Annotated in this window: 38 protein-coding genes (1 of these 38 running past the window's edge); 21 read left to right on the forward strand and 17 right to left on the reverse strand. The window is 72.1% G+C overall.

The genetic code is table 11. The annotated features are described in order from the left end of the window. A protein-coding gene (locus ACF1A1_RS14660) for an ABC transporter family substrate-binding protein (RefSeq protein ID WP_391999907.1) crosses the window boundary here: on the reverse strand, positions 1–965 show its 5' end (the start). Its footprint begins 1,222 nt before the window's first position; only the first 965 of its 2,187 coding nucleotides appear in the window; its start codon is at positions 963–965; its stop codon lies beyond the left edge, outside the window. 333 nt (positions 966–1,298) lie between these two features. Between ACF1A1_RS14660 and ACF1A1_RS14665 the strand changes: the two genes are divergently transcribed. From ACF1A1_RS14665 to ACF1A1_RS14680, 4 genes are read left to right on the forward strand one after another with little or no spacing between them, the layout of a single operon-like run. After that, positions 1,299–1,589 carry a hypothetical protein gene (locus ACF1A1_RS14665; protein WP_391999908.1) on the forward strand — a complete coding sequence of 97 codons (291 nt, stop codon included), beginning with the start codon at positions 1,299–1,301 and terminating at the stop codon, positions 1,587–1,589. A 35-nt stretch (positions 1,590–1,624) separates the two neighbouring features. Next, positions 1,625–2,458, forward strand: coding sequence for a hypothetical protein (locus ACF1A1_RS14670; protein ID WP_391999909.1), 834 nt, complete (start codon positions 1,625–1,627; stop codon positions 2,456–2,458). A 17-nt stretch (positions 2,459–2,475) separates the two neighbouring features. Next, a complete protein-coding gene (locus ACF1A1_RS14675) occupies positions 2,476–4,440 on the forward strand; it encodes a fumarate reductase/succinate dehydrogenase flavoprotein subunit (protein ID WP_391999910.1) in 1,965 nt (654 codons plus the stop codon). After that, entirely contained in the window at positions 4,437–5,204 is a 768-nt protein-coding gene (locus tag ACF1A1_RS14680) for a succinate dehydrogenase/fumarate reductase iron-sulfur subunit (RefSeq protein WP_391999911.1), read from the forward strand. The genes ACF1A1_RS14675 and ACF1A1_RS14680 overlap by 4 nt, the downstream gene beginning before the upstream one ends. 50 nt (positions 5,205–5,254) lie before the next feature. On the opposite strand, the gene ACF1A1_RS14685 is transcribed toward ACF1A1_RS14680, so the two are convergent. The 3 genes from ACF1A1_RS14685 to ACF1A1_RS14695 all read right to left on the reverse strand — a co-directional run bounded on the left by ACF1A1_RS14685 (position 5,255) and on the right by ACF1A1_RS14695 (position 8,794). Next, complete coding sequence (locus tag ACF1A1_RS14685; RefSeq protein ID WP_391999912.1) at positions 5,255–6,211, reverse strand: class I SAM-dependent methyltransferase; 957 nt, start codon at positions 6,209–6,211, stop codon at positions 5,255–5,257. A 119-nt stretch (positions 6,212–6,330) separates the two neighbouring features. Beyond that, a complete protein-coding gene (locus ACF1A1_RS14690) occupies positions 6,331–7,425 on the reverse strand; it encodes a phosphotransferase family protein (protein WP_391999913.1) in 1,095 nt (364 codons plus the stop codon). Between the two features lie 121 nt (positions 7,426–7,546). Then, complete coding sequence (locus tag ACF1A1_RS14695) at positions 7,547–8,794, reverse strand: hypothetical protein (protein WP_392000196.1); 1,248 nt, start codon at positions 8,792–8,794, stop codon at positions 7,547–7,549. A gap of 730 nt (positions 8,795–9,524) precedes the next feature. On the opposite strand from ACF1A1_RS14695, the gene ACF1A1_RS14700 reads away from it, so the two are divergent. Then, positions 9,525–10,997 carry a hypothetical protein gene (locus ACF1A1_RS14700; protein WP_391999915.1) on the forward strand — a complete coding sequence of 491 codons (1,473 nt, stop codon included), beginning with the start codon at positions 9,525–9,527 and terminating at the stop codon, positions 10,995–10,997. Here the strand turns inward: ACF1A1_RS14700 and ACF1A1_RS14705 are convergent. The 6 genes from ACF1A1_RS14705 to ACF1A1_RS14730 all read right to left on the reverse strand — a co-directional run bounded on the left by ACF1A1_RS14705 (position 10,960) and on the right by ACF1A1_RS14730 (position 17,966). Next, positions 10,960–13,635 carry a SpoIIE family protein phosphatase gene (locus tag ACF1A1_RS14705; protein WP_391999916.1) on the reverse strand — a complete coding sequence of 892 codons (2,676 nt, stop codon included), beginning with the start codon at positions 13,633–13,635 and terminating at the stop codon, positions 10,960–10,962. The two genes, ACF1A1_RS14700 and ACF1A1_RS14705, sit on opposite strands and share 38 nt — an antisense overlap. Before the next feature lie 236 nt (positions 13,636–13,871). Continuing rightward, positions 13,872–14,306 carry an ATP-binding protein gene (locus ACF1A1_RS14710; RefSeq protein WP_391999917.1) on the reverse strand — a complete coding sequence of 145 codons (435 nt, stop codon included), beginning with the start codon at positions 14,304–14,306 and terminating at the stop codon, positions 13,872–13,874. A 309-nt stretch (positions 14,307–14,615) separates the two neighbouring features. Continuing rightward, positions 14,616–15,026 (reverse strand): (deoxy)nucleoside triphosphate pyrophosphohydrolase, encoded by a 411-nt coding sequence (locus ACF1A1_RS14715; RefSeq protein ID WP_391999919.1) that lies wholly within the window; start codon positions 15,024–15,026, stop codon positions 14,616–14,618. A gap of 43 nt (positions 15,027–15,069) precedes the next feature. Further along, positions 15,070–15,261, reverse strand: a complete 192-nt coding sequence (locus ACF1A1_RS14720; RefSeq protein ID WP_391999921.1) for an SPOR domain-containing protein — start codon at positions 15,259–15,261, stop codon at positions 15,070–15,072. A gap of 572 nt (positions 15,262–15,833) precedes the next feature. Continuing rightward, complete coding sequence (locus ACF1A1_RS14725; protein WP_391999922.1) at positions 15,834–16,586, reverse strand: GntR family transcriptional regulator; 753 nt, start codon at positions 16,584–16,586, stop codon at positions 15,834–15,836. A 147-nt stretch (positions 16,587–16,733) separates the two neighbouring features. Then, a complete protein-coding gene (locus ACF1A1_RS14730) occupies positions 16,734–17,966 on the reverse strand; it encodes a DUF4190 domain-containing protein (RefSeq protein WP_391999924.1) in 1,233 nt (410 codons plus the stop codon). Between the two features lie 738 nt (positions 17,967–18,704). On the opposite strand from ACF1A1_RS14730, the gene ACF1A1_RS14735 reads away from it, so the two are divergent. Continuing rightward, on the forward strand, positions 18,705–19,703 hold the full coding sequence (locus ACF1A1_RS14735; RefSeq protein ID WP_391999925.1) for a hypothetical protein: 999 nt from the start codon (positions 18,705–18,707) through the stop codon (positions 19,701–19,703). Positions 19,704–19,814: 111 nt separating this feature from the next. Here the strand turns inward: ACF1A1_RS14735 and ACF1A1_RS14740 are convergent, their stop codons facing one another. Next, positions 19,815–20,783 carry a LysR family transcriptional regulator gene (locus ACF1A1_RS14740; protein WP_391999926.1) on the reverse strand — a complete coding sequence of 323 codons (969 nt, stop codon included), beginning with the start codon at positions 20,781–20,783 and terminating at the stop codon, positions 19,815–19,817. Between the two features lie 101 nt (positions 20,784–20,884). On the opposite strand from ACF1A1_RS14740, the gene ACF1A1_RS14745 reads away from it, so the two are divergent. From ACF1A1_RS14745 to ACF1A1_RS14770, 6 genes are all read left to right on the forward strand, one after another. Then, entirely contained in the window at positions 20,885–21,814 is a 930-nt protein-coding gene (locus ACF1A1_RS14745) for a serine hydrolase (protein WP_391999927.1), read from the forward strand. 152 nt (positions 21,815–21,966) lie between these two features. Beyond that, positions 21,967–22,920, forward strand: a complete 954-nt coding sequence (locus ACF1A1_RS14750) for an MBL fold metallo-hydrolase (protein ID WP_391999928.1) — start codon at positions 21,967–21,969, stop codon at positions 22,918–22,920. A 247-nt stretch (positions 22,921–23,167) separates the two neighbouring features. Continuing rightward, positions 23,168–23,467, forward strand: coding sequence for a hypothetical protein (locus ACF1A1_RS14755; protein ID WP_391999930.1), 300 nt, complete (start codon positions 23,168–23,170; stop codon positions 23,465–23,467). Continuing rightward, complete coding sequence (locus ACF1A1_RS14760) at positions 23,380–23,715, forward strand: MBL fold metallo-hydrolase (protein ID WP_392000197.1); 336 nt, start codon at positions 23,380–23,382, stop codon at positions 23,713–23,715. Before ACF1A1_RS14755 ends, ACF1A1_RS14760 begins: the two co-directional genes overlap by 88 nt. Positions 23,716–23,880: 165 nt before the next feature. Then, positions 23,881–24,150 carry a type II toxin-antitoxin system Phd/YefM family antitoxin gene (locus tag ACF1A1_RS14765; RefSeq protein WP_391999932.1) on the forward strand — a complete coding sequence of 90 codons (270 nt, stop codon included), beginning with the start codon at positions 23,881–23,883 and terminating at the stop codon, positions 24,148–24,150. Further along, positions 24,143–24,406, forward strand: coding sequence for a type II toxin-antitoxin system RelE/ParE family toxin (locus ACF1A1_RS14770; protein ID WP_391999933.1), 264 nt, complete (start codon positions 24,143–24,145; stop codon positions 24,404–24,406). Before ACF1A1_RS14765 ends, ACF1A1_RS14770 begins: the two co-directional genes overlap by 8 nt. 132 nt (positions 24,407–24,538) lie before the next feature. Here ACF1A1_RS14770 and ychF read toward each other — a convergent pair whose 3' ends face one another. Then, on the reverse strand, positions 24,539–25,627 hold the full coding sequence (gene ychF, locus ACF1A1_RS14775; RefSeq protein WP_391999934.1) for a redox-regulated ATPase YchF: 1,089 nt from the start codon (positions 25,625–25,627) through the stop codon (positions 24,539–24,541). Positions 25,628–26,138: 511 nt separating this feature from the next. Between ychF and ACF1A1_RS14780 the strand changes: the two genes are divergently transcribed. After that, on the forward strand, positions 26,139–26,534 hold the full coding sequence (locus ACF1A1_RS14780) for a DUF6542 domain-containing protein (RefSeq protein WP_391999935.1): 396 nt from the start codon (positions 26,139–26,141) through the stop codon (positions 26,532–26,534). 107 nt (positions 26,535–26,641) lie between these two features. On the opposite strand, the gene ppgK is transcribed toward ACF1A1_RS14780, so the two are convergent. Further along, positions 26,642–27,388 carry a polyphosphate--glucose phosphotransferase gene (gene ppgK, locus ACF1A1_RS14785; protein WP_391999937.1) on the reverse strand — a complete coding sequence of 249 codons (747 nt, stop codon included), beginning with the start codon at positions 27,386–27,388 and terminating at the stop codon, positions 26,642–26,644. A gap of 63 nt (positions 27,389–27,451) precedes the next feature. Then, on the reverse strand, positions 27,452–28,477 hold the full coding sequence (locus tag ACF1A1_RS14790; protein WP_391999938.1) for a 4-hydroxy-3-methylbut-2-enyl diphosphate reductase: 1,026 nt from the start codon (positions 28,475–28,477) through the stop codon (positions 27,452–27,454). A gap of 114 nt (positions 28,478–28,591) precedes the next feature. On the opposite strand from ACF1A1_RS14790, the gene xseA reads away from it, so the two are divergent. The 3 genes from xseA (at position 28,592) to ACF1A1_RS14805 (ending at position 30,773) form a co-directional block, all read left to right on the forward strand. After that, positions 28,592–29,800: an exodeoxyribonuclease VII large subunit gene (xseA, locus tag ACF1A1_RS14795; protein WP_391999940.1), complete on the forward strand. Its 1,209-nt coding sequence runs from the start codon at positions 28,592–28,594 to the stop codon at positions 29,798–29,800. Positions 29,801–29,809: 9 nt separating this feature from the next. Beyond that, entirely contained in the window at positions 29,810–30,031 is a 222-nt protein-coding gene (locus ACF1A1_RS14800) for an exodeoxyribonuclease VII small subunit (RefSeq protein ID WP_391999941.1), read from the forward strand. A 151-nt stretch (positions 30,032–30,182) separates the two neighbouring features. Next, positions 30,183–30,773 (forward strand): malonic semialdehyde reductase, encoded by a 591-nt coding sequence (locus ACF1A1_RS14805; RefSeq protein ID WP_391999942.1) that lies wholly within the window; start codon positions 30,183–30,185, stop codon positions 30,771–30,773. Between the two features lie 77 nt (positions 30,774–30,850). On the opposite strand, the gene ACF1A1_RS14810 is transcribed toward ACF1A1_RS14805, so the two are convergent. Beyond that, the gene (locus ACF1A1_RS14810) at positions 30,851–31,375 is read right to left on the reverse strand and encodes a DUF4245 domain-containing protein (RefSeq protein ID WP_391999943.1); all 525 of its coding nucleotides are present in this window, start codon (positions 31,373–31,375) and stop codon (positions 30,851–30,853) included. A 126-nt stretch (positions 31,376–31,501) separates the two neighbouring features. Here ACF1A1_RS14810 and glpX point away from each other — a divergent pair, with 126 nt between their 5' ends. Further along, positions 31,502–32,536, forward strand: coding sequence for a class II fructose-bisphosphatase (glpX, locus tag ACF1A1_RS14815; protein WP_391999944.1), 1,035 nt, complete (start codon positions 31,502–31,504; stop codon positions 32,534–32,536). 124 nt (positions 32,537–32,660) lie between these two features. Here the strand turns inward: glpX and ACF1A1_RS14820 are convergent, their stop codons facing one another. Beyond that, positions 32,661–33,038 (reverse strand): WhiB family transcriptional regulator, encoded by a 378-nt coding sequence (locus ACF1A1_RS14820; RefSeq protein ID WP_391999945.1) that lies wholly within the window; start codon positions 33,036–33,038, stop codon positions 32,661–32,663. A 181-nt stretch (positions 33,039–33,219) separates the two neighbouring features. Next, the gene (locus ACF1A1_RS14825) at positions 33,220–33,924 is read right to left on the reverse strand and encodes a DUF1707 domain-containing protein (RefSeq protein WP_391999947.1); all 705 of its coding nucleotides are present in this window, start codon (positions 33,922–33,924) and stop codon (positions 33,220–33,222) included. A gap of 166 nt (positions 33,925–34,090) precedes the next feature. On the opposite strand from ACF1A1_RS14825, the gene ACF1A1_RS14830 reads away from it, so the two are divergent. The 4 genes from ACF1A1_RS14830 to ACF1A1_RS14845 all read left to right on the forward strand — a co-directional run bounded on the left by ACF1A1_RS14830 (position 34,091) and on the right by ACF1A1_RS14845 (position 40,439). Beyond that, complete coding sequence (locus tag ACF1A1_RS14830; protein WP_391999948.1) at positions 34,091–35,782, forward strand: fumarate hydratase; 1,692 nt, start codon at positions 34,091–34,093, stop codon at positions 35,780–35,782. 78 nt (positions 35,783–35,860) lie between these two features. Further along, positions 35,861–37,267, forward strand: a complete 1,407-nt coding sequence (locus ACF1A1_RS14835) for a class II fumarate hydratase (RefSeq protein WP_391999950.1) — start codon at positions 35,861–35,863, stop codon at positions 37,265–37,267. 72 nt (positions 37,268–37,339) lie between these two features. Next, positions 37,340–38,032, forward strand: a complete 693-nt coding sequence (locus ACF1A1_RS14840; RefSeq protein ID WP_391999952.1) for a DUF402 domain-containing protein — start codon at positions 37,340–37,342, stop codon at positions 38,030–38,032. Positions 38,033–38,345: 313 nt separating this feature from the next. Next, positions 38,346–40,439, forward strand: a complete 2,094-nt coding sequence (locus ACF1A1_RS14845) for a SpoIIE family protein phosphatase (RefSeq protein ID WP_391999953.1) — start codon at positions 38,346–38,348, stop codon at positions 40,437–40,439. Positions 40,440–40,622 lie beyond the last annotated feature (183 nt).

Here is a 40,622-nt window from a genome sequence, read left to right on the forward strand (position 1 = left end):
TCGGATCCGTAGGCGAGGGCCCAGGAGCGCAGCGCCTTGGCGGCGGTGCGGCCGCCGCCGGGACCGGCCAGCGGTCCGGCACCGCCCTGGGCGGCGCCGTCGATGCGCTGGGCGGCGGCCGGGTCGATCTCGGCCAGGTCGATCTGCCCGGCGGCGAGCGCGGCGGCCCGCTGGTCGCGCTTCACGGCCGTCAGGACGATCTCGGAGAGCTTGGCGGGCCGCCCCCACCAGCGCGGGTTGGGGGTGAGCCGGATCCGGCCGTTCTCCCGGTCGACCGAGGTCAGGGCGAACGGCCCGGCGGTGACCTTCAGCTTGCGCCGCGCCCCGTCGTTGAAGGAGTCGGGCGTGCCCATGACGTCCTTCGGGTACAGCGGGGAGAACAGCGACTGCCAGTCGGCGTAGGAGCGGGCGAAGGTGACCCGGACCTCGAGGTCGTTCGCGCCGCGCTCGATCTTCGCGATGCGGTCGTAGCCGGCGTTGCGGGCGGTCCAGTAGGCGCTGTCCTTGCCGGACAGGGCGCGCCACTGGGCGGCGAAGTCGGCGGCGCCGATCTCGCGGCCGTCGCTCCACACGGCCTGCTGGTTGAGCTTGTACAGGACGACCTGCCGGGGCTCGGTCTCGACGACCTCGGCGGACTCCAGGTAGTCGGGATTGCGCGCGGGCCGCCCGTTCGCGTCGAGCCGGTACATCGACGGCAGGACGGCCTGGGCGACCCGGGTGGTGGCGGCGTCGGCGTCGGACTGGAAGGTGTTGAAGGTCTCCGGGACGGCGTCCACCGCCCAGCGCAGGGTGCCGCCCTCGGCGACCTGGGCGCGGGCGGCCGGGGCGATGTCCTGGGCGGCCAGCGGCTTGCCGGCCTGGTCCTCGGCTCCGCAGGCGGCCAGGGAGGGGACCGCGAGAGCTCCCGCGGTGAGGTAGGCGACCGAGCGCATGACCGCGCGCAGTCCGACGCCGTCGTGGGACATCTCAGGTACCTCCGGGGAGCCGCTTCCGTCACTGACGCGGGTGCCTTATGTTCACATTTGGCGGTATTTTGGAGCTGATCTGATCTACGGCCCACTGAAGAGGAAAGGGTTCGCCTGCCGGGGGCGACACGGCGGCGGGAGCGCGTAAGCCCACCCGTGCGGAGTAACGCACGCCCCCGGCGCACACAGAGCGCGTTCGGGCGTGCACCGGAGGCGTGCGATCGGCCAATCGCTGCACACGCCTTCACATCCACGGGTGTGACGCGCAACACTCGCAGGCGCATGGAGCGTCGCCGTCCAGGGCCGTGGGGCCCGCGGAAGTGAGGTCACGTCATGTCCGTGCAAGACGATCTGGCAACGGTCCAGCGCTGTCTCGACGACCTGGCGCGGTCCGTGTGCCGCCTGGAGCAGCAGCTCGGCAGCGCCGGACTCGAGATGCGCCGGGTGCGCACCGACACCGCCCATCTGCGCGAGAGCGTCGCGCTGCTGCGCGAGGCGGCCGCCACGTCCGCCTCGCCCAAGCGCCCCGAACTCGTCACCATCCCCGACACCCCCTACGACGACTCCCTGTGGATCGACACGGACGACGAGGGACTCGGCGCCCGTGACCGCCGTGCCCCCTGAACCGCCCGGAGTCCCGAGCCGACCGGAGTCGTGAATTGGCCACTGGTACGGAACCGCCCGCCACCGAACCCCATCCGCCCCGCGGCGTGCGCACCGCCACTCGCGCCGCGATCACCGCGCCCCATCTGCGCACCGACCGCTGGTGGCTGGCCCCCGCGGCGACCGCCGCCGGGCTGCTCGCCTTCGTCGTGTACTCGACCTGGCGGGCCTTCGCCGACGCGGACTACTACGCGGCGCCCTATGTCTCGCCGTTCTACTCGCCCTGCCTGGCCGAGCGCTGCGAGCCCATGCGCGCCGGCCCGAACTGGGAGATCTTCGGCGGCTGGTGGGGCATCTCCCCCGCGATCATCATCCTGATCTTCCCGCTCGGCTTCCGCCTGACCTGCTACTACTACCGCAAGGCCTACTACCGGGGCTTCTGGGCGTCCCCGCCGGCCTGCGCGGTGGCCGAGCCGCACAAGAAGTACACCGGCGAGACCCGCTTCCCGCTGATCCTCCAGAACGTCCACCGGTACTTCTTCTACGCGGCGATCCCGGTCGCCGGGATCCTGACCTACGACACCGTGCTCGCCTTCCGCGACGAGCACTACGAGTGGGGCCACATGGGCCTCGGCACCCTCGTCTTCCTGGTCAACATCGTGTTGATCTGGGCGTACACGCTCTCCTGCCACTCCTGCCGGCACATCGTCGGCGGAAAGCTCAGGCACTTCTCCCGGCATCCCGTGCGCTACCGGATGTGGCAGTGGGCCGGAAAGCTGAACGCCCGGCACATGCAGCTCGCCTGGGCGTCGCTGGTGAGCGTGGCGCTCGCCGACTTCTACGTCTACCTGGTCGCGTCCGGCGCCTTCGACGATCCGCGCTTCTTCTAGATGAGTGGGGCCTTGTGATGTCCGTGGTCGACCGGCAGGAGTGGGACGTCGTCGTGGTCGGGGCCGGTGGGGCCGGCCTGCGGGCGGCCATCGAGGCGCGCGAGCGGGGCGCCCGTACGGCCGTGATCTGCAAGTCGCTGTTCGGCAAGGCGCACACGGTGATGGCCGAGGGCGGCATCGCGGCGGCGATGGCCAACGCCAACGAGCACGACAACTGGCAGGTGCACTTCCGCGACACCATGCGCGGCGGCAAGTTCCTCAACCAGTGGCGGATGGCCGAGCTGCACGCGCAGGAGGCCCCGGACCGGGTGTGGGAGCTGGAGACCTGGGGCGCCCTGTTCGACCGCACCAAGGACGGCCGGATCTCCCAGCGCAACTTCGGCGGCCACGAGTACCCGCGCCTCGCGCACGTCGGCGACCGCACGGGCCTGGAGCTGATCCGCACCCTCCAGCAGAAGATCGTCGCGCTCCAGCAGGAGGACCACCGCGAGACCGGGGACTACGAGTCCCGGCTGAAGGTGTTCCAGGAGTGCACGGTCACCCGGATCCTGAGGACCGCGCCCGACAGCGGCTCCCCCACGGGGGCGGCCCGCGTCTCGGGGGTCTTCGCCTACGACCGCGAGACCGGCCGTTTCTTCGTCCTGGAGGCCCCCGCCGTCGTGATCGCGACCGGCGGCATCGGCAAGTCCTTCAAGGTGACGTCGAACTCGTGGGAGTACACGGGCGACGGCCACGCGCTCGCCCTGCTCGCCGGGGCGCCCCTGCTGAACATGGAGTTCGTGCAGTTCCACCCGACGGGCATGGTCTGGCCGCCGTCGGTCAAGGGCATCCTCGTCACCGAGTCCGTGCGCGGCGACGGCGGGGTGCTCAGGAACTCCGAGGGCAAGCGGTTCATGTTCGACTACATCCCCGACGTCTTCAAGGAGAAGTACGCCGAGTCCGAGGACGAGGCCGACCGCTGGTACGACGCCCCGGACGACAACCGGCGTCCACCGGAGCTGCTGCCGCGCGATGAGGTCGCCCGCGCCATCAACGCCGAGGTGAAGGCGGGCCGCGGCTCCCCGCACGGCGGCGTCTTCCTCGACGTGTCGACGCGGATGCCCGCCGAGGTCATCAAGCGCCGGCTGCCCTCGATGTACCACCAGTTCAAGGAGCTGGCGGACGTCGACATCACGGCGGAGGCGATGGAGGTCGGGCCGACCTGCCACTACGTGATGGGCGGCATCGCCGTCGACTCCGACACGGCCGCCGCGCGCGGGGTGCCGGGGCTGTACGCGGCCGGCGAGGTGGCCGGCGGCATGCACGGCTCCAACCGGCTCGGCGGCAACTCCCTCTCCGACCTGCTGGTGTTCGGCCGCCGGGCGGGCTGGCACGCCGCCGAGTACGCGGCGGCGCTCGGCGCCCGGCCGGCCGTCGACGACACCGAGGTCGACACGGCCGCCGCCGAGGCGCTGCGCCCCTTCTCGGCGGAGAGCGAGAGCGGGGAACCGGCCGGGGCGCCGGCGGAGAACCCGTACACCCTGCACCAGGAACTCCAGCAGACCATGAACGACCTGGTCGGCATCATCCGCCGCGAGGGCGAGATGATCCAGGCCCTGAAGAAGCTCGCGGAGCTGCGCGTACGGGCCCGGCGGGCCGGGGTGGAGGGCCACCGCCAGTTCAACCCCGGCTGGCACCTCGCCCTGGACCTGCGGAACATGCTGCTGGTCAGCGAGTGCGTGGCGCGGGCCGCGCTGGAGCGCTGCGAGTCGCGCGGCGGCCACACCCGCGAGGACCACCCGGCGATGGACCGCGGCTGGCGCAACGTCAACCTGCTGTGCCGGCTGGCCGACCCCACGGGCGGGCTGGCGGCGACCGACCCGCTCCACGGCCAGATCACCCTCAGCCGCGAGACCACCGAGCCCATCCGCCCCGACCTGCTCGCCCTCTTCGAGAAGGAGGAGCTGGTCAAGTACCTCGCCGAAGAGGAGCTGTACGAGTGAGCAGCTACGAGGCCCGCTTCAAGGTGTGGCGGGGTGACGTGCAGGGCGGCGGCCTGGAGGACTACCGGGTCGAGGTCAACGACGGCGAGGTCGTCCTGGACATCATCCACCGCCTCCAGGCCACCCAGGCCCCCGACCTCGCCGTCCGCTGGAACTGCAAGGCGGGCAAGTGCGGTTCGTGCTCGGCGGAGATCAACGGGCGGCCCCGGCTGATGTGCATGACCCGTATGTCGGTGTTCGGCCGGGACGAGACGATCACCGTCACGCCCCTGCGCGCCTTCCCGGTCATCCGCGACCTGGTCACGGACGTCGGCTTCAACTACGAGAAGGCCCGGGAGATCCCGTCGTTCGTACCGCCCGCGGGGGTGGGGCCGGGCGAGTACCGCATGTTCCAGGAGGACGTGGACCGGCCGCAGGAGTTCCGCAAGTGCATCGAGTGCTTCCTGTGCCAGGACACCTGCCATGTGGTCCGCGACCACGAGGAGAACAAGCGGTCCTTCGCCGGCCCCCGCTTCCTGATGCGGGTCGCGGAGCTGGACATGCACCCGCTGGACGCGGCGGAGGAGACCGGCCTGGACCGCAAGGCCACGGCCCAGGACGAGCACGGCCTCGGCTACTGCAACATCACCAAGTGCTGCACGGAGGTCTGCCCCGAGGGCATCAAGATCACGGACAATGCGCTGATCCCCTTGAAGGAGCGGGCCGTGGACCGCAAGTACGACCCGCTCGTCTGGCTCGGGAACAAGATCCGGCGACGCGCCTGAGACACCCCGGGCGGCCACCGCCGACACCTCGAGCGGTCTCCGCCCGTGCCTCAGGCGGTCTCCGCCCGCAGGTACCCGGAATGCGCCACCCGGCCGAGGAAGGTCAGCCGCGTGTCCGTGGCCATGTGCTTGTCGAACGCCTCCTCGATGCCGGGCCACTTGGGGTGCCCGAAGTCGTCCAGGACGACGATCCCGCCGGGCGCGACGATCCTCTCGGCCCACTCCAGGTCGGCCGCGACACCGGCGGCGGAGTGGTCGCCGTCGACGATGATCACGCCGTAGGAGCGGTCGGAGACCAGGGCACGGACCTCGGGGTCCTCGGAGAAGCCCTGCTGGATCCGGGCCGCGGCACCGGCCGGCCCCGCCAGGGACAGGTTGGTGCGCACCGCGGCGCCCCGCACGGGGGTGCCGGACGCGTCGTCGCCCATGGTGGTGCCGGGCTGCAACTGCGTGCCCGCGAGCGGATCGACGATCGTCAGGCGCGGGTCGCGTCCCGCGCGCTCCATCATCCGGATCAGGGCCGCGCCGAACATCCCGTACAGGGTGCCGATCTCCAGGATCTCGTCGTTCGGCGGGTCGAGCAGCGGTACGGCCGACAGCTTGCCGACGATGTTCATGGTGCCGCCGGCGATCCGGCCGACCCCGAGCGCCTCCATCGCGATGAGCAGCCGGAACGCCTGGGCGACGGTGCGCTCGGCGCCGTCTCTGTCACCGGTCACCGCGGCCAGCTCGGCGATCGCGCGGTCGAGGTGGGAGGCGGACGGCAGCCGGGACACGCCGCGCCCGGTCCCGTCGAAGAACAGCTCCAGCGGGCGCTGGCGGTCGCGCAGCCTCTTCAGCTCCCGCTGCGCCGCGTCGGACGAGAGGCTTCCGGCGGCGATCCCTCCGGCGTTCGCGGCGGAGGTGGCGAGGATGCGGCGGACCTGGCGTTCGATGCGCTGGTCGATGAGTTCGGCCACCGGGCGCAGGGCGCGACGGACGGCTTTACTGGTGAGTGGCGATCGCATCAGTGGGTGACCCTCACAGGGATAGGAGATGTGGACGCTAGGACGCCCACAGCCCCCTGCACAACCAACGCGGGTGTCCGCGGAGGGGAAGCGCACATGACGTCCGGGCGACGGGACGCTTACCTCCCAGGTGCCGGAGCGGGTGCGTGTCCCGGCGCCTGCGGCGGGCGTCCGATCAGCTCCAGGGCCCTGCGCAGGTTGTGCTCGGCGATCGCCCGCATCGGCCCCGGCTCCGGGAAGTCGCCGTCGAGCAGCCGCAGCGGACCCGCGACGAGGCTCAGACGCATGGCGAGTCGGTAGAGGCGCAGCCGGTCCTCGTCGAGACCCGGGACGCGCAGGGCGTCGTACGCCTCGTGGAAGCGCAGTTCGAGGAAGACGTGCTCCCACTCGACGTCGAAGTACATCAGGCCCTCGATGTCGATGAGCGCGGGGCGGCCGTCGGCGTCCAGCAGGACGTGGTCGGGCCCCAGTTCGCCGTGGATGAGGGCGTGCCGGGAGCGGGGCCGGACCGCCGCGCCCATCTCCTGTACGGCGGCCTCCAACTCCTCCCGCGCGTCGGCGATCCGCGCGTCCCGTACGACGGTGGCGGCGATGTCGCGCAGGGCGCCGTCGATGACGCGCTGCTCGCAGGAACGGTCGGACGGCACACCGCCGTTGTCGACCAGCGCGACCTTGCCGAAGGCCGGGCCCCGGTGCGCGTGCAGGGCGGTGAGCTGTTCGGCGAGTTGTTCCAGGGAGGCTCGTCCCGCGTCCGGGTCCCGCTTCAGGGCCGCTTCCAGGCTGCCGCCCGTGAGGTCCTCGACGACCGCCGTCTCCGCCGGGAGGTGGGTGTGTGTGTCGTCGGCGTACAGCAGGCGGGGCGTACGGACGCCGACGGCGGTCAGGCGGTCGTGCGCGGCCGTGAACAGGCCGAGGCCGGTGCCGTGGGAGAAGGGGTCACGGAGGTCGGAGGGGCCGGCGTCCCAGTAGTCCTCGTCCGCCGACCAGACGTAGGCGACGGCGGTCGTGTCGTCGTCGAAGTGGAGCCGGTAGACGCCCTTCTTGCTGCCGCCGCGCAGCCGGACGACGGCCGCGAGGGCGCGGTGGGGGCCGGCCGCGGCGCGGACGAGGGGGGCGAGGGCGTCACGGGTGAGGGCGGTGCGGGGGGCAGGGATCCGGTGGGGAGGGGTGCGGTGGGCAGGGGTGCGGTGGGGAGGTACGGGCGTGGCGGTCATGCGCCGGATGGTCGCACCGCCTCCCGTCGGGCGCAGGCGGTTTTCCGGCGCGGGCGCGCGGCCCTGGGGGCTGTGGTCAAACTCCCGTCGTCGCCCGGAGGCGGGAGTTTGACGACGGCCCCTAGCGGACCCAGTCCTTCCGGTACGCCGTCCAGTCCTCCTCCTTCGCCGCGAAGTCGACGTACAGCGCCACGCCGAAGTTGGCGCGGTCGGCGTCCGTGCGGGACAGGCCGAGGCGGACGCCGCGGACGGCGGCGGGGACGGTCTCGGCGTGCTCCCAGTGACCGAACCCCTTCTCGTGGTAGAAGGGCAGGCCCATCAGCAGGTCGGTGGTCCTCGGGGTGATCTCCAGGGCGAGCGAGGTCTGCTGGGCGACATAGCCGCCGTAGGTGCTCTCCAGCGGCTGCATGGTGTCGTACGACATGAGGGCGATCTGGTCGACGCGGCGGGCGACCTGGCCGAAGAACTCCTGCGACCACCACTTCGGGTGCCCTGTGACGGCGCCCCGGAAGGAGTGGAGGCCCGGGATCGGGTCGATCTGGTGGGCGGCGACGGAGAGCGGGGCGTCCTGGGCGGCGGTGACGCGGTGCAGGGCGTCGAGGAGGGTGAGGTAGTTCCGGTCGTCGGAGTGCAGGGGCTCCAGGTCGAAGTGGGCGCCCTCGAAGCCGGCGGCGAGGATCTCGCGGGTCGACCGCACCACGGCGGCCCGCGTCTCCTCGCGCTCCAGCCGCATGCCGCGGGAGCCCTCGCTGGCGAGCACGTCACCGAGCCAGGCCTGGATTCTGATCCCGGGCATCTCGCGGTGCACGGCGTCGATGAACCAAGGGGCGTTGGCGTAGGCGGACTCGGGGAGCGTGCCGTCGTGCTCCAGGGGACCGGCGTGGACGTACAGATCACGGATGCCAGTGCCCTCCAGCCGGGCGGCCAGGGCACTGACGTCCGCGTCCTTCTTACGCCCGTCGACCCAGGCGTGCCCGAGCCAGATGGCGTCCTTGCCGCGGGTGCGGGCACTGTCGGCCGGGTCACCCATGTAGTTCACGCGCAGGGCGGTGAGGGCGGCGAGCAGAGGGAGGAGAACGACCAGAACAAGGCCGAGGAGAACCCGCCGAACCCAACGCCGCCGACCCCGCCGGGGGCGGGGACTCCCCGGTTCCTCGGCCCCACCGCCGCCCCCGTCACCCTTCCCACCGCCACCACCGGCACGGGTTCCGTGCCCGGACGCGGCCGCCCCGGCCGGGGGATCCCCAGCGTCGGCGACCGCGGGCACGGGGTCCTTCTCCGTTCCCGGCGCGGGCGCGGGATGCGGGTCCGGCTCGGGTATGGGGTCCGGGGCGGGCCCGGGTCTGGAATCCGGGGCGGGCCCGGGTATGTGGTCCGGGGCCGGGGCGGGCGCGGGCGCCGGGTCCGGCTCGGGCGCGGGCCCGGGCTCTGCGTTCGACTCGGACACGGACGCGGACTCGGGCTCGGACACGGACACGGACGCGGACGTGTGCGCTGGTTCCGGGTCGAGCCCAGACCCCGGCTCCGGCTCCGGCTCCGGCTCCGGCTCCGGCTCCGGCTCCGGCTCCGGCTCCGGAACAGGATCGGGCTCCGGCGCGAGCTCGGGATCCGGAACAGGCTCGGGCGCGAGCCCCAGCGTGGGCTCAGGCGCCGTCGGCTCGGCCAGCGGCTCGGGCGAAGACCCCGGCGCGTGGTCGGGCGACGCCTCCGCCGCCTTGCCCGGGGCCACGTCCGCTCCCCCGGCCGGCCCCGCATCCGCATCCGTATCCGTACCCCTGTCCATATCCGTCCCGGGCCCCGGCACCGCACCCGGCGCCACCCCCGCCCCCGACCCCGTGCCTCCCCCCACAGCCGGTCCCGTCTCCCTGGTGTCCGAGCGTTCCATCGCCGTTCCCCCTCCTCCGGTGTCGCCCCGTCGCACGGCCCCCGCCTCGGGTGTATCCCGGTCGCGGGGCCGCATGGGCGGTCATACGCTCCGAAATGTGACGTCGTCCTTCTTCCGAGGCCGGACGCGGCGTGCCTGGACGCACAGGTCCGTGCGGGTGGCTCGTGCCGCGTTGGTCGGTGCTGCGGGGGTCGTGTGGCTGGTGTTGCCGGGGATGACGACGCAGACGGACGCTCCGGTTGCGATCACCCGCGCCGCGTCCGCCGCGCCGGCGGAGAACGGGACGTCCGCGACCGACCTGGTGCTGCCGCTCGCGGTGCTCGGCGCCGCGGGGGCGGCCGCGGGCTACGGCTACCTGCGCCGCGTCCGCCGCAGCCGTGAACGGACGACACCCGGCGGGGCCGGCATCCCGCCGCCCGCCGGCTCCTCGCCGCCCCTCGCCGGGCTGGACGAGCGGGCCCGCGAGTTCCTCGTCGAGGCCGACGACCGGGTGCGGTCCGCCCGCGTGGAACTCGGCTTCGCCGAAGCATTGTCCGGGGCGGAGGCGGTGGCTCCGTTCAGCCGTGCGCTGCGGGACGCGGAGCATGAGCTGGCGGCCGCCTTCCGGATGCGGCAGCGCTACGACGAGGGCATACCGGAGGAGGAGGCGGCCCGGCGGCACGCGCTCGCCGGGATCATCGGGCGGTGCGAGGAGGCGGGGCGGCGGCTGGACGCGGTGGCCGGCGACTTCGTACGGCTGCGGGGGCTGGAGCAGGGGGTGGGCGAGGCGTTGGGGGTGGCGGAGGCGCGGTTTCGCGAGCTGACGGGACGTACGGGCGCGGCCGGGGCGCTCCTCGGCGAGCTGAGTGCTCACTACGCGGCCACCGCGACCGCCTCTCTCACGGGGTACGTCGAACAGGCCAAGGACCGGTTGCTGTTCGCCACCGTCCGCCTCAACCTGGCCCGGCAGGCGGCCGACCTGGACCGGCTTGAGGACGCCGCCCGGCAACTGCGCGCCGCCGAGGGGGCCGTCGCCCAGGCGGCCGTCTTCGTCGAGGGCGTGGAACGGCGGGCCGCCGAGCTGCGGGAGGCCGAGTCGATGGTCCCGGCCGCGCTGACCGGCGCCGAGGCGGAACTCTCGGCGGCGCGCGGCCCGAACGGCCTCGTGGGCGAGCCGCTCGCCCAGGTGCTGCACGCCGACGCCGTCCTCGCCGCCGTACGCCGTGAACTGACCGCCGGGCAGCCGTACGACCCCATCGGTGTCCTGCGCCGGATCGTGCTCGCCACCGCGCCGCTCGTCCCGGGCCGGTCCGGGGTGCTCCCGGCGGCCGCCCTGCTCACCGCCCGCAGCGCCACCGCCGCGACGGACGACTTCGTCACGACCCACCGGGGCGCGGTGGGCGCCACCGCCCGGACCCGCCTGGCGGAGGCCCGACGGCTCCTGTCGGCCGGCGCCCCCGCCGACCGCCCGCACGCCGACGCGCTGGCCCTGGAGGCCCGGGAACTGGCGGAACAGGACGTGCGGCTGCGGGGGAACCCGTATGCGGGGGTGGCGGCCGCCTCCTCCGCCGCGAGCGCCACGGCCGGGACGTCCGGCGCGGTCCTCGGCGGTGTCGTCCCCGCCGAGGATCCCGAGGGCGGCCGTCCGGCGGGCTTCGCGCCGCCGCCCGTCAGAACAGGCTCAGCAACGCCTCCGCCGGATCCGTGAGCCCCGTCTCCCCGTCCGGCAGCGGCAGTTCGAACCACACCGTCTTCCCCCGCGGGGTCCGCCGGGAGCCCCAGGCGGCGGAGAGCAGGCCGACCAGTTGCAGACCGCGACCGCCCTCGTCGGTGTCCCGGGCGCGTCGGCGACGGGGCTGGACGAGGCCCGCGTCCCAGACCTCGCACACGAGCGTGCGGTCGAGCAGCAGGCGCAGCCTGATCTCGCCCTCGCCGTACCGCAGCGCGTTGGTCACCAGTTCGCTGACGAGCAGTTCGGTGGTGTCGACGAGCGGCTCCATGTCCCAGCTGAGGAGCTGGCCGCGGGCGTACTCTCGGGCGCGGCCGACGCTGCGCGGTTCGCGGGGCAGGGTCCAGTCGCCGACGGAATCGGCGGGCAGGCCCTGTACACGTGCCATCAACAACGCGATGTCGTCCTCGCCGTGATGGCTGTCGAGGGTGTTGAGGACGTGGTCGCAGACGTCCTCCAGGGGGCTGGAGGGGTCGGTCAGCGCTCCCACGAAGGCCTGGAGGCCCTCGTCCAGGGGGTGGTCGCGGGATTCGACCAGTCCATCCGTGTAGAGCGCCAGCAGCGCGCCTTCGGGGAGTTCGACCTCCACCTCCTCGAAGGGCTCCCCTCCCACGCCGAGCGGCATGCCCGGCGGCACGTCGAGCATCAGGGCCGGCTCACCGGGTTCGACCAGTACGGGCGGCAGATGGCCGGCGTTGGCGAACGTGCAGCGCCGTGTGACGGAGTCGTAGACGGCGTAGACGCAGGTCGCGAGGTACACCTCGGACAGGTCGGCCTCGCGGGGGCGGCGGGCGGCCCGGGTGGCCTGCTGGACGCCACCGGGGGTGCCGAGCCCGCGCGCGATCTCGTCCAACGCCGAGAGCACCTCGGCCGGTTCGAGGTCGAGCAGGGCCAGCGTCCGCACCGCCGTGCGGAGTTCGCCCATGGCGACCGCCGCGCGCAGTCCCCGCCCCATCACGTCCCCCACCACCAGAGCCGTCCGGTGTCCGGGGAGTTCGATGACGTCGAACCAGTCGCCGCCGACCTCGCTGGGACGGCCGGTGGAGGCATTGCCGGGCAGGTAGCGGCAGGCGATGTCGAGGCCCGAGGCCACCGGGTCGCCCGGCGGCAGCAGCGACCGTTGCAGTATCAACGCCCGCTCGTGCTCCCGCCGGTACAGGCGCGCGTTGTCGATGCAGACGGCGGCCCGGGCCGCCAACTCCACCGCCAGATCCCGGTCCCGTTCCCCGAACGGCTCACTGCCCTTCGTCCGCGAGAACTGCGCGAGGCCTACGACGGTGTCGTGGGCGACCATCGGAATGACGAGCGTGGACTGCACGAGGCCGCCCTCCTCGCCGGGGACGGTCTGGGGGCGGGCGGTGCGCAGGACGTCCGCGCAGGGGGAGTGGAAGGGGTAGTGGTGGACGGCGCCGACCGCGACGGGCGTGCCGGTGCCGGCGAAGGGCGCGTCGGAGACGGCGGACGAGAAGGCGACGCGGCGCAGTTCGGCGCTGCCGTCGGCGAGCCCGGGCGGGGTCTCGTCGCCGGCCAGCAGGCCCTGGTACAGGTCCACGGTGGCCAGGTCGCAGAAGCCGGGCACGACGACGTCGAGGAGTTCGCGCGCGGTCGTCTCCAGGTCGAGGGAGTTCCCTATGCGGGCGCCCGCCTCGTTCAGAAGGGCGAGATTGCGCCGCGCGGCGGCGGCCTCGCGGGCGGCGTCGCGGCGGGCGGTGATGTCGGTGCCGAGCCAGGCGATGCCGATCGGGCGGCCGGAGCCGCTGTTCACGCGGTAGAGGTTGATCGACCAGTGGCGGCGCTCGTCGGAGTCCGGCAGAAACCCGGTGACGTGCATGTCCGTGATGGAGTCGCCGGTCCGCAGGACGCGGCGCAGGATCGCGGCGACCCGCTCGGCCTCGGGCCGGGGCAGGTAGTCGTGGACACCCTTGCCGCGGTGGTCGTCGGGGGTGCCGCCGAAGAGGGAGGCGAACCGCTGGTTGGCGCGGCGGACCCGCAGCTCGGGGTCGATCAGCAGGAACCCGAAAGGAGATTGACCGAATATCGCCTGCGAGGCGGCGAGGTCGGTCTCGATGCTGCGCAGGGTGCGGACGTCGACGACGATGCACACGGCGGCCTTCTCGCCCTCCTGGGTGCGCGTCGGCATGACGTACACCTCGGCGAGGCCGTCCTGGCCGCGCCTGCCGTCCGCGCTGTCGGGCATCCGGAAGGGGACCACGCCGGTCCACTCCCGCCCGTCGAGGATCTCGGCCATCTTGCGCTGGCCGCGGTCGCGCAGGTGCGGATCGATGAACGCGTCGATGGGGTCCATGCCGACGGCCCGCTCGGCCGGGATGCCGAAGATCTGCTCGGCACGCAGGCTCCACTGGTCGACCAGCCCGTCGGGGCCGATGGAGAACGAGGCGACCTTGATGTAGTCGTAGATCGAGCCGGGCGGACTGCTCTGCCACAGGTCGTCCCCGGCCGGCATCTCTTCCTCGCCGCCGACGGCACCGCCGGCCAAGGTGTTTCCGGCATCGGCTGTGAGCGCGCCCGCGGCCTCGGCCCTCGGGCCGTCGGCCTCTTCCCTCGCGCCGTCCGACGGGTCCTCGGACTCCGTGGCCTTCGCTGGTATCTCGCTCACGCGAACCGTCCCCTCCAGCTCACCGCGCCCGGCACCGGTCACCGGGGGCGGCTGCCCGCAGTATCCAGCACTACGGCGCCGCGCGGCACGATGTTCACGATCACAGCACGGTCCAGGCGTTTTCCGGACCGTTCCGTGACAACACTTCCAGTCTTCTAACCAGCGGACACGTCGTCGAACCACACCTTCCGGCACGGGTCGCCGGGGAGGCCCCCGGCGGGCGCGCCGCCGGGCCCTCAGGCTTCCAGGCCGGGGCCGCGGTCCCGGTCGGGCACCGCCAGTTCGAACCACACCGTCTTTCCGGTGTTCCCGGGCCGGGTTCCCCAGCGACGCGAGGAGGAGGCCACCAGTTGCAGTCCGCGGCCGCTCTCGTCGTCGGGCCGGGCGACGCGCTCGCGCGGCGGGTCCGGCAGCGGGTCGGAGACCTCCACCAGCAGCACGCCCTCCAGACGGGCGGGGCGGACCAGACGGACACCGATGGGGCCGGTGGCGTGTCGCAGGGCGTTCGTCACCAGTTCGCTGACCAGCAGGGCCGTGAGATCACCGAGGCTGTCCAGGTCCCAGCCGCGCAACTGCCCCCGCACCGCGCTGCGGGCGGTGCGCACCACGCCGGGCTCCGCGGGGAACGTCCACTCGGCGTAGTGGCCTTCGGTGTCGATCACGCCGATCACTTCCCGAGCCAGCGAGGTACACCCATGTCCGGTTTCGTGGGGTTAATGGCCCCATACCCGATATCCGAGGGCGAGTACCGCTCGGGAGGGCGCCCTGTGGCACCAACGGCGTATCAGAAACAGGGGGTCGCACACGGGCCGACCGGAAACGGGAGACCGGGCACGGGAGATCGGGCACACGCGCCGCGCCCGCGAAGAAGCGGGTCCCTCTCTCGTCGCGGCCATTGTCACCCGGCTCAGGAACTCGGACACGGTGATCAGGCGCGGGGATGGGGCACGGAGATCAGGCACGGGGATGGGGCGCCGGGGTCAACGCGCGCTCGTCCCCAGCCGCGTGATCGTCTCCCGCACGGCCGGCACGTCCTGGTCGAGCCAGTCCACGTCCCAGATCTCGTCGGAGGTGAGCCAGCGCAGGGCGTCGTGGTCCTCCAGGGGCGCGGGGGCCGGGGAGCCGGGGCGCAGGCGGGCGGTCCAGACGTGCAGAACGTACGGCGGTCTCAGGGGCCACTCCCCCGGTACGCGCTCCATGGCCTCGGCGGTCACGCCGAGTTCCTCGCGCAGTTCGCGCACGAGGGCCTCCTCGGGCCGCTCGCCCGGCTCGACCTTGCCGCCGGGCAGTTCCCAGCGCCCGGCGAGGTCCGGGGGTGCGCTCCGGCGCGCGGCGAGCAGACGGTCGCCGTCGAGCAGGGCGGCCCCGACCACCACGATCCGTTCCGTCATGCGGCGGAGCCTACGGGAACGGCCGGGAGGTCGGTCCCGGAGGTCAGTTCCGGGAGGCGTCCCCGTGCTGGCCGATGCGTTCGACCCAGTAGAGCTGCTTGTGTCCGCGGTGGTCGAGACTGTCGGCGATCTTCTGGGCCTCGGCCCGTGTCGCGTACCGGCCGACGCGGTACCGGTTGCCGTTGTCGTCCTGTCGTATGACGAGCCAGGGCAGAGAGATGGTGCTGTCGTTCATCGCGCCCCTCCTCTTCCCGTTCGCGGCCCGGTCCGCGCCCCGCCCTCTGAGGAAACCCCAATCCGCATATGCCCGAGCGTACGCCTAACCTTTACGCAGCGAACACGGCTTTTCACGAACAGGTACGCAACCGGCCAGGACGGAGGGGGCGCACGAAACCGAACGCGCCGTGCGCGCGGCGCGACGCCTCCGGTCGGCGGCATGCCGGCCATCTCTCGGGCGACCTGCGGGAACGCCGGGAATCGACCGGATTCCGACGGCGCCCGAACGGCCTTCCGGCGCGCGGTTTCCGGGGGCAACTGCCGGAAGGGTGTGCGCTGTCTCACGCGGTGCGCCACCTCCCCCACCCCGGCCCGCACCACGCCGACAGCGGGAATCCCAACCATTGCCCACCGGGGAACCCTCACGGACGGGGGGGTGGGCCCTCACGGACGGGGGCCTGCGCGGATCTCACCTCACCCCGGCGGAACCCCCAACCGCGCCCATGACCACTTCACCGGCTACTTCACCGTCTAATTCACCGACTACTTCGTCAGTTACTTCACCGTCTAAGTCACCAACAATTTCGTCAGCTACTTCACCGGCAAGTGGTACGCCACCCGGTACCGGTCCGCCGGGATCACCACGTCCGCCGTCTCGACCGGGCGGCCCGACGCGTAGTACGTGCGGTGGACGACCAGGACGACATGGCCCGGGACGCCGCCGAGGGCGAGGAGTTCCTCGGCGAGGCCGGGGCGGGCGCCGACCTCCTCGGTGACGTTGTCGACGACGACGTCGATGGCGCGCATGCGCTCGACGACGCCCATGCCGCCGAGCGGGCCCTCCTCGGGCAGCATGACCGGCGTGCGGCCGGTGACGGCGAGGGGCTCCCAGGAGGTGGAGAGCATCATCGCCTCGCCCGCCTCCCGATAGACGTACTTCGTGCACATCACACGGTCGCCGGGCTGGATGGCGAGCCGCTCGGCGACGGCCCGGCTCGCGTCGGCCTGCTCGCTGCTGGACTCCCACGTCCCGCGCGCGCGGGCGTCGGCCTGCTCCTGCCGGAACGGCGTCGCACCGCCGACCGGCCGGTAGCCGGAGCGGGCGATCCGGCGCGGCACCGGCCGCTCACGCACGTACGTCCCGGACCCGGAGCGGCCCTCGACCAGCCCCTCGGCCATCAGCACCTTGCGCGCCTCCAGGGCGACGGTGTCCGAGACGCCGTACTCCTCGCGGATTCTGGCCTGGGACGGGAGGCGGGCATGCGGTGGCAGGGAGCCGTCGACGATCTTCTTACGGAGATCACCCGCGACGCGCAGGTACGCCGGCTGCTCACCGAATGTCACTGGCCGCTCCCATCAGGCTGTACAGACAGCAACAGCCTGGCAACCGTGGGTTGGGCCACGCAAGTAAAGGCCAGAGAACCACTCGATGTGATGACTTATCCCTGGGAGGGGCTTTACCCAGGCACTTTCTCCCCGCTATGGACGTGATCACACATCGAGGCCGCCCTCGTCCCCGCTGCCGGCCCCGCTCTCGGGGTCCTCGTCGTAGGTCGGCGGCGTGGTGGCCAGCCCCAGAGCCTCGCGCGCGGTGACGGTGCTGTCGCCGTCGACGTAGCCGTAGGCGTTGTCGTAGTGCTCGTAGAAGGTGTCCACGTCGGAGGCGTCGGCCGCCTTCGCCCACTCCTCGCCGGCGTCCTCCATGTCCTTCACCAGGTCGGCGACGGGCTTCCGCACGTCGGCGGACCAGGTGTGCCCGCGCAGGACCTCGGCCTGCTCGCCGGTCACGTCCCCGGCCTCGCCCGCCCAGGTCTGGTTGATCTCCAGGTCCTCCTCGGCGTACTCCTCCGGCTCCTCGTAGAGCACCTCGTCGACGGCGGCCATCGCCTTCAGGAAGGCCAGCTGGTCGGCGTCGAGGGTCGTCTCGTCGGCGCGCAGCGAGCCGGTGAGGGTGCCGCGCTCGTCGGTGCTGGCGAAGACGCAGGTGATCTCGCGGTCGCCCCAGCTCCAGCTGTCACGGGTGGGCGTGAGGTAGTAGACGTCGACCTTGTCGGTCAGCGCCCAGGGATCCATCGCGTAACCGTCCTGGAGCGTGTAGCACTTGCCCTCGGCCGTGTCCGTGACGTAGTCGTCGCCCGGGTAGCTGCTGCCGGAGAGCGGGACCGTGCCGAAGACCTCGCCGTCGTGCTCACCGGAGCAGGGCACCTTGTCGACGTCGTAGACGTCCTCGTGGAAGGTGTCGCCGGGCACGTCGAAGCACTCGCCCTTGGCGAGCGAGAGGCTGGTGTTGCCGGCGCCGGCGCCCTCCTTGAACCCCTCCCAGACGGCGGAGGCGCCCCCGGTGGCCAGCATCACCACCCACAGCGCGAGCCCGAGGGACGACAGCACCGCGCCGCCGATCGCCATCCCCATGCCGCGCTCCCCGCGTCTGCGGATCTGCACGAGCGCGACGATCCCGAGGATCAGCCCCACGGCCGGCAGGAAGCACAGCACCCCGAGGACGAGCGCGGCGATGGCGACACCGTTGACCGGCGCGGGCCGGTTGAGCGGCAGGTAACCCTGCCCCCAGGCCGGGTACGGCGGCCCTCCGTAAGGCCCCTGGGGCGGTCCCTGAAACGGCCCCTGGGGCGGCCCCTGCGGGTGGGGAGCGTACGGGCCCTGCGGCTGCGGAGGCTGGTACGGGTCCTGGGGCTGCTGGGGCCCGGAGGGCGGAGGTATGGACACGAGTACCGTGCTCCTGACTGACGCAGAACTGACGTACGACTGGGCGCATGGTAAGCGCGGCGCGAGCGGGGACGGTACGGGGGTCGCGAATGCGGCGATCCGGGCAGGGAGCGGGCTGACCGCACGGTGGGCCGGGGCCGTCGAGCGCGCTCGGTCATCCGGGCCGCCCGGGTGTGACCGCCGCCGGCCCGCCGGCGGACGGCGCGGTGGGCCCCCTGTGCGGGAGGAACCGGCGGAGGCGCCCGGGTGCCGGCCGGTCAGGCGGACGGGGCCGCGCGGGAGTTGCCGGCTCCGCCGGAGTCCGTGCGGCGCCCGGAGGCAGCGCTCGGCCGTGGGCGCGGCGGGCGGGCCGTGCCGCTGTGGGACAGGCGGGTGGCAGGGCTGCCCGAGGGGCCCCGCGGGGTGCTCCGGGGGATCCGGTGGCCGGTCAGGACAGGGGCCGACTGCATCGTCGTCCGTCTGTTGCCGGGTCCTGCGGGATGACGACCGGTCAGGCATCCGCCTGCCGGCCACGGGCGACGTCCCGCTGCTCACCCTGGGCGGCGTCACCACCCCCGGTCCACGGCGTCGCCCCCAGCCGCTCCGTCCTCGCCCGGCCCCGCGAGGACGGCCACCGGCCGCTGGTCCGGGCGTACGCGCGGGCCTGCCGCCTGGCCGTGGCGGGCGGAGGGGCACCTGTCATGACGTAGCATCAACAGCCCGTTGTTGATGGTCACTTACTCCAGCGAGGCCGCTCCCATGGCAGACAGCGGTACGCCGCCGCCCGCTTCCCCGCCCCCCGCGCCACAGGCCCCGAACACGCCGTCGCTGCGGGACGACATGATCAACACCGTCATGCCCCAGGCCGCGGACGCGGACCCGGCCAGACAGAGACGGAAGATCCGCATCACCGTGGCCTGGGTCGTCGTGAGTTCGCTCGTGCTGTTCCTGCTGACGAAGGGCACCGACTGGCTGACGTCGGAGCACGACGCGCGGGTGTCGAGCAAGGCGGACGACAAGGTCGACCGGGAAGGCCCCGCGTTCTCGGCGAACGTCCGTCAGGACACCCGGGAACCCGAGGCGACCCTCTTCGACGCTCCCTTCTCCGCGCGGGACAAGGCGCGGATCGTGGGGACGAGCGGCGTGGCGCAGGACCTGACCGCGTTCACGAAGGCCCACCACGGGCGGGGCGTCTTCTACTCCGACGTCTGGAAAAGCGCGATGGGCGTCGACTGGTGGGGCTACTCCGAGGCATGGTTCGTGGACCTCATCAGCGACCGCAAAGCCTCCCTCGTCGTCAACGGCCTGCGGATGAAGGGCCTCCGGTGCACCCCCGCCAAGGCCACCACCGCGATCATCCGGGTGGGCGAGGGCGGGGCCGACTACGACGGACTGCTCTTCGACGTGACGCGCTCCACCGACACCCCTCTGATCACCGGTGGCCCGGAGGAGGAGCACTACGGAGAGCCGTTCTTCACGCACAGGAAGATCGACCTGGGCAACGGCGCCACCCCGGGCGGACTGCGCATCCAGGTCACGTCCGGGACGCAGGACTGCACCTGGAAGGCGTTCGAGGTCAGCTACGTCGACGCGAAGGGCACCCACACCCAGGACATCACCGCCAACGGCAAGGGCTTCTCCGTGCACGGCATCGCGGAACGCCCCCGGCAGGTGTACGAGCACACCGTCATGGGCGTGGAGGAGTGCGCCCCGCGGGACAGGGGCCGCTACACGTGCCCGTCCTTCCCGGAGGCTTGACCGGCATCGCGTTCCCCACGGTCCCGCCGTGCCGTCGCTCGCACCAAGCCCCGCTCACCGGCGTCAGCCGGGCGCCGCGGCCCCGAGCCGGGCCGATCGGAAAGACACGACCTAGCCGTAGACCACCGACCACGGGCGCGGCGGCTCGTCCCCCTGGCGCGAGATGCCCGCACGCCGCGTGTGCGCGGTGTGGTCGCGGGCCAGGACGCCGTGCGCGAGTTCCGCGAAACGGCCGGCGGCCGGGTGGGCTGCACGGCCGGCGGGCCAGGCGCCGCTGACGCGCAGGGTGAGGGGGCGGTCGGCCAGTGGCCGCCAGGCGACGCGGGGCTCCTTGCGGGCCACCGGCCCCTGGTCGAAGGCGACTCCGTGCCCCGCCGTCACGAGGGCGAGCAGGAACTCGGGGTTGGACGCGTGCCGGAGGCGGCCGGGGACGAAACCCTCGGCGCGGCACACGTCGAGGATCCGGTCGTACCAGCCCGGTGCGTGGGCCCGGGGGAAGAGCACCAGGTCGTGGCCGGAGAGCTCGCCGAGCCTCACCTCCGGCAGCCGGGCCAGCGGTGAGGTGCGAGGCAGGACTATCCCCAGGTCCAGGGAGATTTCGGGGCCGAGTCGCAGTTCGGTGGCGTCGACGGGGTGGTGCACGAGTCCGACGTCCAGCCCGCCGCAGGACAGCAGCCGCAACTGTTCCTCGGTGGTGACCTCCTGGAGGTCGACGGCGAGGCCTGGGGCGTCCTGCGCGCAGGCGGAGAGCAACGCGGACAGTACGGCGGCCGTGGTGTCGGGCGGGACGCCCGCGCGGAGCGTGCCGAGGCCGCCGTCGGCGGCGCGGCGGGCCAGCGTGCGCAGCCTCTCCTCCCGGGCGAGGAGTTCGTGGGCCTCCTCCAGCAGTGCCGCCCCGGCGGCGCTCAGGCGGACGCCGCGCTGCGAGCGGTCGAACAGCTCCGCACCGAGCTCCTTCTCCAGCCTGCGGATCGCCTGGCTGAGCGGCGGCTGCGCCATGCCCAGCCGCTCGGCTGCCCGGCTGAAGTGCAGCTCGTCGGCTACGGTGACGAACAGACGCAGGTGGCGCAAGAGATCCACGGTCAAGGATCGTACGTGAGGGCCGCCGCGAGGGGGATGGATCAGCTGGAGGTCCGACCGCGATCCGAGGATCAGGACGAACCGATGGCAAGAGGGGCGCAGTGACAGAGGAACGGATCCGACAGGTTTTCGCGCAGGCCGGGGCCGAAGGACAACTGCACGCGATCCCCGTTCGCGTGCGCACGCCGGTCGCCGGGGAGGCCGGAGTGGAGCCGGGTGCCTCCGGAGTGGCCGTGGGCGCCGACGATCCCGTCGTGATCGCCTCGATCTTCAAGGTGCTGATGGTGCTGGAGTTCGCCCGGCAGGTCGTCGCCGGACAGCTCGACCCGCGGGAGCGGGTGCGGGTGACGGCGGCCGACCGGCTCGGCGGCTGGGGAACCGCCGGGTGTCTGGACGACGTCGAGCTGTCGCTGCGTGACCTGGCCCACTTCGCGATGTCGGTCAGTGACAACTCGGCGGCCGACCTGTTGCTGGCCCGCGTCGGCCTGGACACCGTACGGCTGCTCGCGGAGGAACTCGGGCTGGAGCGGACCCGGATCGTGGGCGGGCCGCGGGACCTGCTGGAGTCGATGCTCGCGGAGGTCGGGGCGCGCGACGAGAGGGAGTTCGCCGTGCGCTACCCGGCCCTGCCGGACGACCGCAAGAGACGGCTCGCCGTGCTGGATCCCCGCCACACCACGGCGAGCACACCCCGCGAGATCACCCGGTTGCTCCAACTCGTCTGGAGTGACGCCGCCGGGCCGCCCGAAGCCTGCGCGTTCGTACGTGACCTGATGAGCCGCCAGGTCTTCCGCCACCGACTGGTGTCGGGCTTCCCGGACGACGTCACGGTCGCGGCCAAGACGGGAACCCTGCCGGGGCTGCACATGGAGGCGGGCGTCGCCCGCTACCCCGACGGCGAGTGCTACGCGATCGCCGTCTTCGCCCGCACCCACGACCTGGCCGCCTCCCGCGCCACGGTGGACGCCGCCATAGGCAAAGCCGCCGGCATCGCGGTCGACTTCCTCCGCCGCAACGGCGACCGCCGGTGACCAGCTCCCATATGCGTTCACGTATCACCAGGGCCCGACTCCGGTCTTGGACACGGCAGTTCACGCCCTGATCTCCTGACGCCATGACCCACGACACACCTGTCACGGACAGATCAGACGCGCCCTCAGGCCGCAGGCTCAACCGTCGTACGGTGTTGCGCGGCGCCGCGCTCGGCGCCGCAGCACCGCTCCTCCCGGCCACGGCCGCCACCGCCTCGGCCGGGGACAGCGGGCGGGACAGTGGACCGGCCGCCGGTCCGGCATCGTTCCGCTGGCTCGGCACCGCCGGCTGGCGCATCGACGTCGGCGACCGGACCGTACTCTTCGACCCGTACCTCACCCGCTTCACCACCGGTCTGTACGAGGGTTCCTTCGACCCCCGGACCCCGCTGCGGACCCGGCCGGAGGTGGTGGACGCGCACATCGGCCGCCCCGAACTCGTCCTGGTCAGCCACTCCCACTGGGACCACCTCGCCGACGTACCCCACATCGCCAGGACCACCGGCGCGCGCGTCGTCGGCACCGAGACCACGTACCACCTACTGGTCGCCCTGGGCGTCGACGCGGCGCAGATCTCCGTGGTGAAGGGCGGCGAGGTGCTGGACTTCGACGGGATCATCGTCGAGGTCGTGCCGAGCCTGCACAGCCGCAACAAGAAGTGCGCCTACTTCGCCCCGGGCACGCTGCACGCCCCGCCCCCGACCGTCCCGAGCACCATCTCCGACCTGCCGGAGGGCGACACCCTCGCCTTCCAGGTGACGGCCGGGGACAGCGGCCCGTCGGCGTTCCTCATGGGGGCCAGTGACTTCTCCGAGCGGGCGGTGCGCGGCCTGCGCCCCGACCTCGCGATGATCGCCGTGCCCTCCAGCACCGCCACACACCGCTACGTGCCCCGGCTGCTGCGCGCGCTGGACCACCCTCGGGTGGCCGTGCCCGTCCACTGGGACAACTTCGAACTCCCCCTGAGCGGTGCTCCCGAGCGAGACCCGGTGATGGATCTGGACGCGTTCGTCGCGCAGGTCGCAAAGGCGTCCCCGGCGACGCGGGTCGTCGTGCCGGACTACCGCACGGTGTACGACGCCACCATGCGACCCACGCGCGGCTAGGCAGGACCGCGGGTTCGTCTTCCGGAACACTCATTCAGGCGGATCCCGATGACTTCGTCATCCCGCCACGACGGCACGAGCGGTTCTCTCACCAGGCGTCGCCTGGGCCGACTCGCGGCTCCCGGACTTGTGGCCGGTGCCGGACCGGTGGGTCCCACCTCCTCGGCCGTGGGCCGGCCGGCCTGCGGGTAAGGGCGCAGGGGACCCGCCCGTCGTCCGCTCCGGCGACCCGGTCCTTCGCGCCCTGGTGACGGCGCTGATCCCCGGCCTCGATGTCCCCCGGCCGCCCGCGCCGATCAAGCTCTTCGACGACCTCGCCATGCCGAGCACGGGCTGGGTCTCCGCGATGGCGGTGCTGCCCGACGACGGGATCGTGCTCATCGACGCGCTCACCTCCTCCGCGGAGGCGGAGAACGTGCTCGTCCCCGGGCTGCGGGAGCTGGGGCCGATCCGGAGACGATCGGGTACGTCGTCGTCACCCACGGCCACGACGACCATGTCGGGGGAGCGCGGTATCTCGCCGACCGCTACGGAGCACGGGTGCTGATGTCTCCGGCCGACCGGGACCTCGCCTCCGGCGCCCCGCCGGCCGACGCTCCCGCCCGGGACCTCGAGATCGCGGACCGGCAACGGCTCACGCTCGGCGGGCGGGCCCCATCCCTTCGTGCTCGGCCGGACGCGGACGCAGCGGTACCTGACGGTGATGGACTCCATGGTGCGCGGGCGCCTCGCCGACGCCGAAGCGGGTCGGCTCCCGCTCCCGGACGGCCCGCGGCTCGACAGGGGACGACGTAGTAGGTGAACGCCGTCTCGGCGCTGACGACCAGCGCCCTCCCGCCCCTGTGCCTGGCCGTGTTCCTGCTGAGCGTCCGGAAGACCGCGGGCGGCCTGCCCACCGGCCACTGGAAACGCCCCGCCTGGCCGTTGTGTACACATGGGACACTCGGTACCCTTGGGCGCATGACACAGCCACTGCCCGTAGAGTCCATCCGCGATGTCCGGGCGCACCTGGCCGAGGTCGTGGAGCGGGCCGACCGGGACGACGTACCTACCGTCATCACCCGACGCGGCAAGCAGGTCGCCGCCGTGGTGTCCATCGAGGTGCTGCGCAAGTACCAGGAGTGGGAAGAGCGCGAGATCAACCGGATCATCGACGAGCGCATGGCCAATCCGGCCCCCGGCATCCCGATCGAGGACGTCATGAGGGAGACGCTGGCGCGCAGTGAGTGAGTACCGCACCGTCTTTCGACCCGAGGCTCAGGCCGAGCTCCGCAAGGGCCCGCGAGACATGGCCCTCCGCATTCTGGCCAAGCTGACCGAGCTGGAGAGCGACCCACTGGGGTTCAACACCACGGCCCTCGTCTCCCAGCCCGACCGGCGCCGCCTACGGGTAGGCGACTACCGCGTGATCTACACCATCGACAACGGCGAGCTGGTGGTGTGGGTCGTGCTCGTCGCGCATCGCTCCACCGTCTACGACACCTGAGCCCTCCTGACATCGGGTCAGGAAATCCAGCGCCGATCCAGCACGGGATCGATGAAGGGGCCGGGCTCGTGAGAGCCCGGCCCCTTCTGCCGTGCATGTTTGCTACGTCAGCGTTGGTGTTATTTCATCCGCTCACACGTTGAAGCGGAACTCCACCACATCCCCGTCCTGCATCACGTAGTCCTTGCCCTCCATACGCGCCTTGCCCTTGGCGCGGGCCTCGGCGACCGAGCCGGTCTCCACCAGGTCGGCGAAGGAGATGACCTCCGCCTTGATGAAGCCCTTCTGGAAGTCGGTGTGGATGACCCCGGCGGCCTCGGGGGCCGTGGCGCCTTTCTTGATGGTCCAGGCGCGGGACTCCTTGGGGCCGGCCGTGAGGTACGTCTGCAGGCCGAGGGTGTTGAAGCCGACGCGGGCGAGGGTGGCGAGGCCGGGCTCCTCGGCGCCCACCGACTCCAGCAGCTCCAGGGCGTCCTCCTCGTCCAGCTCGGCGAGGTCCGCCTCCAGCTTGGCGTTGAGGAAGATCGCCTCGGCGGGGGCGACCAGGGCGCGCTGCTCGTCCTTGAAGGACTCGTCGACCAGCTCGTCCTCGTCGACGTTGAAGACGTAGAGGAAGGGCTTGGTGGTGAGCAGGTGCAGGTCGTGGAGGAGTTCGTTGCGCTCGGTGCCCTGGACGATGCCGTGCGCGAAGAGCGTGTCGCCCTTCTCCAGGATCTCCTTCGCCTCCTCGACGGCCTTGACCTTGGGAGCCACGTCCTTCTTGATGCGCGACTCCTTCTGGAGACGCGGCAGGACCTTCTCGATGGTCTGGAGGTCGGCGAGGATCAGCTCGGTGTTGATCGTCTCGATGTCGTCCTTCGGCGAGACCTTGCCGTCGACGTGCACGACGTTCTCGTCCTTGAAGGCACGGATGACCTGGCAGATCGCGTCGGACTCACGGATGTTCGCCAGGAACTTGTTGCCCAGTCCCTCGCCCTCGCTCGCACCGCGCACGATGCCCGCGATGTCGACGAAGTCGACGGTCGCCGGGAGGATCCGCTGGGAGCCGAAGATCTCCGCCAGCTTCGCCAGACGGGCGTCGGGGACGCCGACCACGCCGACGTTGGGCTCGATCGTGGCGAACGGGTAGTTGGCCGCCAGCACGTCGTTCTTGGTCAGGGCGTTGAACAGGGTCGACTTGCCGACATTCGGCAGACCGACGATTCCGATCGTGAGCGACACGTTGCGACTTCCCGTAGTGAGAGGGCCAGGGGGCCAGAGGGCTGGCCGATCCACCAGTTTACGGCGTGCCCGCACCCGTCCCGGCGGACCTGTCGAACGCATGGCCAAGGTCTCTCCTCCGGCGTGTCCCGCGCCGGATTCGGCACATAAACCGACCTAAGTTGGACCGATGGAGCAACACAGGACGCGCTCCCCGCAGAACGGAGCACGACGCGGCATCCCGCCCCTTCCACCGCAGGCGGTCCGCGGTGGCGGCGGGAGCGCCGGCCGTGGGGGTGGCGGTGGCGACCGTGGTCGCGGCGGCGGTGGCGGCGGTGGCAGGAACGGTTCGGTGCGGGCCGGGCGGAAGGAGGCTCCGCGGGTCGCCCGTCCCCCGGTGCCGCCGAAGCGGGGCCCCGGTCCGGGCTCCGCCTCCGGTACGCCTTCGAGGGCCGGCCGCCACCCGGGTCTCCCCCGGCCCGCACGCGCCTCCAGGGTGCCCACTCCGCGCCCGGCGGCAGCCGTACGGCGGATGTCCAACCCCCGGCTCACCGGGCTCGGCGGCGGTCTGTTCAGCGGGGCGCTGATGCTGCTGTTCGGCTGGCTGGACCAGCGGCTGTTCGGCGCCTCGCTGACGGTGTACGGCGTGCTGTTCCTGCCGGTGTGCCTGCTGACCGCGCTGTGGGTGCGCAGGGCGGAACCGCTGTCCGCGCCCATCGCCGTCCCGATCGCCTTCGCCCTGGGACTCCTGCCCGTCGCCCACGGCGGCGACGGGGTCGGCTCCCGGCTGATGGGGCTGGCCACCGCCCTGGCCACCGAGGTCGGCTGGCTGTACGGCGGGACGCTCCTGGCCGCACTGGTGATGCTGGTGCGCAGGATCGCCGCGGCGAGCCGAGCGCGCCGCCGCCCGGCGGAAAACCGGCGGTGATCCCGGCCGGACCTCGCCCCTACCGCGCCGCCCCTCCGGCCGGCCGCCCCTCCGGCCGGCCGGCCGTCCAGTCCGCCGTCCGTCCAGTCGGCCGTCCGGACGGCCCCTCAGCTGTCCTTCGCCGCCCGCATCGCCGCTCCCACGATCCCCGCGTTGTTCTGCAGCTGCGCCGGGACGATCTCCGCCTTGATGCCCTCGACGAAGGGCAGGAACTTCTGCGCCTTGCGGCTGACGCCGCCGCCGATGATGAACAGCTCCGGCGAGAAGAGCATCTCCACGTGGGCGAGGTACTTCTGGACGCGGCGGGCCCAGTGTTCCCACGTCAGGTCGCCGTCCTCCTTGGCCTTGCTGGAGGCGCGCGTCTCGGCGTCGTGGCCGTTCAGCTCGAGGTGGCCGAGCTCGGTGTTGGGGACGAGGACGCCGTCGACGAAGAGGGCGCTGCCGATGCCCGTGCCGAACGTCAGCAGGATCACCGTGCCGCTGCGGTCGCGGCCGGCGCCGAAGGCGATCTCGGCGACGCCCGCCGCGTCCGCGTCGTTGACCACCGTGACCGGCAGGCCGCCGAGCCGCTCGCCGAACAGGGCACGCGCGTCCGTGTCGATCCAGCTCTTGTCGACATTGGCCGCCGTACGGATGGTGGATCCGCCGGTGACCACGCCCGGGAAGGTGAGCCCCACCGGTCCCGTCCACCCGAAGTGGTCGACGACCTGCTTCACGCCGTCGGCCACGCTCTCGGGCGTCGCCGGGTGCGGGGTGAGCACCTTGCAGCGCTCCTGGGCCAGATCGCCCCTGTCCAGGTCCACAGGGGCGCCCTTGATCCCGGATCCACCGATGTCCACGCCGAAGATCTGCATGGCTCCACGTTACGACGGTCGACTGACCGTCACTGCGCCGGTCACCCCGCCCTCACGCGGCCCTCACCGCTCGGAGGCGTCCCCGGCACCGCTCCCGCCGCGCTCGGCGATCAGCGCCGCGGCCTCTTCGCGCAGGTCACGGCGGAGTTCCTTGGGCAGCGAGAAGGTGATGTGCTCGTCGGCGGCCTTGACCAGCTCGACGTCGGCGTAACCCCGCTCGGCGAGCCACTGGAGGACTTCCTCGACGAGGACCTCCGGGACGGAGGCGCCGGAGGTGACGCCGACCGTGGTCACGCCCTCCAGCCAGGCCTCGTCGATCTCGCTCGCGAAGTCCACGAGGTACGCCTGGCGCGAGCCGGCGAGCTTGGCGACCTCGACGAGCCGCTTGGAGTTGGAGGAGTTGCGGGAGCCGACCACGATGACGAGTTCTGCCTCGGCGCCCATCTGCTTCACCGCGAGCTGACGGTTCTGCGTGGCGTAGCAGATGTCGTCGCTGGGCGGGGAGACGAGCTGCGGGAACTTCTCCTTCAGGGCGTCGACGGTCTCCATGGTCTCGTCGACGGAGAGGGTGGTCTGCGAGAGCCAGACGACCCTGGAGGGGTCGCGGACCTCCACCTTGGCGACGTCGGCGGGACCGTCGACGAGCTGGATGTGGTCGGGGGCCTCGCCGGAGGTGCCGATGACCTCCTCGTGGCCCTCGTGGCCGATCAGGAGGATGTCGTAGTCGTCGTCGGCGAAGCGGACGGCTTCCTTGTGGACCTTGGTGACCAGCGGGCAGGTCGCGTCGATGGTGGCGAGGCGGCCGCGCCTGGCCTCCTCGTGGACGACGGGGGCGACGCCGTGCGCCGAGAACATCACGATGTTGCCCGGCGGGACCTCCTCCGTGCGCTCGACGAAGACGGCGCCCTTCTTCTCCAGGGTCTGCACGACGTACTTGTTGTGGACGATCTCGTGGCGGACGTAGACGGGAGCGCCGTACTGCTCCAGGGCCTTCTCGACGGCGATCACGGCGCGGTCCACTCCCGCGCAGTAGCCCCGGGGGGCGGCGAGCAGGACACGGCGGCCAGGCGAAGCGGTCATGCGTCCCATCGTAAGGCCGCCCCCGGCGGGTCGAAGATCGCCCGTCCCGCGCGCGGGGCGGGCGACGGCCGGGCCCGCTCGGCGCGTGCCTGATTGTCACCGGCGGCCACTACGCTCGCGCACATGGCTGTCAACACGTCCGCCGAGACCCCCCTGCCCGTCGGTGAGGTGTCCCGGCTCATCGGGGGGTGGATCGACCGGCTCGGCGCGGTGTGGGTCGAGGGGCAGATCACCCAGTTGTCGCGGCGCCCGGGCGCGGGCGTCGTCTTCCTGACGCTGCGGGATCCGTCGTACGACATCTCCGTGAGCGTGACCTGCTATCGGCAGGTGTTCGACGCGGTCGCGGACGTCGTCGGCGAGGGCGCGCGGGTCGTCGTCCACGCCAAGCCGGAGTGGTACGCGCCGCGGGGGCAGTTGTCGCTGCGGGCGGTCGAGATACGGCCGGTGGGGGTCGGGGAGCTGCTGGCCCGGCTGGAGCAGCTGAAGAAGTCCCTGGCGGCGGAGGGGTTGTTCGCCCCCGGTCGGAAGAAGCCGCTGCCCTTCCTTCCCCAGCTGATCGGGCTGGTGTGCGGGCGGGCGTCCGCCGCGGAGCGGGACGTCCTGGAGAACGCCCGCCACCGCTGGCCCGCCGTCCGCTTCGAGGTGCGCAATGTCGCCGTGCAGGGTGTGCACGCCGTGCCGCAGGTCGTCCAGGCCGTGAAGGAGCTGGACGACCTGGAGGACGTGGACGTGATCATCGTCGCGCGCGGTGGTGGCAGTGTGGAGGACCTGCTGCCGTTCTCCGACGAGCAGCTGGTGCGGGCGGTCGCGGCCTGCCGTACGCCGGTGGTGTCGGCGATCGGGCACGAGCCCGACAACCCTCTGCTGGACCATGTGGCCGACCTGCGGGCCTCGACGCCCACCGACGCGGCGAAGAAGGTCGTCCCGGACGTCGGCGAGGAGTTGGAGCGGGTGCGGATGCTGCGTGACCGGGCGCGGCGGTGCGTGCAGGCGTTCGTGGAGCGGGAGGAGCGCGGGCTCGCCCATGCGCTGGCGCGGCCCGTGATACAGGATCCGCACCGGATGCTCGACGAGCGGGCGGAGCACGTCGCCTCGCTGGTCGACCGTTCCCGGCGCACCCTCGGGCACCTCCTGGACCGTGCCGACTCCGAGCTGACGCACACGCACGCGCGCGTGGTGGCGCTCTCGCCGGCCGCGACGCTGAAGCGCGGGTACGCCGTGCTCCAGCGGGCCGACGGGCATGTGGTGCGGGATCCGGGCGAGGTGGCGGCGGACGAGGCGTTGCGCGCGCGGGTCGCCGAGGGTGAGTTCAACGTACGAGTCGATCTTTAGGGTGAGTGGATGACCGACAAGGTGGAAGAGACGCTCGGGTACGAGCAGGCGCGCGACGAGCTGATCGAGGTCGTCCGCCGGCTGGAGGCGGGGGGTACGACGCTGGAGGAGTCCCTCGCCCTGTGGGAGCGCGGGGAGGAGCTGGCCCAGGTGTGCCGGCGCTGGCTGGAGGGCGCGCGGGCGCGGCTGGACGCGGCGCTGGCCGAGGAGGAGGAAGCGGAGGAGGGGTAGTGCTCGCGGCGGCCCCGTGAGGAGGGTCACCCCACCTCAGACCTTTGTTGAACATTGAACTTCTATGGCGTACGGTCGATCACGCCGTCCGGTCCGGCATGCCGGATCCGGACCCGTACCCCCCGTACTCCGCACTCCAGGAAGTTCACGCATGTCTCTCGCTCTTGACCCCGCCGCCCAGGACCTGCTGTTCCGCGAGGCCCGCACCGCGAACACCTTCACCGACGAGCCGGTGACCGAGGAGCAGGTCCAGGCGATCTACGACCTGGTCAAGTACGGCCCGACCGCCTTCAACCAGACTCCGCTGCGCATCACCCTGGTCCGCTCCGCCGAGGCCCGTGAGCGTCTGGTGCAGCACATGGCCGAGGGCAACCAGGCCAAGACGGCCACCGCCCCGCTGGTCGCGATCCTCTCCGCGGACAACGAGTTCCACGAGGAGCTGCCGACCCTGTTCCCGGCGTTCCCGCAGGCCAAGGACCTCTTCTTCGCCGAGCGCCCGGCCCGTGAGGGCGCCGCCGCGCTGAACGCCGCCCTCCAGGCCGCGTACTTCATCGTCGGCGTCCGTGCCGCCGGCCTCGCCGCCGGCCCGATGACCGGCTTCGACTTCGAGGGCGTCCGCAAGGAGTTCCTGGACGACGACCACACCCCGCTGATGGTCGTCAACATCGGCAAGCCCGGGGAGGACGCCTCCTACCCGCGCTCGCCGCGACTGGCCTACGAGCAGGTCGTGACCACGGTCTGAGCGTCCGAGCGACCGGCACGACCGAGGCCCCCGGCGATCCTGCCGGGGGCCTCGGTCGTGCCAGGGGGACGGACCGCTCACGCCATCTTCAGCGACTCCGCCATCTGCGCCAGCCTGGCGAACGACGCCGTGCCGGCCACCACCGTCGTCGAACCGTCCGCGTTCTCCAGCACGAGGGCGTCGTAGCGGCCCTCGGTGTAGCGGGTCCAGGTCCGGCCGGCGAGCTGCTCCGTCCTGTCCGTCCGCCGGGCGCCCTGCGTCGCCTCGTCGATGAACGTGGAGCGCTTCTGAGTGGACTGCTCCACCTGGACGTACTCCCCGTCGGGAGTGTGGAAGCCGAGGTGCCAGGCGTCGAAGTCGTCCCCCCGGAAGCGCACGGAGGTCGCCTTCCAGCTCAACGGCAGGTCCTCGGGCGCCGCGACCGGATAGGAGGCCGCACGACGTGCCGTGAGCAGCTCGACGCGGTAGTCGACCCGTTTGACGTCGGGGGTGCTGTCGTCGTGCGGGATGAAGAGGTACATCACCGCCCCCGCGATCATGATCAGGCCCAGCGAGAGCACCATGTCCCGGACCGTCTTCGTCTTGCCATTCGAACCTGCCACGCTCCTATCGTCGCAGGTACCTGGCGCGCTCATCCGTGGGGTCCCCTGCTCATTTTGTCGGACTGACGATAGAGTCGGGGCCGCAACCCTCATCCGGCCGTCGTCGTATCAGAAAGGTGCGCTCCGATGACCGAGCACCATCAATTGCCGTCAGAACTCGACGTCCCCTCCGAGGCCCCCGACCGCAACCTCGCCCTGGAACTGGTCCGGGTGACCGAAGCGGCGGCGATGGCCGCGGGCCGCTGGGTCGGGCGCGGTGACAAGAACGGGGCCGACGGTGCCGCGGTGCGGGCGATGCGGACCCTCGTCTCCACCGTGTCGATGAACGGCGTGGTCGTCATCGGCGAGGGCGAGAAGGACGAGGCCCCGATGCTCTTCAACGGAGAGCGGGTCGGCGACGGGACCGGCGCCGAGTGCGACATCGCCGTCGACCCGATCGACGGCACCACGCTGACGGCCAAGGGCATGCCCAACGCCATCGCCGTCCTCGCGGCCGCCGAACGCGGCTCCATGTTCGACCCGTCCGCCGTGTTCTACATGGACAAGCTGGTCACCGGCCCCGAGGCCGCCGAGTTCGTCGACATCGAGGCGCCGGTGTCGGTGAACATCCGCCGGGTCGCCAAGGCCAAGCGGGCCACCCCCGAGGACGTCACCGTCGTCATCCTGGACCGGCCTCGGCACGAGGGCATCATCAAGGAGATCCGCGAGACCGGCGCGCGCATCAAGCTGATCTCCGACGGCGACGTCGCCGGCTCGATCCTGGCGCTGCGCGAGGGCACCGGCGTCGACCTGCTGCTCGGCATCGGCGGCACGCCCGAGGGCATCATCTCGGCCTGCGCCGTGAAGTGCCTCGGCGGCACGATCCAGGGCAAGCTGTGGCCCAAGGACGACGAGGAGCGGCAGCGGGCGCTGGACGCCGGGCACGATCTCGATCGCGTACTGACCACCGAGGACCTGGTGACCGGGGAGAACGTGTTCTTCGTGGCCACCGGGATCACCGACGGCGAGTTGCTGCGCGGGGTGCGGTACCGGTCGGAGACGGCCACGACCGACTCGATCGTGATGCGGTCGAAGTCGGGGACGGTGCGGCGGATCGACTCCGAGCACCGGCTGAGCAAGCTGCGGGCCTACAGCGCGATCGACTTCGACCGCGCGAAGTAGGGGGTAGGGCGCCCGGCGTCGAAGGACCACTCATCCCCGAAGAGGGGCGCCCCCGGTGCGGAGGGGGCGCCCCTCTTCTTCGTGTGTTCGTGTGTTCCTCGTGTCTCTTCGTGCGGGGGGTCGGCTAACCGGCTGCCGGTATGCGGTCCGCCGCCCTCGCCGCCTTCTTCAGCTCCAGGTCGCGACGGCGGCGCCGGGCGAGGACGACGCGGCGTTCGGCGGCGGTGAGGCCGCCCCAGACGCCGTAGGGCTCGGGTTGCAGCAGAGCGTGCTCGCGGCACTCCACCATGACCGGACAGCGGGCGCAGACCCGCTTGGCGGCCTCCTCCCGGGAGAGGCGGGCGGCGGTGGGCTCCTTGGAGGGGGCGAAGAACAGGCCTGCCTCGTCGCGCCGGCACACCGCCTCGGTGTGCCAGGGAGCGTCTTGGTCCCTGTCGCGCGCTGGTACCCGCTGGGCCGGAACGGCGGCTACCTGCAGGGACGAATGCGGCGGTTGCAGCACGGTCTACTCCTGACGACGGCTTCGCGAGCGAGAGACGATGCAGCAAGCCCTACCCGCTGTGCGCGCGCCTATGCACTGAGTTTCGAACCGCTGGATTACGGGCGCTCCCGCGCACTTCCGTCCGCGGCCGGCCCGCTTCCGGGGCCGCCGGACACGCCCCGGCGTTCACAACCGTCAACGGTCACGGATGCCTGCGCAAACTCCTGTCGACCGTGCGCTGGACCCGGTCGAGGATGTCCGCGACGAGCCGGCCGCGCTTCGGCCGGCCCTCGATGTTGCCGAGGACGGACCATCCGTCGATGTAGACGACCGGGGCGTCGGGGTCGGCGGAATCGAGCGTGTCGACCTCGAAGTTGCCCAGGACTCCGCCGCCGGTGCCGCGCAGCGACACGTTCTCCGGGACGCGGACCTCCACGTTGCCGAAGACCGAGATGGCCTTGATGACGACCTGCTGGTACTCGAACAGCGCCTCACTGAGGTCGATCTCGACGCTGCCGAAGATCGCGTACGCGTGGATGCGGCGGCCGGCGCGCCAGCGGCCCCTGCGGACACTGTTGCTGAAGATCGCGACCAGGTTGTCGTCCGGGTCGGCGGGGATCGCGCCGGCCGGCGGGCGGTTCGGGGCCGGGGCGTGCGGCGGGGCGTGCCGGTGGTGGGCCGCGGGCAGGTCCCGGATGAACTCGTCCAGTGCGCCGACCGTCCTGGCGGCCAGCGCGCCCTCGACGCGCTCGGCGTGCTCCTCGGCGGTCAGGCGCCCCTCGGCGAGGGCCTCGCGCAGGATGTCGGCGATGCGGTCGCGGTCGGCGTCGGACGCGCGCAGTTCGGCGACGGAGGCACGCGGCGCGGCGTCGGAGGCACGCGGTGCGGTCTGCTTCTGAAGGTCCACGGCAGCAGCGTACCGAAACACGATAGATCGCGATAGACCTGCCCGGGTGGAACTGAGCCTTACCTCACAGGCTCGCCGTCAGCGGCAGGTTCTACGCTGGTGGGCGCTGCCAATGGAGGCCGGCCGCGGGCCGACCGCGCTGTCTGTCGAAGAGGAATGGGCACCGATGCCTGAGTTCGAGTACACCGATCTGCTCCCCATGGGAGAGGACACCACCCCCTACCGGCTGGTGACCTCCGAGGGTGTCTCCACCTTCGAGGCCGACGGGCGCACGTTCCTCAAGGTCGAGCCGCAGGCGCTGCGCCGGCTGGCCGAGGAGGCCATCCACGACATCCAGCACTACCTGCGCCCCGCCCACCTGGCGCAGTTGCGCCGGATCATCGACGACCCAGAGGCGTCCGGCAACGACAAGTTCGTCGCCCTCGACCTGCTGAAGAACGCGAACATCGCGGCGGCGGGCGTGCTGCCGATGTGTCAGGACACCGGCACGGCGATCGTCATGGGCAAGCGCGGGCAGAACGTGCTGACGGAGGGCCGGGACGAGGAGGCGCTGTCCCACGGCATCTACGACGCGTACACCAAGCTGAACCTCCGGTACTCGCAGATGGCTCCGCTCACCATGTGGGAGGAGAAGAACACCGGGTCGAACCTGCCGGCGCAGATCGAGCTGTACGCGACGGACGGCGGCGCCTACAAGTTCCTGTTCATGGCGAAGGGCGGCGGCTCCGCCAACAAGTCCTTCCTCTACCAGGAGACGAAGGCCGTCCTGAACGAGGCCTCCATGATGAAGTTCCTGGAGGAGAAGATCCGTTCGCTGGGTACGGCCGCCTGCCCGCCGTACCACCTCGCGATCGTGGTCGGCGGCACGAGCGCGGAGTACGCGCTGAAGACGGCGAAGTACGCCTCCGCGCACTACCTGGACGAGATCCCGGCCGAGGGCTCGCCGCTCGGTCACGGCTTCCGGGACAAGGAGCTGGAGGAGAAGGTCTTCGAGCTGACGCAGAGGATCGGGATCGGGGCGCAGTTCGGCGGCAAGTACTTCTGCCACGACGTGCGCGTGGTGCGGCTGCCGCGGCACGGCGCCTCCTGCCCGGTCGCCATCGCCGTCTCCTGCTCGGCCGACCGCCAGGCGGTCGCGAAGATCACCGCCGAGGGCGTCTTCCTGGAGCAGCTGGAGACGGACCCGGCGCGCTTCCTGCCGGACACGACGGACGAGCACCTGACCGAGTCCGGCAGCGGCTCCGCCGCGGGCTCCGGCGACGTCGTCAGGATCGATCTGAACCAGCCGATGGACGACATCCTCGCCGAGCTGACCAAGTACCCGGTCAAGACCCGGCTGTCGCTGTCCGGTCCGCTGGTCGTGGCGCGTGACATCGCGCACGCCAAGATCAAGGAGCGGCTGGACGCGGGCGAGGAGATGCCGCAGTACCTGAAGGACCACCCGGTGTACTACGCGGGCCCGGCGAAGACGCCGGAGGGTTACGCGTCCGGTTCCTTCGGGCCGACGACGGCCGGACGCATGGACTCCTACGTCGAGCAGTTCCAGGCGGCGGGCGGCTCCAAGGTGATGCTGGCCAAGGGCAACCGCAGCCAGCAGGTCACGGACGCGTGCAACGCCCACGGCGGCTTCTACCTCGGCTCCATCGGCGGCCCCGCCGCCCGCCTCGCCCAGGACTGCATCAAGAAGGTCGAGGTCGTCGAGTACGAGGAGCTCGGCATGGAGGCCGTCTGGAAGATCGAGGTCGAGGACTTCCCGGCGTTCATCGTCGTCGACGACAAGGGCAACGACTTCTTCCGGGACCCGGCACCGGCGCCGACGTTCACGTCCATTCCGGTACGCGGTCCCGGACTCGCGTAGGCCCGAACGGTGACGGTTCACCTCCGCGGGGAACAGTGGTCGCGTCGCGAATGCTGTGAGACGTGGAGGTGATCGTCGATGACCGACGAGCAGGACAAGGCGGCCGAGTACCGCATCGAGCACGACTCCATGGGCGAGGTCCGCGTCCCCGCCCACGCCAAGTGGCGGGCCCAGACCCAGCGGGCGGTGGAGAACTTCCCCGTCTCCGGGCAGCGCATCGAGCGGGCGCACATCGAGGCGCTCGCACGGATCAAGGGCGCGGCGGCGAAGGTCAACGCCGACCTCGGGGTGCTCGACAAGGACATCGCCGAGGCGATCCAGGAGGCGGCCGCCGAGGTGGCCGAGGGACGGTGGGACGAGCACTTCCCCGTGGACGTGTTCCAGACCGGGTCCGGCACCTCGTCCAACATGAACACCAACGAGGTCCTCGCCACCCTCGCGAGTGAGCGCCTCGGGCGGGACGTCCACCCCAACGACCACGTCAACGCCTCCCAGTCGTCCAACGACGTCTTCCCGTCGTCGATCCACATCGCCGCCACCGCCGCCGTCACCCGCGATCTGATCCCGGCCCTGGAGCACCTGGCCGCCGCCCTGGAGCGCAAGGCGGAGGAGTTCACCGACGTGGTGAAGTCCGGGCGGACCCACCTGATGGACGCCACGCCGGTGACGCTGGGTCAGGAGTTCGGCGGGTACGCCGCCCAGATGCGGTACGGCGTCGAGCGGCTGAAGGCGTCCCTGCCGCGGCTCGCCGAACTGCCGCTGGGCGGCACCGCCGTCGGCACCGGCATCAACACGCCCCCCGGCTTCTCCGCCGCCGTCATCCAGGAGGTCGCCCGCGTCACCGGGCTGCCCCTGACCGAGGCGCGCGACCACTTCGAGGCGCAGGGCGCGCGGGACGGCATCGTCGAGACCAGCGGGCAGTTGCGGACCATCGCCGTGGGCCTGACGAAGATCGCCAACGATCTGCGGTGGATGGCGTCGGGGCCCAGGACCGGGCTCGCCGAGATCAGCCTGCCCGACCTCCAGCCCGGCTCCTCGATCATGCCGGGCAAGGTCAACCCGGTGATCCCGGAGGCCGTCCTCATGGTCGCCGCGCAGGTCACCGGGAACGACGCCACCGTCGCCACGGCGGGAGCGGCCGGCAACTTCGAGCTCAACGTCATGCTGCCGGTCATCGCCAAGAACGTGCTCGAGTCCGTCCGGCTGCTCGCCAACGTCTCCCAGCTGCTCGCCGACCGGACCGTCGACGGCATCGTCGCGCACCGCGAACGTGCCCGCGAGTACGCCGAGTCGTCGCCGTCCGTGGTGACCCCGCTCAACAAGTACATCGGCTACGAGGAGGCCGCGAAGGTCGCCAAGAGGGCGCTGGCGGAGCGCAAGACCATCCGGGAGGCGGTGCTCGACGGCGGGTACGTGGAGCGCGGTGACCTGACGGTGGAGCAGCTCGACGAGGCGCTGGATGTCCTGCGGATGACACACCCGTAACCTTTCGCGCCCGGCGCGAGAACCATGACACGCGCCGCAGCGTCGTATGCCCATGGCACCTAATATCTGTGCATGGCAGACGGTGGAGCGGTGAGACGCGTGGGAACGGGTGGTGCGGCGGCCTTCTGGGAGCCCGGTGACCAGATCCTGTGGCGGTACCGGGAGAACGGCGGCGAGCGCTTCCACATCGCCCGGCCCGTCACCGTCGTCCGTGACGACGCGGACGTGCTCGCCGTGTGGCTGGCCCCCGGCACCGAGTGCGTCAAGCCCGTGCTCGCGGACGGCACCCCTCCGCACCACGAACCGCTGCGCACTCGCTACACCAAGCCGCGGAGCGTGGTGCTCGACCGCTGGTTCGGCACCGGTGTGCTGAAGCTGGCGCGGCCGGGTGAGCCCTGGTCGGTGTGGCTGTTCTGGGAGCCGGGCTGGCAGTTCAAGAACTGGTACGTCAACCTGGAGGAGCCGTTGGTCCGTTGGGACGGCGGTGTGGACTCCGAGGACCACTTCCTGGACATCTGCGTGTACCCGGACCGCAGCTGGGGCTGGCGCGACGAGGACGAGTTCGCGCAGGCCCAGCAGGACGGCCTGATGGACGCCGCGGTGGCCGAGCGGGTGCGGGAGGCGGGCCGGTCGGCGGTGGAGGTGATTCGCGCCTGGGGGGCGCCGTTCGACGACGGCTGGCAGCACTGGCGCCCGGATCCGTCCTGGGCCGTACCGTTGCTGCCGGAGGACTGGGACCGCACGCCCGCGCGCCTGTCCACATGAGACCCTTGATGCGCCCCCGGGCAACAAACGTAGGATCGTCCTCCGCACGACCAGGACACATCAACTCCCGGAGAAGGCGCCGGGTCTGACCGAACGTCACCGAGGGGCGGCAGGACGTGAGCGAGGGGTACGAGGGCAACACCGGTGGGGCCGGCACCGGCCCCGGGGGCCGTGCCCGGTCCACCGGTGACACAGGAACAGCCTCTGACCACGCGGGAATTCCGTTCCGGGGACATGCATTCCGGGTATCGGGTTCTCTGCGGGACCAACTGCACGCGCGGCGCGCAGCCCCGGACGGACGGATTCGACACGCGTGACGGAGCAGCCGACCTCCTACGAGCGCCCCCAGGGCGTCGACCCCACGGACCCCCGCGGGGGGTTCCCGCGTTCCCAGACGCCCACGGCGGGCTCCTCCGCCTTACCGTCCGCCGCCGCCCAGGCCCGCACCGAGGGCAAGGGCGAGGAACCGGCCGGTTCCGACTCCGAGCACTCCCAGCCGGTGGTCGCCGAGACGATGGGGGTCCCTCCCGTGGGAGCGAAGCCGACCGTGGGTGAGCACCGGCCTCGGCCCTCGCCCGAGTCCATCCCCCTCCAGCCGGGCGCCGAGGCGCGGCCCGAGCACAGCCCCGACGGGCAGGAGCGGCGTACCGGCCAGGCGTCGGCGCCGGGCCGGCCCACGCCGATGCGGCGGGACGGGGACCGGCTGCGCTTCGTGGGCGCGGCCACCCGGCGGATCGCCCGGGGCCTGGACCTGGACGAGATCGTGATGGGGCTGTGCCGGGCGACCGTGCCGACGTTCTCCGACGCGATCCTCGTCTATCTGCGTGACCCGCTGCCGGTGGGCGACGAACGGCCGGTCGCGGATCGTGTCGTGCTGCGGCTGCGGCGCACCGACCGGATCCCGGAGGATCGGGACACGGAGACCGGGTTCGCGCTGCTGGCCGTGCCGCCGCAGGAGGCGCCGGAGGTGTCCGAGCTGTCGGCGGCGGTCGCGGAGCTGTGCGAGGTGCGGCCCGGCGGGGCGCTGGCGGAGGTGCTGCGCGGGGTACGTCCGGTGTTCGCGGACACTCCGGCGGCACGGGTCGCGCTGCCCGAACTCATCGGCGAGGACAGTCAGTTGGTCGTCCCCGACGACCAGCGGGCGATCCTGGCCCCGCTGCGCGGCCGGCGCCGGGTGATCGGCGCCGCGGTCTTCATCCGCCGCCCGGACCGCATCCCCTTCGAGAACGACGACCTGCTGGTCGCCGCCCAGCTCGCCACGCACAGCGCCCTGGGCATCGACAAGGCGGTGCTGTACGACCGTGAGGCGTACATCGCCGACGAACTCCAGCGCACGATGCTCCCGGAGACCCTGCCCCGCCCCACGGGCGTGCGGCTGGCCTCCCGCTATCTGCCGGCCGCGGAGACCGCGCGGGTCGGCGGCGACTGGTACGACGCCATCCCGCTGCCGGGCAGTCGGGTGGCGCTGGTGGTGGGCGACGTCATGGGGCACTCCATGACCAGCGCGGCCATCATGGGGCAGCTGCGGACGACCGCCCAGACGCTCGCCGGGCTCGACCTGCCGCCGCAGGAGGTGCTGCACCATCTCGACGAGCAGGCCCAGCGCCTGGGCACCGACCGCATGGCGACCTGCCTGTACGCCGTCTACGACCCGGTGTCGCACCGCATCACCATCGCCAACGCCGGCCATCCGCCGCCCGTCCTGCTGCACCTGGGCGGCCGGGCAGAGGTGCTGCGGGTGCCGCCGGGCGCGCCGATCGGTGTGGGCGGCGTCGACTTCGAGGCCGTGGAGCTGGACGCGCCCGCCGGGGCGACCCTCCTGCTCTACACCGACGGGCTGGTCGAGTCCCGGCTGCGGGACGTGTGGACCGGCATAGAGCAGCTGCGGGAGAAGCTCGCCGCGACCGCGCAGCTGACCGGGCCGGACCATCCGCCGCCCCTGGAGGCCCTGTGCGACGAGGTGCTCGACATGCTCGGGCCGGGTGACCGGGACGACGACATCGCGCTGCTCGCCGCGCGCTTCGACGGGATCGCGCCGAGTGATGTCGCGTACTGGTTCCTGGAGCCGGAGGACGCCGCGCCGGGCCTGGCGCGGCGGCTGGTGCGGCGGGCGCTGGCCCGCTGGGGGATGGAGGACCTGACCGACTCCGTCGAGCTGCTGGTGAGCGAGGTGGTCACCAACGCGGTGCGGTACGCCTCCCGGCCGGTGACGCTGCGGCTGCTGCGGACCGATGTCCTGCGGTGCGAGGTCGGGGACGACGTGCCGCAACTGCCGCGTCTGCGCCAGGCGCGGGCGACGGACGAGGGCGGGCGGGGGCTGTTCCTCGTGAACCGGCTGGCCCGGCGGTGGGGGGCCACCCGGTTGAGCACCGGGAAGGTCGTCTGGTTCGAGCTGAACCGGGGCTGACGGTCCGCAAGAGGACGGAGGAGGGGGGGGGGGGGGGGGGGGGGGGGGGCCCCCCCCGCGGGGGGGGGGGGGGCGGGGGGGGGGGGGGCGGGGGGGGGGGGGGGGCGGGGGGGGGGGGGTGGCGGGGGGGCGTGGAGGCGGGGCGTGGAGGCGGGGGGCGTTCAGCCGTTCCCGCGGCCGAAG

The organism is Streptomyces sp. NPDC014995 (genome assembly GCF_043080745.1).
In the GTDB taxonomy this organism is placed as follows: Bacteria; Actinomycetota; Actinomycetes; order Streptomycetales; family Streptomycetaceae; genus Streptomyces.

What these genes read in the sequence shown, in the direction of transcription:
- ACF1A1_RS14665 (WP_391999908.1), top strand. Translation starts at nt 1,299, where the DNA reads ATGTCCGTGCAAGACGATCTGGCAACGGTCCAGCGCTGTCTCGACGAC.
- ACF1A1_RS14675 (WP_391999910.1), top strand. Translation starts at nt 2,476, where the DNA reads ATGTCCGTGGTCGACCGGCAGGAGTGGGACGTCGTCGTGGTCGGGGCC.
- ACF1A1_RS14685 (WP_391999912.1), bottom strand. Translation starts at nt 6,211, where the DNA reads ATGCGATCGCCACTCACCAGTAAAGCCGTCCGTCGCGCCCTGCGCCCG.
- ACF1A1_RS14690 (WP_391999913.1), bottom strand. Translation starts at nt 7,425, where the DNA reads ATGACCGCCACGCCCGTACCTCCCCACCGCACCCCTGCCCACCGCACC.
- ACF1A1_RS14700 (WP_391999915.1), top strand. Translation starts at nt 9,525, where the DNA reads ATGACGACGCAGACGGACGCTCCGGTTGCGATCACCCGCGCCGCGTCC.
- ACF1A1_RS14715 (WP_391999919.1), bottom strand. Translation starts at nt 15,026, where the DNA reads ATGACGGAACGGATCGTGGTGGTCGGGGCCGCCCTGCTCGACGGCGAC.
- ACF1A1_RS14720 (WP_391999921.1), bottom strand. Translation starts at nt 15,261, where the DNA reads ATGAACGACAGCACCATCTCTCTGCCCTGGCTCGTCATACGACAGGAC.
- ACF1A1_RS14735 (WP_391999925.1), top strand. Translation starts at nt 18,705, where the DNA reads ATGGCAGACAGCGGTACGCCGCCGCCCGCTTCCCCGCCCCCCGCGCCA.
- ACF1A1_RS14765 (WP_391999932.1), top strand. Translation starts at nt 23,881, where the DNA reads ATGACACAGCCACTGCCCGTAGAGTCCATCCGCGATGTCCGGGCGCAC.
- ACF1A1_RS14780 (WP_391999935.1), top strand. Translation starts at nt 26,139, where the DNA reads ATGTCCAACCCCCGGCTCACCGGGCTCGGCGGCGGTCTGTTCAGCGGG.
- ppgK (WP_391999937.1), bottom strand. Translation starts at nt 27,388, where the DNA reads ATGCAGATCTTCGGCGTGGACATCGGTGGATCCGGGATCAAGGGCGCC.
- ACF1A1_RS14790 (WP_391999938.1), bottom strand. Translation starts at nt 28,477, where the DNA reads ATGGGACGCATGACCGCTTCGCCTGGCCGCCGTGTCCTGCTCGCCGCC.
- xseA (WP_391999940.1), top strand. Translation starts at nt 28,592, where the DNA reads ATGGCTGTCAACACGTCCGCCGAGACCCCCCTGCCCGTCGGTGAGGTG.
- ACF1A1_RS14800 (WP_391999941.1), top strand. Translation starts at nt 29,810, where the DNA reads ATGACCGACAAGGTGGAAGAGACGCTCGGGTACGAGCAGGCGCGCGAC.
- ACF1A1_RS14805 (WP_391999942.1), top strand. Translation starts at nt 30,183, where the DNA reads ATGTCTCTCGCTCTTGACCCCGCCGCCCAGGACCTGCTGTTCCGCGAG.
- glpX (WP_391999944.1), top strand. Translation starts at nt 31,502, where the DNA reads ATGACCGAGCACCATCAATTGCCGTCAGAACTCGACGTCCCCTCCGAG.
- ACF1A1_RS14830 (WP_391999948.1), top strand. Translation starts at nt 34,091, where the DNA reads ATGCCTGAGTTCGAGTACACCGATCTGCTCCCCATGGGAGAGGACACC.
- ACF1A1_RS14835 (WP_391999950.1), top strand. Translation starts at nt 35,861, where the DNA reads ATGACCGACGAGCAGGACAAGGCGGCCGAGTACCGCATCGAGCACGAC.
- ACF1A1_RS14840 (WP_391999952.1), top strand. Translation starts at nt 37,340, where the DNA reads ATGGCAGACGGTGGAGCGGTGAGACGCGTGGGAACGGGTGGTGCGGCG.